A 57671-nucleotide genomic window follows, 5' to 3' on the forward strand; every position below is an offset into this window, starting at 1 on the left:
CGAGGGCGTGGCTTCTTCTTCCCCATGCTCTCCATGATGGACATCCTCCCGGGGCAGAACCCCTGATCTCGGATGTCCGTCAAAGCGGATCAAGCCCAGTCCGCCGAGCGCCCCGGTGGCTCTGAACGGTTTCTCTGGGGTCTGGCACGAGTTCCATCAGAGCCCACCTGGCCTTCCTCGCCCACCGCAGATCCTTGCGTCCCAGCGAGGAATACCGCACCCCCACCGACTCAGAGTGGAGGATTTCCTCGGCCACTTCGAGCGGCGAAAGGTCGCCACCGGGCTCTGCGGACGCGCTTTCTCGACCCCTTGTATTCATGAGCACGCTTGTCTGCGATGTTCTATGCACTGGCCAGACCCTGACCAGCGCTTTCGCATCGAGGAGATCCGCGACAACCTCATCGCGCGCATCTCCGAAGCCGAACGCGAAGGCTGGCTCGGAGAGGTCGAGGGCCTGCAAGCCAGCCTGGCCCGGGCAAACGACAAGATCGCTCAAATAGACCGGAGTTACCTCGACGGCGCCACCGTCGACCTCGGCTTTCCTGCCGTCCGAAACGAGGAACGTTGAGCAACGACGCAGATCACGATCAGCCGATTCGGGACCTCAGCACCTGGACAGTCGACCGCCTGGAAGCCTTCACGACCACACAACAGGGCCATGAGCTGGAGCGAATCAGAGTCGTCGCCCAATCCCACGCCTACCGATCCGACGAGCCACAGGACGTCCGTCTGCGCTGGGCCAAGCTGTCCTTGAACGCCAACGAACGTCTCCCCGGCGACACCCCATGGAGTCACGACCGGAAGACCCGCCAGAACTTCGCGCTACGCACCTGGATCATCGATCATCTTGGCCCTGGCACCGATTCAGACTGGGATCCCGAAGCCCGCGCCGCCGACACACTCGCAGCGCTCGCCCTCGACCCTGGTCAGGTCACAGCGCTGTCCACGAACTGGCGCGACCTCCCGATCGAGCAGATCGGCGAACTTCGCCGCTACAAGAACAAGACAGCCCACCTGGACCGGCTTTTGGACTACTTGCCGCCGGGACCTGACAAGGACCAGCTCATCACATGGACTGAAGTACGCGAGCACCTGCCCTGAGCCATCGTCCCGATGAGGATCGCGGCATCCGATCGCGAAGTTCAGAGAACAGATCACCGTGCGCATGAATCACTACTCGGTACCGGTACGGCTGATCGGCCGCCAGGTCCGCGTCCTGCTGCACGCCTCCAGGAACTCACCGAGTTGGACATGGCAGCACACCGGAGCGACGTCAACGCTCTGCTGCTGCGCACGAGCGAACTCGTGCGGGCCAAGGTCGCGGGCTGCAAGAAGGACCGGAGGGGAGCCAATCTCATCGGTGCCAGCCTCAAAGCCGCCAACTTACAGGGCGCCAACCTCCGCGGGGCCTACCTCATAGCTGCCGACCTTAAGGGCGCCGACCTGAGGACGGCCGATCTGATAGGTGCCGACCTGCGAGACGCAGACCTGAGCGGCGCAGACCTCACCGACAGTATTTTCCTTACCCAGTCCCAGCTCAACGCGGCCAAGGGCGACACCACCACGAAGCTGCCACCGGCCCTTACCCGCCCCACACACTGGTAGTCCTGCGGCCGGGCACTGCAGGACAGTCACTCGAGTCGACGGGCCCAGTGGGGCCAAAAAACTCGTTCAGATCACGCTCCGAAGATCACCACCTGGGGCCAAAGAACTCGTTCCCGCGGGGCCAACAGACTCGTTCAAAGCCACCCCGGTCTTCGCCACGCTGGACCTGGGACGAGACCGATGCTCCCCGCGTTCGGGAGCGGCGAGCCGAGCGATTTCGTACCGCTACTCCGTACCGTTGAAGACAGGCAGGGTAAGTCCGTGACCCAGACCGACGTCGACGACGCCGCATTGGAGCGCGTCATGGCTCTGGCTCACGTCCGGACCAAGAAGGAGGCGGTCAATCCGGCTCTGAACTTCTACGTCGAGCAGCGGGAGCGTACGGCGCGCACAAGCCGTCACTTCAAGCGTGCGCGTGAGTGGGGCGCCGTCGGGGATGCCGAGCGTCTGCACCGAGCGGAGAAGGACAGCCGGTGATCTACCTGCGCGACACGTCCGGTCTGGTCCGGCGCCAGAGAGCAAGCACTGTCTCGGCAGTGGACCTCGTCATCGCCGCTCCGGCCGCCCACCACGGCAGGGTTGTCCTCCACGACGAGGCGGGCTACGGCACCAATGCCCGGCACGCGCACGACGTGACCGAGCACAACATCAACGACGTCGTCTGACGTGCTTCTGCCGCCCGCGGGTGGTGGTTGGCGGGACCAGAACGTCGAACATCACCTGGGACGAGTCAGGTGCCGGGCCGACTCGTAGTGCTCCCAGGTGTGTGGTCAGCCGGGATGCTGCGAGCCTGCTTCGCGGCGCGCAGAAGGGCCTGGGCCACCTGCTCGGCGTCATCGGCGGACAGCAGGACCTCCTGTGTCCAGAGGATCGACAGCCTGACAGTGCCGTCGAGCAGGTGCACGGCAACATCGACTTCGGTCCCGGTACCCGACACGTCTCGGACGGTGTCCAGCCCAGAGTCACTGGAGAACGCGCTCAAGTGGCCCTCCCCGCGCTGGAATCGATGGAGACCATGCTCCAAAGGGGCGCTGTGTACTGCTCCGGCCGACTGTTGATGAGCAGTCTGCGCAGGTCATCGCGCTGTGAGCCGTTGAGGTTCAGGGCCTCGGTGAGGTGGCGGAACGTCGTGTGAGTGACTCCGCGGCTTCGGGCTTCCGCCTCGAACTCGGCGAGCTGGATCAGCACCGATTCGGCGTTGAGCTTCGCCGGCCGTTGGTCCTTCAGCCGGTGGGCCTTGTTGCGCTCGTAGTCGATCTCGGAGAAGCCGCAGATCTCGCGGCTCAGCGCCTCCACCTGGTCCAGGGTGGTGGTCGACATGATGGCGCGGGCCAACTCGTTGCGGCTCAACGCCTCGTCCAGGTCGACCTCGTGGACGGTCGGACTCTCGTCGGTGAGCCGGATGGGAAGTCCGGCGTCTCGGACCTCGCACGTGCCGCGTACGCCTCGGGACGCTGCCGTGAGCATGCCCGTCGCCTCTGAGGGGTGCCATTCCAGGACCGGGCCGATCAGATCGGCGTCCTCAGCAGTGAAGGTGTGGATGAGCGGGCCGAGCGCGCCTTGCAGGTCCTTGTGCGACAGTTCCCCGTCGAGGCCGGGGCCTGCGACCAACAGGCGTACGGGGGCGTTTACTTGGCCGCATGCTGCCAGTGTCAGGGAGTCGGCGAGTGGGCTCTTCAGCGTCGGTTCGTCTCCTCTGGCCAACACGTCGCCACCGACGTCCAGGAGATCGATGGAGGTCGGCTGCAAGTAGGTGACCAACTCTTCGAGTTGGCGCGTGACGCCCTCGGCGCCCTGTCCCGGGTCGATCAGGGCGAAGACGTGGGGGAGCTCTGCCGCCAGTCGAGGGAGCGTGGATCCCGCCGGGGCGTTCGGGCGGGCTTCTGCCGGCACTTTCCGGACGGAGGGGGTGAGCGGTTCGAGGCCGGTGAAGTCGGCGGGTCCTCGGGGGCCCGGAACCGGGTCGACCAGCAGTCGGTCCCACGCGTACGTGAGGATCACTGACCGCTCGCTGTCGGCGCCGTACAAAGCGGTGTCAAGCATCGCGGCGGCGACTGCGTCGCCCCCTCCTCCTGCTGCGACGATCAACCGCGTCATGAGCCCAAGGGTACGGGGCGGCTTGCCGGCCGATCACCCTATAGTGGCTAGAGGCTATAGCCACTTGGATGAAGGAGGGGATGGAGACATGCCTCAGATTGAGGAGGCGCAGCCGAAGTATCTGCAGATCGCGCACTTCATCCGTGATCAGATTCTTCGGGGTGACCTTCGACCGGGCGACGAGGTTCCCTCGGAGCGACAACTGGCGGCGGCGTGGAAGGTGTCCAGGCCGACGGCGGCGCGGTCGTTGGAGGCGCTGAGCCATCAGGGGCTCGTCGAGAAGAGGCAGGGGTCTGGCACGTACGTCCGCAGTCTGGAAGTGAACCGGCGGGCACGTGAGTTGTACGGGCGGGCCCGGCAGACCGGGAAGATCTACACCCCTGGTGAGTACGCGGTGATCACATCGGCCGGGTGGCTGGATGCTCCGGATCACGTTGCTGAGGCGTTGGGCCTGGTGAAGGACCGTCGGGCCGTGCATCGGCGGCGTGTGACCAATAACCAGGATGGGCCCATCACGCTGTCCACCTCGTGGTTCGCGCCGGACGTCGGGCACAGGGCGCCCAAGCTTCTGGAACCGGAACGGATCCAGGAGGGCACCCTGATGTACGTCGAGAACATGACGGGGCGGCAGGGAAGTTACGCCGAGGACCGCATGTGTGCCCGGCAGGCAACCGGCGAGGAGGTGGCAGACCTGCGACTTGAGCCGAGTACGGCGGTCTTGATCGTGCATCACGTCGTGTTCGACCTCCAGGACCGGCCGTTGGAGTTCGCCGAGGCCACCTACCCGCCGAATCGTTGGGCGTTCGAGCAGGGGTATCCGCTCACCTGATGGGGTGTTGTGTTGACGAATCACTTGCCCGTCACAAGTGGCTAATGCCACTATCCAGTAAGTGGCTAAGGCCACTTGACCGGAAGGGGCACGGGTGATGAGTCGGCGGACGGACCGGGGAGCGCGTTTACCTTGTCGAAGTCGCCAGGGACGCGACTGGAAGCGTGTCAGTCCGCGTACGTCCCCGGTGTCTGCCGCTGCTGCCGCCATCATCCGTGCCACATCGAAGCGGTGCTGCCTCGACTGCGTCGGCAGCGCCAGCGGCAAGGAGTGAGCGCGGATGGCATACAGGATCGACCGCTACCCCTCTGAGGACTCACCGCGGCTCGGTGCGATGACCTTGCATCCGACTCCGGAGTCCGTCCCCCGGGCCCGACGCTGGTTCCGGAAGTTCATTGCCCCGTACAACCCTGCCTGCTCGGTCGAGGACTGCGCGCTGATGATCTCGGAACTGGTCACCAACGCCATCTGCTACGGACAGGCTGATGAACCCTGGGTCGTGCGGGTGGAGTGGTTCCGGGAGGAGAGCTCGCTGCGGGTCGAGGTGCACAACCCGGGCTTCCCCGCGAACGTGCGGCTCCGGCACCCCGACGCCAACGACGCGCATGGACGCGGCCTGCTTCTCGTCGATTCGATCGCGGAGGCGTGGCACGCCGGGCTCAGCCCCTTCGGCGGAACGTTGGTCTCCTTCGTGGTCGCCGATGCCTGGCCGTCGTGACGAGGGGAATGCCGTTCGTCGGTCGCGCCCCGAGGTATCTGTCGGCACGACGGCGGGCGAGGAACCCGCCCGCCACCGCGCCGGCCTTTCCCTCTTCCTCTCCATCCGGGCGGGCCCGCCTCCGGCTGATCAGCCCGCGGAGACAGTTGCCGAGTCAGCCGAGCCACTTGCAGGAAACGCGGGTCTGTCGCCGTAGACGGCTACGGACGTCGAACGACGAGCACGCCGCATGCCGCACGTCGCACAGCCGGATCGGGCGGATGCGCCTGGCTGTCCGCGTCCTCCCCCACGAGCCTCCGCGCACCCTCACACCACCGCGCCCGAATCCCGCGCCCGCCCGCGTCGCTCCAGCGGACCGCGCGCCCCGCCGCCCTCACCGCGCCCGGGGCGCATGGGCGGCGCCGGGCGGTTGCCCTCGAGCTGCACGGCGATCGGCACGGCGGTGAACACCGTCGATGCCGTACCGATCACCACGCCGGCGAGCAGCGCCACGGAGAAGTCCGCGAGCGAGTCACCGCCCAGCACGGCCAGGGCCGCCAGGATGAACAGCGCGCCCATACCGGTGTTCACCGTGCGCGGCAGCGTCTGGACGACGGCCTTGTTCGCGGTGGTTTCCAGGTCCGCCGCCGGATCGCGGCGACGCGCCTCGCGCACCCGGTCGAAGACGACGACGGTGTCATTGACGGAGTACCCGATGACCGTGAGCAGGGCCGCCAGGAAGACGCTGTCGACGGGCTTGCCGAGCCAGGCGAACAGGCCCACCACAAGCAGTACGTCGTGCACCATGGCCGACACCGCCGCGGCGGCGAACGTCCACCGGAACCGCACGCTGAGGTAGATCAGCTGGGTCGCGACGGCGATGCCGAGCGCGATGAGCGCGTGCCGGCGCAGCTCGTCGCCGAGGCTCGGGCCGATCAGCTCGTCCCGCTCGACGGTGACCTCGCCGCCCACCTTCGCCAGCGCCGTTCTGATCGTGTGCTGCTGGTCGTTGCTCAGCTCACCGGTGCGTACCGAGATGTCCCCGTCCCCCGACTCCTGCACCACCGCGCGCGGGAACCCGGCGTCCGTGACCGCCGTACGTGCCGCGTCCACGTCCACGGGCCTGCTGGTGCTGTACTCCACCAGGCGCCCGCCGGTGAACTCCAGGCCGCGCAGGCCGATTCCGGCGACGGCAACCACGATCAGCAGTGCGCTGAAGCCGAGTTGGCGGCGCCGGTGGTGCACCAGGCGGGGTTTGCGGCGCGCGAGCCAGGCACGTACCCGGCCGTCGGAGGTGATCCCGGTCAGGCCGGGCCGGTCGCGCACGAAGCGGCGCCGGATCGCGAAGTCGGCGAGGACCCGGGTGATCACCAGGGCCGAGATCATGGAGACGAGGACACCGATGGAGAGCGTGACGCCGAAGCCCTTGACGGGTCCGGTGGCGAAGAAGAAGAGCAGCCCGGCCGCGAGCAGAGTGGTCACGTTCGAGTCGACGACCGCGCTCCATGCCTTGCTGAAGCCGATGCTCAGCGACTTGTCCAGGTGGGCCGAGGCCGACTTCGGGGCGCGGGCTCCCAGGTACTCCTCGCGGGCACGTTCGAAGACCAGTACGTTCGCGTCCACCGCCATGCCGATCGCCAGGACGAAACCGGCGAGTCCGGGCAGGGTCAGGGTCGCGCCCAGAGCGACCAGTACGGCGTACGAGATCAGCCCGTACAGCGCGAGCGCGATGGTGGCCAGGGCGCCGAGGAGCCGGTAGACGACGAGGATGAACAGCCCTGTCAGCGCGAGCCCGATGATCGCGGCCTGGGTGCTGGCGGCGATGGCGTCGGCACCGAGCGTGGGGCCGACGGTGCGCTGCTCCACGACCGCTACGGGCACCGGCAGCGCACCGCCCTTGACGAGCGCGGCCAGATCGCGGGCCTCCTCCCGGTCGAAGCCGCCGGTGATCTGCGTGGAGCCACCGGAGATGCCGACCTGGCACGCCACATCCGCGTTGACGCCGGGCGCCGAGATGACCTTGCCGTCCAGGACGATGGCGACGCGCCGCTCGGGGGCGCCCTGCGGGGCACAGGCCGCCGCCCCGGTGACGCGTGCCCAGTCCTTGCCCGCCTGTCCGCGGAAGGCGAGGTCGACCATCCAGCCCGACACCGCCCGCTGGTCGAACACCGCCTCGGCGTCCTTGACGCCCTCGCCGGTGAGGACGGTGGGCCCGAGCTTGAGGAACGCCCCCTTCTGGTCGGGGTCGGGCAGGGTGCGCGAGCCGTCCCTGGCCGGCTTCCCCTTGGTCGCGTCCTGCTGGTACGTCGCGCCCTGCACGGCGTGGACGGTCAACTGCGCGGTGCGGCCGATGACTTCGGCGGCCTCGCGCGGGTCCTGTACGCCGGGCAGCTCGACGAAGATCCGGTTCTGTCCGGACCGGTACAGGCTCGGCTCGGACATGCCGAGCGCGTCGACCCGCTGGCGGAGCACCTCCAGGGCCCGCTGGGTCGATTCGGCATCGGCCCTGACCTGGGGTGAGTCCCGGGTCTCCAGGACGATCTGGGTGCCGCCGCGCAGGTCGAGGCCGAGACGGGCGGAATGGGTGAGAGCGAAGAAGAGCGAGGCGGCGATCACACCTAGGGCGACGATCGCCCGCCACATGGGCGCGCGGGACATGAGTTCTCCACGAGGGCAGGCAGACGGAGTCGACGTCTGCCCGGTGCGCGGAGGCGAACGGTCAGGCGTCGATACGGACTTCGGTGCTCCGTAGGGACGGCGGGCCGCGCGGGCGATACGCGTGGACGCCCCGGCTCGCTCCTGCGGTCGCGTCCGCCACGGCCACGGCGGGTCCACCGACAGCGCGGTGCGGGGCCGCGTCCCCGGTGCCGGGACTCAGGAAAGGGTGGAACGGGTGCGGCACCGCGTCGGCGTGGCCAAGCACGGAGCGCGCCACGGTGACGGGCCGCTGCGCGTCGGGGGCCGCGGACACCTTCGCGGTCGCCGTCACGGCCGTGCCCGTCGAGGACGGGCGGGACGCCGGCACCGACTTGGCCGACACCGGCAGGAGGAAGGTCAGGACCGCGAGCAGCGCGGAGAGCACGACGGCGGCCGGGCGCGTCGGGTGTGCGCGGTGCTGCTGCACGCCTCTTGCCCCCCGGTCAAGTCGTCGTACGGAATCAGCAGTTGAGCACTGTGAGCCGACGGCTCGGCTCGTCCGGCCGTCAGTGACACGAACGCCGTCGGGCGCCCGGAGGTTCCCGACCCACTGCGGGAACGTCGCTGCCGACGGGACGCGCACCACAATGAGGAGGCTGTTGAGAGCGAGAAGCAACTGGCCGTCACCGACGGGAATCTCTCCCGGCATCTGAAGGTGCTGGAGGAGTAGTTGTCGACTCCAGGCTGACCGCGCCGGTGACCGAGCCCGGCCGGGCGCAGTAGGTGGCGTCCATGGTGAAGGGCAGCGGGACGCGGCGCATGCGTCCAGGTGCCGCGTCCCGCCGGGATACGTCTGGTGTCGCCCTGCGGTCACGGGTGGGATGCCGGCGCTTTTCCCGCTCGCGGGCGGGCGGCAGGAGGGTGTCGCCCGAGGGCGCCGGCATCCCGGCCGGGTCAGCTCGTCAGCCGGAAGGTGGCGTCGTTGCGCTCCGTGGCCGTGGTGATCGTCGCGAGCTTGAGCTGGAAGGCGTAGTGGCGGATGTAGCGGTCGGGGTGGTTGTAGGACTGGAAGGAGGACCAGGTGGTGTCGGCGAGTCCGGCGACCTGGCGGAAGGTGGCGTCCTCGGCGAAGGCGGTGGTGCGGTCGTTGTAGACGAGCTGGAAGTCGGCTCCGTCGCTGCGCAGGTAGTAGCCGGGGAAGTTGACCGACTCGAAGGAGACGGTGCCGGTGCCGGCGAGGCCGGGGCGCGGCCGGAATCTGGCGTCGTCGTTGGTGACGTTCTGGTCGATGCGTACGTCGAAGTTGGTGTGCCGGACGTAGCGGTCCTGGTAGTTGAAGGACTGCAGGCGCTGGGCCGGGACGTTGGCCCAGCGGGCCTGGATGCGGGCGTCCTCGGCGGCCGTGAGGTTCAGGATCGAGCCGTGGCGCTTCTTGGTGCCGCCCATGGAGTAGGTGCCCGACGTCGGGAGGTGGTAGGTGCCGATGGCGGACGGGTTGGTCGTCGAGACCGGCATGTATCCCTTGCCGGCGGCGTACTGGTCGAGGTAGAGGGTCCATTCGTTGCGGTCGCGGAACTTCATCCACATCGGGCCCTCGACCTGGGAGCCGGTCAGGCCGATGCCGGAGAGGTTGCCGATGGTGGTCCAGGTGCCGAGGATCGAGTTGCTGCCTTCGAGCGTGATCTGGCCGTCGCCGGAGGCCCGTACGTAGCGGTAGTCACCTGTGCCGGACGGGACCTCGACGATCTGGGTGTCGATGATGCCCTGGGTGCCGGGGCGGTCGATGTAGACCTGCGGGGTCGTGATGGTGTGGAAGTCGGACGTGCGGGCGTAGTAGATGCGGTGCTTCAGCACGCCGTTGAGGGTGGCGTTGGTCGCCCAGTACATGACGTAGTCGTTGGTGGCCGGGTCCCAGATCGCTTCCGGGGCCCAGGCGTTGCGTCCGTCGGGGATGGCGCCGGCGACATTGAGCAGCCACGGCTGGGACCAGGTGACCAGGTCACTCGACTCCCACACCACGAGGTTGCGGCTGCCGTTGGAGGTGGAGTCCGACCACGACTGCCCGCAGCCTATGCACAGATCGGTCGCGATGATCCAGTACTTGCTCCCGTCGGGAGAGCGGACCAAGGCGGGGTCGCGCACACCTCGGGTGCCCACGGTGGACCGCAGCGTCATCCCGCCGCCGTTGAGGTCGGACCAGTTCAGGCCGTCCGCGCTGTACGAGAAGTACATCTGCTGACCGGTCGATCCCTCCCCGATGAAGTGCGTCATCAGGTACCCCGGATCGGCGGCGGCGGCCCGCTGGGGTGTGGTCACGACCTGGGCGGTGAAGAGCAGGCAGGCGGCGACGAACATCGCTGCCAGCCGGGAGAGAACCGCGGGCATATGCGTTCCTGTTCTTAGAGCGGTGCCGTGATCAGGTGCAGGTGAGCGGAGGGTGAGGCCCGGCGTCCGTGCCGTTGAGGAGGTACCGCCTCCGTGGGGGTGGACGTCGCGTGCTGCGTGGTCGGCGACCGGGGCGTCGCGGTTTTCGCGTGGGCGCGGCAGCGACCGGAAGCCCGCGATGACGGGCCGGGTGACAAGCTGACGGAGAGAGCCGAGAGAGCCGACAGGGCTGTCACGGGAGTGCGACGGCGACGGGCGCGCGACAGGGCTGCCCCTTCTGGCAGCCATGGTTCGAGAAATCGAACGCCGTTCGCAAGTTCGTGCAGAAGATAAATGTCAGCTGAGAGTTCGTCAATGGAACTGGCCGGTACGGTCTCCGATCCCCCGGACCTGACCGATCGCCGCGGTGGAATCCTCGGCGCTCCACCCACTTGAACTGCACAGACCTCCCGGCACGACTTGGGCCGCTCGCGGGAATTCCGGCTGCACAGCCATTGACACGGCACCTGTGCCGGGCTCAGGATCACGTCTGCAAACCCGCGAATGAAACGATTCAAAATCTCGGAAGCAGCCATTCCGCCCGTTCTCACCCCTGGGCTGCCACCGCGTTGGCCGCCTTCTCTCCGCTCTCCGCACATCTCCTAGGAGTCCCGCGATGCACGATGTAACGCGCCGGTCTGCTCTGCGCTCGGCCATAGCTGTGGCCCTCGCCCCCACGCTGGGTTCCTTGATCCTGCCGGGGCTCGCGCCGACGGCGTCCGCGGCGGTCTCGTGGACCGCGAAGTGGATCTGGGCGCCTTCCAGTTCGACGAACCAGTGGGTGGCGTTCCGTAGATCGTTCACGTTGGGCTCGGCGCCCTCGCGGGCCGTGACGCAGATCGCGGCGGACTCGAAGTACTGGCTGTGGGTCAACGGCGCCCTCGTGGTCTTCGAGGGCGGCCTCAAGCGCGGCCCGAACCGCACGGACACCTACTACGACGAGATCGACCTGGCCCCGTACCTGACCAGCGGCACCAACACGGTGGCACTGCTGGTCACGTACTTCGGCAAGCAGGGCTTCTCGCACAGCAGCAGCGGCAAGGGCGGTCTGCTGTTCCAGTCCGACATCACGACGGGTTCCACGACCACCCGGCTGGTCAGCGACACCGGCTGGAAGCACACCGTCCACGCGGGCTACTCGAACAACACCAGCGGTACCCAGGTCAACTTCCGGCTGCCGGAATCGAACGTCTACTACGACGCCCGCAACGCCACCGCCATGGCCGACTGGCAGTCCTCCGGCTTCGACGACAGCGCCTGGAGCGCACCCACCGACTTCGGCGCCGCCGGGGCCGCTCCCTGGAACGGCCTCGTCGAACGGCCGGTCCCGCAGATCCGCTACTCCGGCCTGAAGTCCTACACCAACGCCGCCTCGCTCCCGGCCACCGGCCAGGGTTCCACGGCGATCTCGGCCGCCCTGCCGTCCAACATCCAGGTCACGCCGTATCTGAAGGTCGACGCCCCGGCCGGCGCGGTGATCGGGATCCAGACCGACCACTACGACGACGGCAAGGGCCTGGTCGGCATCGACCAGAAGACCATTTTCAACGTCCGCGCCACCTACGTCTGCACCGGCGGGGTCCAGGAGTTCGAGGCGCTGGCGTGGATGAGCGGTACCGCCGTGCGGTACACCATTCCGACGGGCGTGACGATCGTCGATCTCAAGTACCGGGAGTCGGGGTACGACACGGACTTCGCCGGGTCGTTCACCAGCAGCGACGCCCTCTTCGACACCGTGTGGACCAAGGCCGCCCGCACCATGTACGTCAACATGCGCGACAACTACATGGACTGCCCGACCCGCGAGCGCGCCCAGTGGTGGGGGGACGTGGTCAACCAGTTGAAGGAAGGGTTCTACACCTTCGACACCAACTCCCACGCCCTCGGCAAGAAGGCCATCTCGCAACTGGCCTCCTGGCAGAAGGACACCGGGGCGCTCTACTCCCCGATGCCCTCGACGATCTGGACCGCCGAACTGCCCAACCAGATGCTCGCCTCGGTGTGGTCGTTCTGGACGTTCCACCTCTACACCGGCGACACGAGCACCGTCACCGGCGCCTATCCGGCGGTGAAGAAGTACCTGGACCTGTGGGGCCTGGGCAGCGACGGCCTGGTCAACCACCGCGCCGGGGACTGGGACTGGCAGGACTGGGGCAGCAACATCGACACCCGCGTCCTGAACAACTGCTGGTACTACCTGGCCCTGGACACCGCCGCCAAGCTCGCCGCCCTCAGCGGCAACACCGGCGACGTCGCCGGCTGGCAGGCCCAGCGCGACAGCATCAAGGCCAACTTCGACACCCTGCTGTGGAACTCCACCAAGAACGAGTACCGCTCTCCCTCCTACACCGGAGACACCGACGACCGGGCAAACGCCCTCGCCGTCGTCGCGGGCCTGGCCGCCCCCGCCCACTACCCGGCGATCACCAGCGTGCTGCGCACCCACCTCAACGCCAGCCCCTACATGGAGTTCTACGTCCTGGAGGCGCTGTACCTCATGGGTGCGGCCACGGTCGCCGAGGAGCGGATGCGCAACCGCTACGCCGCCCAGGTCGCCGACCCCGCCTGCCACACCCTGTGGGAGGTGTGGGTCAAGTCGGAAGGCACCGACAACCACGCCTGGAACGGCGCCCCGCTGTACGCCCTGTCCGCCTACGCCGCCGGGGTGCGCCCCACCGCGGCGGGCTGGACGACGTACGAGGTCATCCCGCAGACCGGCACCCTCACGAAGATCAATACGGTGACGCCGACCGTCCAGGGTGACATCCGCTTCGCCGTCACCCGCGACGGAACCCAGGCGACCCTCACGCTCACCTCGCCGAGCGGCACGACCGCCCGCGTCGGCGTGCCCACCTACGGCGGCTCCCAGCCCGTCATCAAGGCGAACGGCACCACCGTCTTCACCGGCGGCTCCTCCACCGGCGGCGTCAGCGGCCTGACGTATGACGGCAAGGACTCCTCGTACGTCTACTTCAAGGTTCAGCCGGGCACCTGGACGTTCACGGCGACGGGCACCGGCCGCCTCGACAACCTCGCCCTGAACCGGACGGTCACCAGCAACAACAGCCTGGAGAACAGCAGTTGGGGCAAGAACCGGCTCACCGACGGCAAGCTCACCAGCGTGAGCGGCGCCCGGGGATACACCAGCAACGAGTTCACCGCTGCCGACGTCAGCGCGAACCCCGTGTGGGTGGAGATCGACCTCGGCGCCGACACCGATCTCGACGCCGTACGCCTCTTCCCCCGCACCGACACCCAGGCGGCCGGGGGCGGGACCGCGAACTTCCCCGTCGACTTCACGATTCAGACCCGTCCCGACGGATCCAGCACCTACACCACCGCCCGCACCGTCACCGGCCAGGCCAACCCGCAGGGGCTGGTGCAGACGTACGGCTTCAAGACCACCACAGCCCGTTACGTCCGCCTCCAGGCCACCAGACTCGGCACCCCCGCCTCCGACGAGTCCACCAAGTTCCGCCTGCAGCTCGCCGAACTCACCGTCCCCACCGCCGCGACCACCGTCACGGCCAACTACACGCTGGAGAACGGCGACTGGGGCAAGACCCGGCTCCTGGAGGGCACCACCACCAGCGTCACCGGCGCCAAGGGCTTCACCAGCATCGACTTCCCTGCCGCCGACGTCAGCGCCACCCCCGTATGGATCGAGGTCGACCTCGGCGCCGACCGGACCATCGGCTCCGTCACCCTCCACCCCCGCACCGACGCCGGCGCAACCGGCGGCGGGACGGCGAACTTCCCCGTCGACTTCACCCTCCAGACCCGTCCCGACGGATCCAGCACCTACACCACCGCCCGCACCGTCACCGGCCAGGCCAACCCCAGCGGAGCCGCCCAGACCTACACCCTCACCTCCGTCACCGGCCGCCACCTCCGCCTGACGGCGACCAGACTCGGCACCCCGGCCTCCGACGAGAGCGCCAAGTTCCGCCTGCAACTGGCCGAGATCGGCATCAAGTAACACGCCACAGTCACGGTGGCCCGCCCGCCCCGGCACACACCCACGTGCCGGGGCGGGCGGCCCCGACGAACAGCACACCGACCACGTCCTGACCGAGCTCGGCCGCTCCTGCCGTGCCCAGGCGTCCCGGTCGACCTACTGCTCGTCGTCGCCTGGCGTCGACTGTGGTCCGGCCACACGGAAGCGGCCGCGTGATGCTGGTTCGTCATCGCACTCGCCGCATCCCTCGGTGAAGCACCTGCGCCATCCGATGGTCGGAACGATGGACCTCACTTCGAGAACCTCGTCATCCCCGGCGCTTGTGGCCGGCGACTCATCGCTTACACGGCCGAGCCCGGCTCGCCGTCGGAGGCTGCGCTGCGGCTCCTCGGCAGCGCGACGGCTCCGGTGGTGACGGTGGAGCCGATGTGGAGGCGGGTCGGTACAGCCGCCGGTCGACAGGAAAGTCCGCGCCGGGGCATGACAGGAAGAGCGCGATGCCCGACCGGCAGTTGATCTGCCTCCCCAAGATCCGACCGGACCTCGGTCAGTCGATGCCTTCGACGATGCGGAAGTCGCGCTCGACGCCGTCGGAGAGGGCGGCCAGCGCCTCCTGATAGGCCGCGCTCTCGTGCGCCGCGACGGCCTGCTCGAAGCTGTCGAACTCGATCAGGACGGTGCGTTCGGCGATTCCGGCGCCATGCGCCACGACTCGACCGCCACGGACGAGGACCCGGCCGCCCCCGGCCTTGACGGCCGCAGCGGCCAGCTTGTTGTAGGCAGCCAGCTTCTCGGGGTCCGAAATGGTGCGGTAGGCGCTGACCCAGTAGCCCTTGGGCATGGAACCTCCAGTGTTGGGACGAGTGCGTCTGACTTACGGGTGGGTCTCGGACGAGCGTCGGCGGGCGAGAGCGAGGCTTGTCAGCGTAGTGATCGCCATGGCGCCGATGCCGACCAGTGCCGACTGGTGCGGACGGCCTCGATCCGCGCCCACGACGGCGGCCGGCCATCGCGCTCGGCGCGAGGCCGGAACCTGCCGCGCCAGTCGACCAGGAGGTACGTGGTGGCACCGCTGTTGACCGTGGCTGGCCGCCCTCACGGGTGCGCGGTGGGCGCGGGCGTGACCGGCGGTCGGGCCGTAGAGCGCGCAACGCCTGCACAGGCCGGACCCGTATCGCCTCCGTCCGGCTCCAGTGCCTTCGGCTTGTCGCCCTCGGTCATCTCGGCGACGAGGTCGGCCGTCCGCAGGGCCGGATCAGTTCGTCGACCGCGTGTTTTTCATCGTCGACCCGGCCCGTGCCGAGGGTCCGGCAGGTTGGTGATCTCACCGGCGGACAGGTGTGTCCCGGGAGGCCGGGCAGGACCGTTGTGGTGGGTGCTCATCAGGTGCGTTCCCATCCGCGCCGGGGTGTGCGGGAGCCCAGTTGCGCGTCCCGGCTGCGATAGACGATGTAGGGGCGGGTGAGATAGCCGAGGGGTGCGGTGAGCATGTGCACCAGCCGGGTGAACGGCCAGATGCCGAAAAGGAGGAGGGCGCTGAGTGCGTGCAGGCGGAACAGCAGTGGCGCGCCGGCCATCAGCGCGGGGTCGGGGTGCAGGTAGAAGACCGACCGGAACCACGGCGAGATGGTGGTGCGGTAGTCGTAGCCCCCGCCGATGATGTTGCCGGCCACGGTGGCGGACAGCCCCAGCGCCAGGGGCAGGGTGAGCAGGACGTACATGAGCTTGTCGTTGCGGGTGGTGGCGCTGAACACCGATCCGACCGTACGCCGCCGGTAGACGAGGATCGCGAGCCCGGCCAGGGTGCTCACCCCGGCTACGGTCCCCAGCAGCGTGGCCATGATGTGGTAGCTGTGCTCGCTGACGCCGATGGCCTCGGTCCAGCCCTTCGGGATCACCAGTCCGCCGATGTGGCCGACCACCACCGCCAGGACCCCGAAGTGGAACAGCGGGCTGCCGATGCGCAGCAGCCTGCTCTCGTACAGCTGGCTGGACCGGGTGGTCCAGCCGAACTTGTCGTAGCGGTAGCGCCAGACGTGGCCGACGACGAACAGGGTCAGCGCGATGTACGGCAGGACGACCCACAGCACAACGTCGAGCGCGTTCGCGTCCGGGGTCATGACCTGCCTCCCGTCGGGGCGGGCATGAACTCCGGGGGTGCGAACGGCGCGAGCCCGACCTGTTCCTCGGGCGGCCCCTGGGCGGCGAGCTTGGCGACGGCCTCGCGCTCGTCACCGGCCAGCGGGGGCAGGGTCGCCGATACGGAGTCCAGGACGTCGGCCCACGCGGAGCGCGCGTCGCGCAGTGCCAGGCGCAGCAGTTCCAGGCCGGCCCGGTGCTCGGTGAGGAGGCGCCGGCCTGCTTCGGGGTCGCTGGTGGCGGCGAACTCCAGGACGACACAGAGGTGGTCGGGCAGTTCCTCGTCGGTCAGCCGCAGCCCGGCCGCCGCGTAGGTCTGCTTGAGGCGCAGCAGCGCGGCGCCGCGATTGCGGGTGTCGCCGTGGGCGTAGTACGTCAGGAAGAGGCAGTTGCGTTTGCGGTGGTCGAAGGTGGCGACGTAGTCCGCAGCCAGTTCTGTGGCGGGCGTGCGGTCGAGGTGCCCGAGGAATCGGCGCAGCGGTTCGGCGACCCGGTCGGGCAGCGTGTCGGTGACCGCCCGTACGAGCCGCGCCTGTTCGAGGAGCCGCTCGTCGGGATAGCCGAGGAGGAGGGACTGGACCTGCCAGGCGGCGGGGTTTCGGGCAGCGGGGCCGCGTTTGCCGGCGGGGGTCATGGGCGCGGCTCGCTCTCGTCGTCTGCGGAGGTGTGGGGGAACAGGCCCTGGGGGCGGCCGTTGCCGTCCCAGTTGAGGAGGTTGAGCCGGGTGGACTTGTCGCCGGGGGCCGCGGGCGTGTCCACGGCGTCGGCGGTCTGGCGGTCGCGCTGCAGGTGGAAGTTCTCCACGGCGATCGGGGCCGGAGCGTCGCCGGACGCCTCGCCGAAGGGACCGGAGCCTCCCATGCCGGGGCCGTCCTCGAAGTCGAGGCTGCACTCGGTGGCCAACTCCTCCAGGCTGTGCGCCTGTTCGGCGTGCGCGGGCGGGATGACGTATCTGTCCTCGTACTTGGCCAGCGCCAGGAGGCGGAACATGTCGTACATCTGCTCCTCGGTCATCCCCACGGCGGCGGGGATGCTCGCGTCGGGTTCGCGGCCGAGGTTGATGTCGCGCATGTAGCTGCGCATGGCGGCCAGTCGCCGCAGTACGGCGTCGACGGGGGCCGGGTCACCGGCGGTGAAGAGTTGGGCGAGGTAGTCGACGGGGATGCGCAGGGCGTCGATCGCGGCGAACAGGTTGCCCCGGTCCTCGGCGTCGTAGCCGGTGTCGCGAACCACGTCCACCACCGGGGACAGCGGCGGGATGTACCAGACCATGGGCAGGGTGCGGTACTCCGGGTGCAGCGGCAGGGCGACCTTGTACGTGTTGATCAGGGCGTGGACGGGGGAGCGACGGGCGGCATCGATCCAGTCCCGAGGGATGCCCGACCGCTCCGCGTCGGCGGCCACCTGCGGGTCGTCGGGGTCGAGGAAGACCTTCCGCTGCGCCTCGTACAGGTCGGTGTCGTCGGGGGTGGAGGCGGCTTCGAGGACCTGGTCGGGATCGTAGAGGACCAGGCCGATGTAGCGGAGCCGGCCGACGCAGGTCTCGGCGCAGACGGTGGGCTGGCCGACCTCGATGCGCGGGAAGCAGAAGGTGCACTTCTCGGCCTTGCCGGTGCGGTGGTTGAAGTAGATCTTCTTGTACGGGCAGCCGGAGACGCACATCCGCCAGCCCCGGCAGCGGTCCTGGTCGACCAGCACGATGCCGTCCTCCGAGCGCTTGTAGATCGCGCCGGAGGGGCAGGAGGCGATGCAGGACGGGTTGAGGCAGTGCTCGCAGATCCGCGGCAGATAGAACATGAAGGTCTGCTCGAACTCGAACTTGACCTTCTCGGCGATCCCGGCGAGCAGGACGTCCTTGTCGCCGTGGTCGGCCGAACCGCCCAGGTTGTCGTCCCAGTTGGCCGACCAGGTGATCTTCATGTCCTTGCCGGTGATCAGGGACTTGGGCCGGGCGACCGGGGTGTGTTCCTGGAGCGGCGCGTTGGTGAGCGTCTCGTAGTCGTAGGTCCAGGGCTGGTAGTAGTCGTCGAGCGAGGGCAGCGTGGGGTTGGAGAAGATGTTGATCAGCTTCTTGAACCGGCCGCCGCCCTTCAGTTTGAGATTCCCGCGCTTGTTGAGGTCCCAGCCGCCGCGCCACTTCTCCTGGTCCTCGTAGCGGCGCGGGTAGCCCTGACCGGGGCGGGTCTCGACGTTGTTGAACCACACGTACTCGACGCCGGGGCGGTTGGTCCACGCCTGTTTGCAGGTGACCGAGCAGGTGTGGCAGCCGATGCACTTGTCGAGGTTCATCACCATCGCCATCTGGGCCATCACGCGTCGGCCGGGCGGTGTGGTCGAGGACTGCGCGGCCATCAGTACGTCACCTCCTGGTCGGTGCGGCGGCGGATGACGGTGACCTCGTCGCGCTGATTGCCGGTCGGGCCCAGGTAGTTGAAGGCGTACGTCAACTGGGCGTAGCCGCCGATGAGATGGCTCGGCTTGACGAGGAGCCGGGTCAGCGAGTTGTGGACGCCGCCGCGCCGCCCGTTGGTCTCGGTGCGGGGGACGTCGATGAGCCGGTCCTGCGCGTGGTGCATGTAGACGGTGCCTTCCGGCATGCGGTGCGAGACGACCGCGCGGGCGGCGACGACGCCGTTGCGGTTGACCGCCTCGATCCAGTCGTTGTCGTGCACGCCGATCTTCGCCGCGTCCTCCTTGCTCATCCAGATCGTCGGGCCGCCCCGGGAGAGCGAGAGCATGAAGAGGTTGTCCTGGTACTCGGAGTGGATGGACCACTTGTTGTGCGGGGTCAAGTAGCGGACGGTGATGCCGAGTTCGCCCTGGTCGCCCACCTCGGGTTCGTCGAAGAGGGCGTGCATGTTCAGCGGTGGCCGGTAGACGGGCATCCACTCGCCGAGTTCGGCGATCCAGTCGTGGTCGATGAAGAAGTGCTGACGGCCCGTCAGGGTGTGCCAGGGCTTGAGCCGTTCGACGTTGATGGTGAACGGCGAGTAGCGGCGCCCGCCGGACTCCGTCCCCGACCACTCCGGCGACGTGATGACCGGGACGGGGCCCGCCTGGGTGTCGGCGAAGGTGACCCGCTTGCCCTCGGTCTCGGCGGCCAGGTCGGCCAGCCTGACGCCGGTACGGGCCTCCAGGGTGCGGAAACCCTGGGTGGCCAGGTGTCCGTTGGTGGTTCCGGAGAGGGCCAGGATCGCTTCGCAGACCTGTACGTCCCTGGCGATCGAAGGGCGGCCGTCGGCAGGACCGCCGCGTACGGTGCCGTTCTTGTGCCGCAGGTACTCCAGCTCCTGCCGTACGTCGAAGGTGACGCCCTTGGTGGTGGCGCCCAGGGTGTCCAGGAGCGGGCCGAGGGCGGTCATCCGGTCGGCGACGGCCGGATAGTCGCGCTCGATCACCACCAGCCTGGGCATGGTCCGGCCCGGGACCGGCTCGCACTCGCCTGCCTTCCAGTCCCGGACGCGGCCGTGCGGGGTGGCCATCGCGTCGGGGGTGTCGTGCAGCAACGGCGCCGCCACCACGTCCTTCACGGTGCCCAGCCGCCCTTCGGCGAGACGGCTGAACGCTGCCGCGATCGTGTTGAAGGCGTCCCAGTCGGTGCGGGTCTGCCACGGCGGCGGGATGGCCGGGTTGAAGGAGTTCACGAACGGGTGCATGTCCGTGGTGTTCAGGTCGTGCTTCTCGTACCAGGTCGCGGCCGGAAGGACGATGTCGGAGTAGACGGTGGTGCTGGTCATCCGGAAGTCCAGGGTGAGCAGCAGGTCGAGCTTGCCCACCGGTGCCTCGTCCCGCCACACCACGTCGCGCGGGCGGGCGTCGGGCGGTGCCTCGGTGGCGCGTACGGCGGAGTCGGTGCCGAGCAGGTGCTTGAGGAAGTACTCGTTGCCCTTGGCGGAGGAGCCGAGCAGGTTGGCCCGCCAGATGGTCAGTACCCGGGGGAAGTTCTCCGGCGCGTCCGGGTCCTCGCCCGCGAACTTCAGCTGCCCGGACTCGAGTTGGTCGACGACGTACTCCGGAACCTCCTGCCCGGCGGCTTCGGCGTCCGTCGCGAGGGTGAGCGGGTTGCGGTCGAAGGTCGGGTAGGACGGCATCCAGCCCATCCGGGCCGAGGCGGCGATGACATCGGCGGTGCTCTTGCCGGCGAAGGTTCCGCCCGCGCCCGCGGCGGCGAGGGTGTCGGCGCTGAAGGGGTCGTAGCGGAACTGGTCGGTGTGCAGGTACCAGTACGCGGTCTGGATCATCTGCCGGGCGGGGCGGTGCCAGTCGGCGGCCGTCGCGATGGCCGAGTAGCCGGTGATCGGGCGGACCTTCTCCTGACCCACGTAGTGGGCCCAGCCGCCGCCGTTGACGCCCTGGCAGCCGGTCAGTGTCGTCAGGGTGAGGAAGGAGCGGTAGATGGTGTCGGAGTGGAACCAGTGGTTGGTCCCCGCTCCCATGATGATCATGGAGCGGCCTCTGGACTCCTCGGCGTTGGTGGCGAACTCGCGCGCTATCCGGGCCGCCGTCTCACCGGCCACCCCGGTGATGGCCGCCTGCCAGGCCGGGGTGTAGGGCTGGTCGGGATCGTCGTAACCGGTCGGCCAGCTTCCCGGCAGCCCGTCGCGGGCCACGCCGTACTGGGCGAGGAGCAGGTCGAACACCGTGGTCACCAACCGGCCGGCGACCCGGCGTACGGGGACACCGCGCCGCAGCTGTCCGGCGGTGCCGTCCGGGGTGTCGAACCGGGTCAGCTCGACCGTCACGGCGTCCTCGCCGCCGTCACCACCGGCCGCCGTCAGCAGCGGGTCCGTGTCGCCGAGGTCGAGGTTCCACTTCCCGGCGCCGGACTCGCCGTAACGGTGGCCGAGCGAACCGTTCGGGACGACCGGCTCGCCGGTGGCGGCGTCGAGCAGGACGGTCCTGAACTCGGCGTTCTCCGCCTCGGCCGCCGTGCCGCCCAGGTCGGCGGCGGTCAGGAACTTCCCGGGTGCGTAGGCCAACTCCGGCCCGGTGCCGCGCTGTTCGAGGGTGACGAGGAAGGGGAGGTCGGTGTACCGCTTGACGTAGTCGGTGAAGTAGCCGACCTGGCGGTCGACGAAGAACTCCTTGAGGATCACGTGCCCCATGGACATGGCCAGCGCGCCGTCGGTGCCAGGTGCGGCGGGCAGCCACTCGTCGGCGAACTTGACGTTGTCGGCGTAGTCCGGGGCGACTGCGATGACCTTCTGCCCCCGGTAGCGGGCCTCCGCCATCCAGTGCGCGTCCGGGGTACGGGTCACCGGCAGGTTCGAGCCCCACATGATCAGATAGCCGGCGTCCCACCAGTCACCGGACTCCGGTACGTCCGTCTGGTCCCCGAAGACCTGCGGGGAGGCGACCGGCAGGTCGGCGTACCAGTCGTAGAACGACAGCATCACCCCGCCGAGCAGCGAGTAGAAGCGGGCACCGGCGGCATGGGAGACCATCGACATCGCCGGGATCGGCGAGAACCCGGCCAACCGGTCGGGCCCGTACTCCTTGATGGTGTGGACGTGTGCGGCGGCGATCATCTCGCTCGCCTCGTCCCAGCTCGCCCTCACCAGACCGCCCTTGCCGCGCGCGGACTTGTAGCGCCGGGACCGTTCCGGGTCGGAGACGACGTCCGCCCACGCCAGCACCGGGTCGCCGAGGCGGGCCCTGGCTTCCCGGTACATCTCCAGGAGCACTCCGCGTACATAGGGGTAGCGGACGCGGGTGGGCGAGTAGGTGTACCAGGAGAACGCGGCCCCACGCGGGCAGCCGCGCGGCTCGTACTCCGGGCTGTCCGGGCCGACCGTGGGGTAGTCGGTCTGCTGGGACTCCCAGGTGATGATCCCGTCCTTGACGTACACCTTCCAGGAGCAGGAGCCCGTGCAGTTCACCCCGTGGGTGGAGCGGACCACCTTGTCGTGGCTCCAGCGGTCCCGGTAGAAGTCGTCGGCCTTGCGGCCACCGATCTGGTACAGGGTGCGGTGGTCGGCGGAGACCTCGGCCCGGGTGAAGAACCGGCGGGTGCCGACCAGTGCGTTCGTCAACTCACCATCCAGGCCGGCCGGTTCGCGTGCCGGCGGGTCGGTTCGTGGGGTTCGTGGGGTTCGTGGGCTCACGATGCCGCCTTCCCGGGCGTCAGCGGCCCGTCCTGTTGTGACCCGGAGTGCTGATCGATATCGACACCGGCTTCTGTGGCGAACCCCGTTGTGGCGAACCCCGTGCTCATCGTTCCGACGCGGGAGCGGACCGCGTCCATGGCCTCCCAGTCCTCGGTGCTCAGCCCGGCCAGTGCGGCGGGGAACACACCGTCCTGTTCCTTGAGGATGTGGTCGCGCAGCAGATCCAGGGCGTCCAGGAGCCGCCGGGGCCAGACGGGGTCGGCCGGGACGCCCGCGGCAGCCTCGTCGAGGACGGCCTCGACGAGCCGGTGTTCGGCCCGAAGCGCCGCCATGCCGTCGGGAAACTCCGCCGCCAGCGGCGGGAAGAGACCCTGCTCCTCCACCGCCGTGTGCGGCACGAGAACGGCGGAGACGCGGCGCGCGATCCACGCCATCCGGGGCACGTCCGCGTCGCGGTGCGCGGTACGGACGTCCCCGATGAGATTGACGACCAGGTCGTGTTCACGGGTCAGTTCGGCGATCTGGGGTAGTGCCTGGCAGCCGCAGTACTCACACATGGGGACTCGTCTCAGGCCGGGGCGGGTGCCGTCGGGGTGCGGTGGGCGCCGCGGGTGACGGCCTTGTGGACGGTGGTCGCGGTGAACGCCAGGGCGGTGGCGGCGATCAGGGCGAGCAGGGCCAGCCCGAGCGCGTAGCTGCCGTAGGCGCCGTACAGGGAACCCATCAGCAGAGGTGGGACGAAGCCGCCCAGCCCGCCGGCCGCGCCGACGACGCCGGTGACGGCGCCGACCTTGCCGGCCGGGGCGAGCAGGGCGACGAGAGCGAAGGTGGCACCGCTGCCCGCACCGAGCGCGGCGGCGATCGCCAGGAACGCGATGGTGCCCAGCGGGGCCAGCGGCGGGGCGAAGGACTGGACGGCCGCGCTCACGGCGACCACGGCGAGCGCCACGACCAGTACGCGGGTGGGACGCAGCCGGTCGGACAACCAGCCGCCGACCGGCCGCATCACCACCGCCAGCAGGACGAACCCGGCCATCCGGTTCGCCGCGTCGGCCTGCGCCAGGCCGTACCCGGACTTGAGGTAGGTGGGCAGATAGACGGAGAAGGCCACGTAGCCGCCGAACGCGACCGCGTACAGCGCGGATGCCTGCCAGGTGACACCGAGCCGGACGGTGGCGGCGAGCCGGCCCCTCGTGGTCCCGGCCGGCACAGCCCTGCCCGGAGCGTCGCGCAGCACGAACGCGGCCAGCGCCGCATAGCCGGCCAGCACGATCGCGGTCACCACGAACGGGGTGGCCAGACCGTGCGTCTTCACCAGGTTCACCGTGGTCAGGGCGCTGATGGCGGTGCCGCCCATCCCGGCACCGAAGACACCGATCGCGAGCCCCCGGCGCTCGGGCGGGAACCAGGCGCTCACGAACGGCACCCCCACCGCGAACGCGGTGCCGCCGATACCGAGGAAGAACCCGCCCACCAGCAGCTGGTTCAGGGAGGAGTGTCCGGCCAGCCCCAGGTACAGGACGGGGACGATGGTGGCCGCGGAGACCAGCGGGAACATCACCCGGCCGCCGAACCGGTCCGTCAGCGCACCCACCGGTATGCGACCCAGCGAGCCCACCACCACCGGCACGGCGACCAGCAACGCCTGCTGGAACGCGCTCAGTTGCAGGCTGTCCTTGAACCGTGGGCCGAGCGGGCTCAGCAGCGCCCAGGCCCAGAAGTTCACCGCGAACCCGACCGTGGCAAGCGCCAGCATCAGCCACCGTCGGCCGGCCGACGGCGCCGCCAGGACCTGCGGGTTCGTGGCGGGGCCGGAGGACCCGGGCGAGTCGACGGTTTCCTGCGGGTTCTCCGCCCGGTCGCCCGTCGGTGACCTGCCTGTTGAGGACTTGCCTGTCGGGGTCTCCGGCTTCGCAGGGCGGGGCATCGTAGGCATGCTTTCCTCGGCTCCTCAAAAGTGCCGTCGGACGGTCGCGTCCCGTGTTTCGTGGCCGTGGTGGCCCGAACACGGCGTCCCCGCAAGGATTGCCAGGGGCCGGCTCCCAGGGCAGGGGCCGTTGGTCCTCGACTCCCGAGCCGACCGGGGTACATGTGCCGGGCGGTGTCCGGGTCCGCCGGAGCGCGTCGGCGCGGACAAGGCGCCATCGTGAGACCTCTCATCGCGCGGTAGAACGGAACCGCTGGCCGCGGGGGAGGCACCAGGCGGCACGGCCCCTGGATTTCCCCACCAATTGGCGGCAACCTCCGACGACAGTCGAACGGGGCCCATCGGCCCCTTGTCCGGGCCGTTGGGCTCTGCTCCGGTGTGTGCGGTGTGTGCGACCGTCGCTGCGGGTTACTCGTACCGCCGTGATCGGAAAGCGGGGTCGGCCATGGGCATGAAGGTGAGGTGGTGGCGGTGGCGGTGGGAATGCCCCTGGCCGGAGCCCTGGGCTCGGTGCGTGTCGGAAGCGTGCTGCTCCAGCAGCGCGAGGAGCGGCACCGTACCTCCGCCGTACGGACCGAGGACGCCGGCGATCCGGGGCCCGGCACGTAGCCCGGTCTTGTGGCCGCTCTCGCCGCAGGGCTCGCCGGATCCGGCACCGCCCGCGCGGAGAGCCGGTCCACCCGGGCCGTCGGGCGCCCGTAACAGGGCCCGGACCGTGACCGGTCCCCACCCCATGACTGACGAGTGACAAGGCGAAGGAAGTGATCGGCCATGCCGGAACCGACGAGGAACGCCGGAGACATCGGACGGCGGGTGGCGGCGCGGCGCGAGGAGCTGGGGCTCACCAGGGAGCAGGTGGCCGAACGGGCGGGCACGGCTCCGGATTACCTGCGGTACGTGGAGGAGCGGCCGACCGTGTCCCCGGGCACCGGCTTCCTGATTCGGCTGGCCGGCGCGCTGGAGACCACTGTGGCCCAACTGCTCGGCGGTGGTGTCGACTTGCCGCCCGGCGTCGGGCGGGCGGCCTATCATCCCGAGCTGACTGAGCTGGATCCCGGGGAGTGCTGGGCCCGGCTGTCCACGCACGGCGTCGGACGCGTCTCGGTGTCCACGCCCGACGGCCCGGCCATCGTCCCGGTCAACTACACGGTCGTGGACGGCGCGGTCGCCTTCAGCACCGCGCGCGGCACCACGCCCGCCCTCGCCGCCGGAGCCGAGGCCGCCTTCGAGGTGGACCACATCGACGAGGCGCTGAGCGAGGGCTGGAGCGTCCTCGTCGTCGGCCGTGCCGAATGGGTCACCGACCCCGCCGCCACCCGGCACCTCGTCGGCGCGGCCCACTCGGCACCGTGGGCGGGCGGCGACCGCGAACTGTGGGTGCGCATCACCCCGGAGCGGGTCACCGGACGCCGGATCACCGCTCGCTGACCCGTTGCGGGTGGGTGCGCGGGGCCCGGGCGGCCGGGTCAGTCGTGCGGGATCACGGCGACCGGGGCGGCGGCGTGATGCAGGACCGCGTGGGCGACGGGGCCGAGGTGGGTGCCGAGACGGGATTCGCGGATCCGGCGTCCCACCACGAGGAGGGCCGCGCCGACCGAGGCGCTGATCAGTTCGTCGGCCGCACGTCCTTCGGTGACGCTCTCGGTGACGGCGACCTCGGGGAACTTCTCGCACCAGGGGCGCAGCGCGGCTGCCACGGCGCGCTCCTGCTCCGCCCGTAGCTCCGGGCCGCTCACCGGGACGACCCTGTCCGCCGCCGCGAAGTCCGGCGGACGGCCGAAGGTGTTGATCACGCGCAGCGAGGATCCCCGGCGCGCGGCGGCGTCGAAGGCGAACTCGATCAGTTCGTCGCAGGGCCGGCCGGTGTCGAGGCCGAGTACGAGATCGCGGTACGGGATCCCGGGTATCTCGTCCGGGGAGATGCCGTCCGGTGCCGAGAAGTGCTCGTCGGCGGTACTGTCGCCCGCCCTGACCAACACCACGGGACGGGGCGCCCTGGCGACGACCCGCTGCGACACCGACCCCATCAGGAACCCCGTGACCCCGCCGAGTCCACGGGAGCCGAGGACCAGCAGCTCGGCCTGCTCGGCCGCCTTGAGGAGGGCTGAGACCGGCGAGTCGGCCAGTGCCTGGCCGATGACCCGCAGACCTGGGTGCGCGGCGCGCACGCTGTCCGCCACCTGTTCCGGCAGGTCCTCGGCCACGGCCCGTTCGGACATGTCCGCGGGCACGGTCGGGGCCGGACGCGGATGCCACTCCCAGGCATGTACCAGGCACAGCGCGACGCCCCGGCGCGTGGCTTCCCGGGCCGCCCAGTGCGCGGCTGCCAGGCTTTCGGGAGAGACGTCGATCCCCGCGGTGACATGTCGAAGCATGATCCGTACCTCCAGCGTTGCTGCCCTTGGGTCGCTCTTCCGCCACTGAGCGTGGTACCGGGGCAAGCGCGGGGACAGAGGCCGGGCAGTCCCTTCCGATGGGCCCTTCGGCCCTGATGCCGCCGCGCCCCCGCACGGCGCGGCGGGCTCGGATTGGCCCGGTCGGCCCTGGTGCGTGCGGTTCGCACGGGTGACGATCGTCATCACAGTCGGCATGTGGTCCGTGGGCCCACGGTCCGTGGCCCGTGGTCCACCAGCGAACGAGGGGTCGTCATGGCCGAGGCGCGTACCTTCACGGAACAGAACCCGATCCGGGTCTTCCTGCTGGACGACCACGAGGTCGTACGACGCGGTCTCACCGACCTGCTGGACTCCGAGCCGGACATCTCGGTGGTCGGCGACGCGGACAGCGTCGAGCACGCGCTGGTGCGCGGGCCGGCGCTGCGACCGGACGTGGCCGTTCTCGACGTGCGCCTGCCGGACGGTGACGGGATCGGTGTCTGCCGTGAGCTGCGCAGCCGGATGCCGGAGCTGGCCTGTCTGATGCTGACGTCCTTCGACGAGGAGGAAGCGCTGCTCGACGCGATCATGGCCGGGGCGGCGGGCTACGTCCTCAAGCAGATCAGGGGGTCCGACCTGGTCGCGGCGGTCCGCACGGTCGCGTCCGGCCAGTCGATGCTGGATCCGGCGACGACCGCCCGCCTGATGCGTTCCCTGCGGGCGGACCCCACCGAGCAACCGGCACCCGCACCCGAGCTCGCCGGTCTGTCACCGCGCGAGCGGGACATCCTCGCGTTGATCGGGGACGGGCTCACCAACCGTGAGATCGGCAAGAAGCTCTACCTGTCCGAGAAGACGGTGAAGAACCACATCTCCCGGCTGCTGGCCAAGCTCGGCGTCCAGCGCCGTGTCCAGGCGGCGGTCCTGGCCAGCCATCTCGAACAGCACGCCTCCACGGACAGCCCGACGCGATGAGTCCGCGCTGTCCTGCCTCGCCCCGCCTCGTCGTCCGGTCCTGCGGGGCCGGGCCTTCCGTGGTCAGCCTCCGGCCGTGGCACCGTCCACGCTCACGGGAACCCGCCACACCAGCCGGGTGCCGCCGCCCTCCGGCCGTTCGCCGACTGTCAGGGTTCCGCCGAGGGTGACGGCCCGCTCCTTGATGTTCTTCAGCCCGCTGCGTCCGACGTCCCCCGGCACCCCGCAGCCGTCGTCCGTCACCGTGAGCGTCAACTCGCCCCTGGCGCACTGGAGCCGGACGTCCACCGCCTGTGCTCCGGAGTGCCGGGCAGCGTTGCTGAGGGCCTCGCCGAGCACGGCGACCGCGTGGTCGGCGATGTCGCCGGGGACATCGGTCTCGACGAGTCCCTCGATGCGCAGTGCGGGCGGGAATCCGAGTGACGTGGCCGAGGCACTCACCGCCTCGGCCATCCGGCCGCGCAAGCCGTCGCTCTCCCGCCCGACCCCGCTGTGGGTGCGCAGTCCGAAGATCGTGGACCGAATGATCTTGATGGTGTCGTCGAGGTCGTCGACGGTTCGCGTCAGCCGCTTCATGCCCTCGGGATGCTCCATGAAGCGCTGGGTGCTCTGCAGGGTCATGCCGGCCGCGAAGAGCCGCTGGATGGCGAGGTCATGGAGGTCGCGTGCGATGCGGTCACGGTCCTGGAGCAGCGTGACCTGTTCCGCGTCCCGCCGCCGTTCGGCCAGTTCCAGGGCGAGCGCCGCCTGGTCGGCGAACCCGAGCAGCGGCCCGGTGTCCACGTCACCGAACGGCGTTCCTGCCGGTACACGCCCCAGCAGCAGCACGCCCCGCGTCTTGCCGCCGGCGCCGAGCGGCACCGCGACCACGGGTCCGAGCCCGGCCCACTGGGCTTCGTCCTCGCCCGTGCGTGCGTCGTGCTCGATGCCGGCGCTGACCACCGGCTGGGCCGCGCCGAGTGCCGCTCCGACGAAACCGTCCCGCGTGGACAGCACCAGACCGCTGCGCTCCTCTCGACCCAGGCCGACCGCCAGGGCCGGCCGCAGTGTCTCCTCGCCCGGTACATGTTCCGCGATCAGTCCCATGTCGGCGGATACGATCTTCCGGGCCTCGTCGACGATCAGTTCCAGGACGTCCGCGCTCGGCGCACCGGTCAGGAGCATGCTGGTGACCTTGCCGCTGGCCCGCTGCCAGCGTTCGCGCAGCATGGTCTCCTCGTACAGCCGGGCGTTCTCGATGGCCACGCCGGCGGCCACCGCCAGCGTCGACAGGACGGACTCGTCCTCCACGTCGAACTCCCGGGCGCTGCGTTTCTCGGTGAGGTAGAGGTTCCCGAAGACCTCGTCGCGCACCCGGATCGGTACGCCGAGGAAGGAGTGCATCGGTGGGTGGTGCGCCGGGAAGCCGTACGACGCGGGATGTTCCGACAGCTCCGGCAGCCGCAGTGGCGACGGGTGCCGGATCAGCTCTCCGAGGAGCCCGTGCCCGCTGGGCAGCGCTCCGATCTCCGACCGCCCTTCCTCGTCGATGCCGACGGTCAGGAACTCGGACAGCTTCTGGTCACCGCCGATCACGCCCAGCGCCCCGTACTCGGCGTCCACCAGCACGACCGCGGCCTCGACGATGCTGCGCAGCACCTGTGGCAGGTCGAGCTCCCGCCCGACGGAGAGGACGGCCTCCAGCAGGCTGTGCAGGCGGTCCCGGGTCCCGCGCACCGCGTCGATGCGCACCTGCAGCTCGCCCAGCAGCTCGTCGAGCCGCAGCTTGGGCACATGCTCCTCGGTACCGCCGCGTCGATCCTCGCTCATGACTTCCTCCGACCGGCACAGGAGACAGGGCGGCTCGAACCGGTTGCCCTGTCTTCACGGTACTGTCCGGGGGGCCTCGACACGGCCGCCGGACGGGCCGAGGTCAGGTTGGCATCTCGGCGGCGCGGACCGTTCCTTCAAGCACAGCGCCGGTTCCAGCACGCCGTCACGCGGTGCTTCACGGGTGCCGCACCGACGTGGCCCGTGGGCGTCGAGGTCAAGTGGGACGACCGCGGCTCCTCCCGTAGGCAGCCAGCACTCTGGTCAGCATGACGGTGCGCCTTTCTCCCGGAGTTGGTCATGGCGAGGGCGATCTCCGCCTCGCTCGCGCCGCGGGTCGGCCCGGCGAGCCGGAAGTGGTGCTTCGGCCTGCCGGACCATGAGGTCGGTTTCGGAGATCAATCCGACGGCCTCCGTGGTCATCACGGATCCGACCTTGTCGTGCCTCATGTCTGTTCCTCCTCGGCCCCTGTGCCTGTTTCTCCTCAGCGCAGTCGGCGCGGATACGGGTCTTGAGCCGTGCGCGGCAGCAGGCGGACTCGTGCGTCGAGCACCGTGACCGCGTCAGGCGTCGTGAGGACGGGGTTGAAGTCCGCCTCGGCGAGTTGCGGAAGGTCGACCGCGATGCGGGACAGGCGCAGCAGCAGCTGTTCCAGACCCTGGAGGTCGACGGGTCCGCTGCCGTGTGCGCCGAACAGGAGCGGTGCGCAGCGCGGCGAGGTGATCAGGTCGTGGACGTCGTGGTCGGTGAGCGGGGCGAGGCGGGCGGCCTGGTCGGCCAGGACCTCGGTCGCGGTGCCGCCGAGTCCGAACAGCACGAGCGGTCCGAAGACCTCGTCCTGCACGACCCCCGCGAACAGCTCGGTGCCGCGTGCCGCCAGCGGCTGGACGACCACCCCGGTCAGCAGGCCGGCGAACCGTGTCTCGAAGTCCCTGAAGGCGGAACGCACTTGGGCGTCACCTTCGAGATCGAGGTGCACGGCATGCTGTTCGCTCTTGTGCAGCTGGCCGGGCCAGTGGGCCTTCATGACCACCCGGCCGTCGGGGCCCCGCAGCCGTTCGGCCGCGATGACGGCGTCGTCCTCCGTCTCCGCCCAGGACCACGGGAGCTGGGGAATGCCGTAGCAGGTGAGGAGTTCGGCGCAGGTGCGCGGATCGAGCCAGCCGCCGTCCGGGTGGGCGGCGAGATAGGTCTCGGCGACCGTGCGGGCCCGGGCCGTGTCGACCTCGGCGACCTCAGGGAGTTCCGGCACGGTGCCCGCGGGTCGGCTCAGCCAGGCCGCCCGGCGGGAGGCGTGCGCCAACGCCCGCGCCGCCGAGCCCGGTTCGGCGTACGACGGGATGGTGCCGCCGTCCCGCGTCGGCAGGAGCCGGACCGGCAGGTCCTGCTCCAGGCGTACGACGGTGACCGGAAGGGCGCGGTGTGCGGGACCGTTGGTGAGGGCCCGCACCAGGTCGTCGCCGGTCGCGGCGGCGACGGCCGTGGGGACGAGGGCCATGAGGACGGCGTCGATACCCGGGTACCGCATGATCACGTCCACGCAGTCGCCGAGCTGCTCCTCCGTGACGGCAGCGGTGGCGTCGACGAGATTGCCGACGGTGGAACCGTCGGGCAGTACGGCATACAGGCTCTCGACCACCGAGGATGTGAGCGGTGGAAGCGACAACCCCGCCTCCACGCAGGCGTCCGCGGCCATGACCCCCGCGCCGCCCGCGTTGGTGACGATGGCCACGCGGCTGCCCGTCGGGAGCGGCTGAGAGTGCAACAGGGCGGCGGTTTCGAGGAGTTCGCCCACCGAGCGGGTCGCGGTGATCCCCGCCTGGGTGAACAGGGCCTGCCGGGTCATGGTCGGGGTGGCGGCGGCCGAGGTGTGCGACGCGGCGGCGCGGCGCCCGGCGTCGGTACGGCCCGCGTCGACCGTCAGCACGGGCATACGGCGGGTCACGCGCCGTGCGGTACGGGAGAACGCGCGCGGGTTGCCGAAGGACTCCAGGTGCAGCAGGGCGAGTTCGGTGCGGCCGTCGCTCTCCCACCACTGGAGCATGTCGTTTCCGCTGACGTCGTACTTGTCGCCGAGCGAGGCGAACGACGACACGCCGATGCCCAGCCGGGACAGCCCGTCCAGCAGGGCGATGCCGACGCCGCCGGACTGCACGGCGACGCCCGCCGTGCCGCGGCGCGGATGATCCGCCGCGAAGGTGGCGTCGAGGGAGAGCGCCGGGTCGGTGTTGGAGATGCCGAGGGAGTTGGGTCCGACGAGCCGCATGCCGTACGTACGGCACGTGGCCATGAGGGCTTCCGCCTGCCGGCTGTCGAGGCCCGCCGAGACGACGAGCAGCGCCCGTACTCCGGCCTTGCCGCACTCCTCCGCGGTGTCGGGGAGAGCCGCCGCGGGCACCGCGAGGACCGCGAGATCCGGCACCATGGGCAGCGCGCTGACCGAGGGGTGGGACGGCACGCCGAGGATCGATGTGGCACAGGGGTTCACCGCGAAGAGCCGCCGGGTGAAGCCGCCCTTGTGCAGATGGTGCAGGAGGGCTCGCCCCACCGATCCGGGCCTGCGCCCGGCGCCTACCACGGCCACCGCCTTCGGCCGCAGGAGCGGCTCCAGACTGGCCACGTCGGCTGTCCGGCCACGGGCCTCGACGGCGGAGAGACAGCCGTCGTCGTTCTCGTCCAGCTCGATGGCGCAGCGTACCTCCGGACCATCGAAACGGCGTGCGGTGCGCAGGCCCAGCTCGGCGAAGAGCCGAAGCACTTCGTGGTTCTCCGAGAGCGCGTCCGCCGTGAACGTGGTGATGCCGTCCGCACGGGCGGCGGAGACCAGGTGCTCGACGAGGAGCGTGCCGACGCCGTGGTGGTGCAGCCTGTCGGCCACGGCGATGGACATCTCGGCCGAGGCCGCGTCGTCGCCGGCCTCGTACTCGGCCAGGCCGATCACCTGCCCCTGCGACTCGGCCATCAGTGTCCGGTGTCCGGGGTGCGGCGGCGCACAGGCCCGGTCGGCGGCCGGCGCGGCGGAAAGCCGGCTCGCCGCGAAGAACCGCAGGCGCAGATTCTCCGCGGACATGTCCTCGTAGAGCCTCTGCAACTGCTCGTGATCGCCTGGCCGCACAGGACGTATGCACACCGTGGTGCCGTCCGCGAGCAGGGCATGGACCGTGGGTCGGCTGAGCGTGTCATCCGTCATCGTGGGTCTCTCCTCCAGGCTTTTGGCCACTTCGAGCATCCAGCGGATCGGGCGGAGATCCCATGGGCTGTCCGGGGGCGCGGTGGGGGCCGGTCGGCCCTGATGCCTGGTCCGACACGCGCGACGGGCCCAGGCCGGCACCCGGCGGCCACCGAGGGTGCGGACATGGGCCCTGGCGGGGTGGCGCCGCGGCCTGCGCTTCGGCGGCCTCAGCCGTCGGCCGCCGGTGCCGTGAGGTCGAGGAGCCGGTTGGCGCAGCCCCACTCGTTGTCGTAACGGCCGAAGACCCTGACCAGGGTTCCGTTCACCCGGGTCAGGTCCAGGTCCAGTCGGTGACCTCGGGCAGGTCGGTGCCGTGCTCGCGGATCCAGGCGTGGTGGCGGGTGCGGGCGTCGGCCATCGACTGCCGTACGGCGGCGGCGCGGACGCCGAGGCCGGGGACGCGGTCGATGACGTCCATGACCAGCCGGTAGCGGTCGAGGTCGTTGCGGACGACCATGTCGAACGGGGTGGTCGTGGTGCCCATCTCCTTGTAGCCGCGGACGTGCAGGTTGGCGTGGCCCGTACGTCGGTAGGAGAGGCGGTGGATCAGCCAGGGGTAGCCGTGGTAGGCGAAGATCACCGGTTTGTCCGTCGTGAACAGGCCGTCGTACTCGAAGTCGCCCATTCCGTGCGGGTGTTCCTCGCGCGGTTGCAGCCGGGCCAGGTCGACGACGTTGACGACCCGGACGGCGAGTTCCGGCAGGTGGTTCCTGAGCAACTGCGCGGCGGCCAGGATCTCCAGGGTGGGCACGTCGCCGGCGCAGCCCAGCACGACGTCCGGTTCCCGCTCGCTGTTCGATGTGCCCGCCCAGTCCCAGATCCCGGCGCCGCGGGCGCAGTGGGCGCGGGCCTGGTCCATGGACAGCCAGTCGAAGCAGGGCTGCTTGCCCGCCACGATCACGTTGACGTAGTCGCGGCTGCGCAGGGCGTGGTCCGCCACGGACAGCAGGGTGTTGGCGTCCGGCGGCAGATAGACCCGTACGACCTCGGGGCTCTTGCTGAGGACGTGGTCGATGAACCCGGGGTCCTGGTGCGAGAAGCCGTTGTGGTCCTGGCGCCAGACGTGCGAGGTGAGCAGGTAGTTGAGGGAGGCGATGGGTGCCCGCCACGGCAACTCCCTCGATGTCTTCAGCCACTTGATGTGCTGGTTGACCATCGAGTCGACGATGTGGACGAACGCCTCGTAGCAGGAGAACAGTCCGTGCCGTCCGGTGAGCAGATAGCCCTCCAGCCAGCCCTGGCAGAGGTGTTCGGAGAGGATTTCCATGACCCGGCCGTGGCGGTCCAGGTGCTCGTCCACCTGGAGGGTCTGGGCCTGCCAGGCTTTGCCGCTGGCGTTGAAGACGGCGCCGAGCCGGTTGGACGCGGTCTCGTCGGGGCCCACCAGACGGAAGTCGCGCCGCTGCGACGTGTCCCGCATGACCTGTTCGATGAGGTCGCCGAGGACCCGGGTGGGCTCGTGCAGGGTGGCGCCCGGCTTGTCGACGGGGACGGCGAAGCGGTCGAGGGACGGCATCGGCAGGTCGCGTACGAGCAGGCCGCCGTTGGCGTGCGGGGTGGCGCCCAGCCGGCGGGTTCCCTCGGGGACGCAGGCGAGGACGTCGGCGGTGGGCCGCCCGTCGGCGCCGAACAGCTCCTCGGGGCGGTACGAGCGCAGCCAGGTCTCCAACTGCCGTAGGTGGTCCGGGTTTTCGCGTACGCCGGACAGGGGGACCTGATGGGAGCGCCAGGTGCCCTCGACCGGGAGTCCGTCGACCTCGGCGGGGCCCGTCCAGCCCTTCGGCGTACGCAGCACGATCATGGGCCAGTACACGCGCTCGGCCGTGCCGTTCTCGCGTGCCGTGCGCTGCGTGCGGGCGATACGGTCCAGGGCCTGGTCGAAGGCGTCGGCCATGGCGCGGTGGACCTGGTGCGGGTCGTCGCTGGTGACGTGGATCGGCTCGTGGCCGTAGCCGCGCAGCAGCTGGTCGAGTTCGGACTCCGGGAGGCGGGAGAGCACGGTCGGGTTGGCGATCTTGTAGCCGTTGAGGTGCAGGATCGGCAGGACCGCGCCGTCGTGCACCGGGTCGAGGAACTTGTTGGAGTGCCAGGACGCGGCGAGCGGCCCGGTCTCCGCCTCGCCGTCACCGATCACACAGGCGACCAGCAGGTCCGGGTTGTCGAAGGCGGCGCCGTACGCGTGCGCGAGCGAGTAGCCGAGCTCGCCGCCCTCGTGGATCGAGCCGGGTGTCTCCGGCGCGACATGGCTGGGCACACCGCCGGGGAACGAGAACTGCCGGAAGAGCCGGTCCATGCCCGCCGCGTCGCGTGAGACGTCCGGGTAGGTCTCGCTGTAGCTGCCCTCCAGCCAGGAACCCGCGAGCACGGCCGGCCCACCGTGACCCGGCCCCCACACGCACAGCGCGTCGAGCCCTCGCGCCTTGATCACCCGGTTGAGGTGCGTGTACACGAGGTTGAGGCCGGGCGAGGTGCCCCAGTGGCCGAGCAGCCGCGGCTTGATGTGCTCGGGCCTCAGGGGCTCGGCGAGCAACGGGTTGGCCAACAGGTAGATCTGGCCCACCGCCAGGTAGTTGGCGGCCCGCCAGTGGGCGTCCAGGGTACGCAGTTCCTCGTCGGTCAATACGGTGCTGTTCTGCTGTTCGGCCTTGGGCACGGTGACTCCGTAAGTCGTCGAGGCGAGTCGGGCTCTGGTAGGAGGCGCGAACGGAGGGCGCCCGCTCGTCGTGGTGTTCGAAGGGCCCCGCTTTCGAACGCGGCTCGGAGCACGTGTACCCGCCTGTGGCACTTCAGCGGCAGGCCGCACGATTCGGTCTCCCTGGCCGCCCTCCCCACTGCCTCAAGGCGTGAGAGGTGCCCCCATGGCGGCGGCGCGGTCCTCGGCCGGCGGTCGAGGCCCACGGTGACGCTGCGGGACATGGTCTCGACCTCCGGAACCGGGATCGCACGACCTCAGGGCTCTTGTCGAGAACCTGGTCGACGAAGTCGGGGTCCTGGTGCGGGAAGCCGCCGTGCCCCGGCGCTCGGCCGGCTCATCCCCGCTCGGGCACGATGACGACCGGGCAGGCGGAGTGGTGCAGCACTCCGTGGGTCACCCGGCCCAGCTGGAGCCCGTGGTGCCCGGGTCGGCGCCTGGCTCCGATGATCAGGAGGTCGGCGTCCCGCGAGGCGTCCACGAGCACGGTCCGGGTGTGGCCTTCGACCGTGCGGCGGTGTGCCGCGACGTCGGCGGGGGCGTCCTGGAGCGCCGTTTCCAGGGTCTCCACCGCCTGCCGCTCGTGCAGTCGGGCGGGTTCTCCGGTGAGGAGAGGATGGTCGGTGCTCTCGTGCGCCGGCCACCGCCAGGCCCGTACAGCGTCCAGCGGCACCCCGCGTCGCCGCGCTTCCTCGAAGGCGAAGCGCACGGCCGCCGAGCCCGCCGGTTTCTCTCCGACGCCCACGACGACGCGGCCGTGTGTCGCGGTCCGGGCCTGGTTGTCGTGGTTGCCGCGTATCACGATCATCGGGCACTGCGCGTGCCCGGCCACGGCGAGGCTCACGGAGCCCAGCAGCGCCTCGGCGAGGCCGCTGCGGCCACGGCTGCCTGTCACCAGCAGCGTGGCGCTGCGGCTCTCCCGCACCAGGGCGTACTCGGGTTCCTCGGGCAGTACGTCGGTGGAGACCTTCAGGTCGGGCCGGCGCCGGCGGGCGCGCCGGGCGGCGGTCTCCACGATGTCCTCGGCCAGCACCTGCTCGGACGGCTTGCCGACGTCCTGGGCGAGCGAGGTGCCCTCGTACCGCTCCCACAGCGACGCGTACACCACCCGCAGCGGCAGCCCGTGCAGTACGGCTTCGTCGGCCGCCCAGTCGACGGCCCGCAGGCTGGGCTCGGAGCCGTCGACTCCGACGACGACCGGGAGGTCCATCGTGCTCACCTTCCCGTACCGAGGTCGAAGACGATCCGGGCCCTGACCTCGCCGCGCAGCACGTCGGCGATGGACTCGTTTACGGCGGCCAGCGGCCGGGTCTCGCAGATGACCCTGGTGCGGCCGGCCGCGTGCAGCTGGAAGACCTCGGCGAGGTCCTGCCGGGTGCCGACGATCGACCCGATCACCGAGGTGCCGTTCAGCACGGTGTCGAAGACCGGGACCTGGATCGTGCCGTGCGCGGGCAGCGCCACCGCGACGAGCTTCCCGCCGCGCCGCAGGCCCGAGTTGACGGCCGTGAACGCGGCCTCGTTCACGGCCAGCGCTATCGCGGCATGTGCTCCGCCGTGCTGCCTGAGAACCTGGCCGACGTCGTCCTTGCGGGCGTCGATGACGAGGTCCGCGCCGAGTTCGGCTGCCAGTTCGAGTTTCTCGTCGGTGACGTCGATCGCGGCGACGGTCGCTCCGGCGATCTTCGCGTACTGCACCGCCAGGTGGCCGAGCCCGCCGATCCCGGAGATCGCGACGAGCTGCGCGGGCCGCACACCGGCGACCTTGATCGCCTTGTACGTGGTCACCCCGGCGCAGGCCAGCGGGGCGGCGTCCACGGCGTTCACACCATCGGGCACCGGCTGGGCGAAGTCCGCCCAGGCCAGCATCTTCTCGGCGTGCCCGCCGTCGCAGCCGTAGCCGGTGTTGATCTGCCGCTCGCACAGCGTCTCCCAGCCGGTCAGGCAGTGCTCGCACCGGCCGCAGGCCCAGCCGAGCCACGGTACGGCCACCCGCTGCCCGACGGACAGGTGGGTGACGCCGTCACCGAGCTTCTCGACGAGTCCGACGCCCTCGTGGCCGGGGACGAAGGGCGGGGCCGGCCTGACCGGCCAGTCGCCGTGGGCGGCGTGGATGTCGGTGTGGCACAGCCCGGACGCCTCGACGCGCACGCGGACCTGGCCGGGGCCGGGCTCGGGGTCGGGACGGTCCTCGATGACCAGGGGTTCGCCGAAGGCTCGGACGACCGCTGCCTTCATGATTGCTGCTCCTTGGGATGGGTGTTGGGGTGTTGTGGGTGGTGGGTCAGCCGTGGGAGACGACGGCGACCGGGGCGCTGGAGTGGTGCAGGACGGCGTGGGTGACGGAGCCGATGCGGGCGCCGAGCGGGCCGCGGCGGGGGCGACGGCCTACGACGAGCAGGGAAGCCTTGTGGGAGGCGTCGACGAGGTGGTTGGCGGGGCTGCCGTAGGGGCACTCCTCGGTGACGTCGGTCGCCGGGAACTTCTCGGTCCACGGGCGCAGGACCTCGGTGAGGGCGGTGGATTCGCGTACCGCCAGGGATCCGTGCAGTTCGAGGTCGATGGACAGGCCGTGGGCGTAGTGGGCCGGCGGGTTCCAGCCGTGCACGACGCGCAGGGAGGTGCCGCGGCGGGCGGCGGCGGCGAACGCGAAGCCGATCAGTTCGTCGTCGGGGTGCTCGATGTCGAGGCCGAGGACGACGGGCCGGAACGGAGTCGCCGCGGACGGAGAGCCGACCGGATCCATGTCGTGTTCGTCTGCGGCCTGTTCTCCGGCGCGGACGAACACGACCGGCCGGTCGGCATGTGCCAGGACGGACAGCCCGACCGAGCCGACCATGAACCCGCCGATCCCGCCCGGTGCGCGGGTGCCGAGAACGAGCAGTTCCGCGTCCTTGATGGCGCCGACCAGTACGTCGGCGGGCCGGCCGGAGAGCTGTTCGCCGGTCACGTCGAGGCCGGGATGGCGCAGCCGGAGCCCTTCGCTCGTCTCGCGGGGGATCCTCTCGGTCCGGTAGTGCTGCGTCTCGGCGCCGAGCAGCGGTGCCTGCGCCATGGGCGGCGGCACCGGCTCCCAGACCTGGACCAGCCTCAGTGGCAGGCCGAGCAGCTGCGCCTCGCGCGCGGCCCATTCGGCCGCGGCCCGGCTCTCGGCTGAACCGTCGAGGCCGACGGTGACGGTGCGGGGCATGATGCCCACCTCTCGGATCGGGGGTCCTGGGTGGGAGCCTCGTCCTCGGGCGGGTCGCCCGGCAGGGGCCGCAGGTCCCTGCCGGGGACCGAACGGCCCTGACACGTGTTCGGTGTGGCGGGCCCACCGACGAGCCCGCCGCCCTCCGGTCCGCCCGTCCGCGCTCATGCCCCCGATGGACTCGGTCACCCAGGTCGGATCACCGGAGAACAGCGCGTCGTACTCGGGGGTGCGCAGGAACCGTACGATCCGCAGCTTGATCACGAAGTCGTCGATCAGTTCCTGGGCGCGGCTCTCGTCGATCAGCCCTGCCTCCAGGTCCCGCTGGAGGCAGACGTCCAGGAAGGTGGAGGTGCGGCCCAGCGACATCGCGGCGCCGTCACAGCTCGCTCCTCCACCGAATGGGCCGTCTCACGTACTCATGGAACAGCCGAGGCGCCGGCGCCGCAGCATGCCGGAAGTCCCCTGCTCGGAGCCGAGTGGCCCGGCCGATGGACCGGGTGGCCCATGGGCTGCCGCCGGGCGCCGGGCGCACGCTGGTCATGACAGCCCACGTCCATCGGGAGGCACGCCATGATCACCGCCCCCACGTCCAGCATGTCGCGCGCGCTGCCTGCCGAGCACCGACTGCGGCTCATGCGCTTCGCCCACGAGGTCTCCTTCCCGCAAGGGACGCGCCTGTTCGAGGAGGGCAGCCGGGCCGACCGGTTCTGGATCATCCGCACGGGCACGGTCCAGCTCGACATGCATGTGCCGGGCCGCCGAGCGGCAGTCATCGAGACCCTCCGGCACAACGAACTCGTCGGTGTGTCCTGGCTGTTCAGCCCGCACGCCTGGCACCTGGGCGCCGAAGCGACGACCCCGGTGCGGGCGTACGAGTTCGACGCCGCAGCCGTCCGCCTGATGTGCCAGGAAGACCCGGCCATCGGCAGCACCGTCGCCCAGTGGGTCGGTGACGTGCTCGCCCACCGTCTCCGCTCCGCCCGGACCCGACTGCTGGACCTGTACGCCCCGTACGGCGCCGATGGCCGGGTCTGAGCGCGCAGGGCTCAGCCGTCTCAGGCCGTGGGCGTCAGGTTCGCCGATTCGACTGCGCGGCGGTGTTCGGTGTCGATGCGCGGCGGTGTCCGCCTGCGGAGCGCGGCGGGGTGATGAGGCGGGCTTCGCCGATGGTGCGGAGGAAGCTTTGGGTGGTGCCGAGGAGCTCGGCGGCCCGGCCCATGGTGTAGGCGGGGTAGTCGTCGTCGAGTCGGCCGTAGGAGTCGTCTGCTGTCATCGCACCTCGCGTGGAACGCGTGGAGGGGCCCTGGTGCCATTGGCACCAGGGCCCCGAAGGAACTGCTACACCATCTGCCGGCCCTGGTAATGCGCCGGCCTTCTGTTTCCGCAGACCCGACCGGAATGCTGTCGGGGATGCTGGGATCGCGGTTGCTCGACCGGAGACCACCTTGCTTTCGATGTCCTGCGGTACCCGGACTCAAGACGTCCGCCCGGGCGATCCTGATGGCGCTCGGCCCCTCCGTTCTTCCCTCTGGGATCAATCACTTACCTACTGAGCGGGTACTGCGTACTGCTGGTGATGCGAACTGCTGGTAGTGCGTACTGCTTTCGGCAGCCAGCCCCGTCGCCCGTCCTGCGTCTGCTCTGGCTTGGAACCCCACCGCCGAACCTCCCGGTGCGCGCGTCCGCAGCCGACGCCTTCACCGAGGTACTACTCACCGACTTCACTGCTGAGTACCGCGAACCGCACTTACGCGTACCGCTCACGGCGGCCCCTGATCACTGCGGGCCACCCGGTCCGGTCGTCAGCCCCGTCGCCCGTCCTGCAACAACCCCGGCTTCGGAACTCCACCACCGCACCGTCCTGCAACTGCACTACTGCTGCCCGCCAGTTCGTGTCTGCCGGGCCCTGCTGTCTCTCTCGGCTACGAGAGAAACCATAACCAGGCCAATCACCGAATGTCTACTCCGGCCAACATAGATTTTCGTGCGTTCGACAGCGAGGTAATCCCCCTCGAACAGCGGCAGAGCAGAACAGGGCAGAACAGGGCAGGGCAGGACCAGGATCGGTTCGAGGCGGGTGGGGCCGAGTACTGATGCCGCTACTCACCCTGCGTGTTCTGCCGTACGCCACTCTGAGAGGCGTGATGTCACGGACGTGTCGAGCGTCGCGTCCCTTGTCGCGTCGCGATGGCGGCGGACCCGGCGGAGGACTTCGTCGGCGCCCCAGACGATGAGCGGGAACGGTGCGACGACCGCGAGCTGAGCGGGGCTGAGGGCCGCCGTGCCGAAGATGTGCTGGAGGGGCGGCGCGTACACGACCGCCGCGGTGAAGGCCAGCTCGAAGGCGATGCCCCACAGGAGCAGGCGGTTGGTCCAGACGCCGACGGTGAACAGGGAGGCGCGGTCGGTGCGGGCGGCGAACGCGGTGCCGATCTGGCAGGCGACGATGCCGACGAACGTGATGGTCGTCGCTTCCAGGTACGCCTGGTGCAGAGGGGTACCGCTGCCTGTGGGGTCTCCTGGACTCCAGCCGGCGTGCCAGAGGGTGAAGAGGTAGCCGCCCATGACCAGGGCCGCGGAGATGGTGCCCAGGAACGCCCAGGCGCGGAAGAGGAGGGCCCGGTCGATGACTCCCGTCCCGCGTGATCGAGGCGGGCGGGACATGAGTCCGGGTTCGGCGGGTTCGCGTCCGAGTGCGAGCGCGGGGAGTGTCTCGGTGCCGAGGTCGATCGCGAGGATCTGCAGGACGGTCAGCGGCAGCGGGATGTGACCGCCGGAGAGTGCGAAGACGAGGAAGGGGACGACCTCGGGCACCGCGTGGGCGAAGATGTAGAGCACGAACTTGCGGACGTTGTCGAAGACGCGTCGCCCCGCGTCGACCGCGGAGACGATGGTGGCGAAGTTGTCGTCGGTGAGCACCATCGTGGCTGCTTCACGGGCCACGTCCGTTCCCGATTTACCCATGGCGACACCGATGTCGGCGTGGCGCAGGGCGGGAGCGTCGTTGACGCCGTCTCCGGTCATCGCGACCACCTCGCCCCGCGCTCGCAGGGCTTCGCAGATGCGCAGTTTGGCCTCTGGTGAGGTGCGGGCGAAGACGATCTCCTGGCGTCGCGAGAGCAGTTCGTCGAGGTCGTTGTCGCTCATCCGGTCCAGTACGTCGCCTGCGAGGACCGGGCTGCCGACCTGGCCGATGCCGACCTGGCGGGCTATCTCCGCGGCGGTGAGTCCGTAGTCGCCGGTGATGACGTGGATACGGATTCCGGCCAGGTGCGCGTCCCTGACGGCTTCGGCGACGCCGTCACGTGCGGGGTCCGCCATGGCGATCAGGCCGATCAGGGTCAGGTCGGATTCCGCCGCCGACCGCTCTGCCGGTGCCTGCTGCCCGTCGGCCAGGACATGGCGGGCGATGGCGAGGACCCGTAGTCCCGAGGCCGCGTAGCCGTCGATGGTGGTACTCAGCTCTCCGCGCAGGGCGTCGTCCAGTTCGACGCTCTTGCCCTGCGGGTCGAGGAGGTGGGTGCAGCAGGGCAGGACGGCTTCGGGGGCGCCGTTGGTGTGGATCGTGGTGGCGCCCACTCCGTCGTTCACGGTGGACATGCGCTTCAGGTGGGCGTCGAAGGGGAAGATCGTGCGGCGGGCGGCCTTGCGCCGGGCGGGTACGACGGCGACGCCGAGGTCCTCGGCCAGGCGGAGGATCGCCAGTTCGGTGGGATCGCCGCTGCCCTGAGGCTGCGCCGGTGTGGGGGCCTCCGCGGTGGTGCAGGCGGCGGCGCTCGCCGCCAGGAGGCCCGCCCGCGGCTCGTTGACGGCCTGGTCCGCGTCCGTCTCGCCGCCCGCCAGCCACAGCCGGGTGACACGCATCCTGTTCTCGGTGAGGGTGCCGGTCTTGTCCGTGCAGATCACGGTCGTCGATCCCAGGGTCTCGACTCCCGAAAGGCGTTTGACGACGGCTCCGCCGGCCGCGAGTTCCCGTACTCCCGCGGCGAGGGCCAGGGTGATGGTCGGCAGCAGCCCTTCGGGGACGTTGGCGACGATCAGTCCGATGGAGAAGCCGATGGCCGCGCTCCAGCCCAGCCCGGCGGCGACTCCGATGGGCAGGAAGGCCGCGCCGATCGCGACGGCGACGACGGCGATGATCCAGGTGGCCCGCCGCACCTGCTTCTCCAGGGGACTGCGTTCGGTGTGCACGCGCTGGGACAACGCGGCGATGCGGCCCAGCTCGGTGTGCATACCCGTCCGGGTCACGACCCCTTCCGCCTCGCCGCCGATGCAGGTGGTGCCGCTGAAGACCAGTTCGTGTGCCTCCAGCAGGGAGCCGGTCGGGTCGGACGGCTCGGGCGAGCGGGTCACCGGAAGCGATTCGCCGGTGAGTGAGGACAGGTCCAGCGTGAGGGTGCCCTCGATGATCCGCGCGTCGGCGCAGACCCGGTCGCCCTCGGAGACGACGAGGATGTCGCCGGGCACGAGGTCCCTGGCCGCGATCTCGCACCGCACCCCGTCGCGTACGACCCTGGCGGTGGGCGGCAGGAACGCGGCCAACGCCTCCACGGCCCGCTCGGCCTGCATCTCCTGGACGAAGGCGAATCCGGCGTTCAGGAGGATCACGGCCACAACGGCGACCGAGAGCGCCGGTGTTCCTCCGGCCCATGCCAGGACCGCCGCGAGGGCCAGCAGGACGGCCAGGGGCTGGGTGAACTGGGAGAGCAGCTCGCCCGGCCAGCGCCTGCCGCCGGACCGGGTCAGCACGTTCGGGCCGTAGACCAGTTGTCTGCGGGTCGCCTCCCGGCTGGTGAGGCCCGAGGGGGAGGTGCGCAGGTCACGGAAGAGTTCCGCCGGCTGCCGCCGCTCGTCGGCCTCCTCCGCGTTGTCCGCCTGCCCTGCGTTGTCAGGCTCATCGGGCGGGTGGGCTTCTCGCTCATCGGTGTGTGATGACCGGGTCATGAAGGGCCCTTCCCGGAAGGAACATGCGTCAGATGGTGCGGATGCGCCTCGAAGCCATTGCCTTCAGGGCCAACGCGCCACGAGTGGTCGGCCGTTGACAGAGCCGGCTTGCGCGACGGACAGCTTCACGCTACGCACCCTCGCCGAAACCACGGCCGGCCATGCGGCCCTACCTCCAGGGCCGCATGGCCCTTTCGACTCCGGCTGCTCGCCGCGGGGCCGGCTCCCCGCCACCACGGACCGAACTGAACCGCCCCGTCCGCCCGCCTTGCACGTGAGCGGAAGCGAGGGGCGACCGCGGCTGCTGCCGAACTCACTCGTGGCCTGCTCTCCGGAACGCCTGAAACGAAGGTGCTGTGCCTTGGCGGTGGACCTCGTCATCGCCGCTGCAGCGGCTCACCACGGCCTGGTTGTCCTCCACGACGACGCCGACTACGGCACTGTCGCCCGGCACGCATCCGACCTGACCGAGCACTACATCCACGACATCGTCTGAGGTGTTTCACCGCCCGACAGGTTGTGGAGTTGTCCTCACTGTCAGGCGAAGGTGGGGAACGGGACTGACGAGCTCGGCTGAGGAGACGTCACCGGTCGAGATCCGCGTACTCCGTCTCGGGCACGCCGATGTCCGAGAAGATGGCCCACGCCTGTCGCCTCATCAGTTCGGCGGCGGCGCCGTCGGTCTTCCGGTGGGCGCGGGCGAGTGCCAGGAGGGTGCGGGCCTCGCCGAGTCGGTGGCTGGTCTCGCGGTGTACGGCTAGGGCCTCCCGGCCGAGCAACCCGCACAACCGAAGGGGATCCGCGTGACCGAAGTGGAGTTGGTGGCCACCGCGTTGGCCACGGGGGCGGCGGCCGGACTCACCGACACCTCACGAGGAGTCGTCCACGACCTCCACGCTGTGCTGAAGGAGGCGGTCCGCCGACGGTTGTCCGGTGGCGGCGACGGCGTACGGGGAGGCTACGGCGTACGGGTGCTTCACGCGTACGAGACGGACCCCGATGTGTGGCGGACCCGGCTGCTCCAGGTGCTGGCCTCCGGGCTGGAGATGGACGAGGAGATCCTCGGGGCGGCCCGCGCAGTGCTCCGCGCGGAAAGGAGGAAAGGGCACATCACCGCGGTCGTCGGTTGATGAGGCACACGTACGACATCGCGTGTGGGCGGCGCGGGAACCGACCGCGGTTGCGACTCCACATGGAGATCTACGCGGGCCAGGGAGCCGACGGGCTCGCGCACCGTCGGCGGGGGAGGGCCGGGAGCGGCCCGGCCGACCGGCCGACCCCTCCGGTTCGCCGTCCTCCACGAGCCCGGTGAAGCCCGCTCGTACTAAAACGGCAACAGAGGAGGAGCCCGCCGAGGAGTCGGACGAGGGGGTCGAGGTGGTACCCGAGACGGACGCCCCGGCCGCCGAGAGCTCGCCCGCCAAGCTGTCGGCGGCCGCTCACCGGACCGGCACCGAGGTCCCCCTCGACCTCTCCGACCGGCGGATTCCCGTGTTCGCACTGGGTGTGGGGCTGGCCCTGGTGGGCCTCGGCATCGGCTTCCTCGGGGTGCGGACGCGCCGCCGCTGAGCGGCTCGCGACGGCCCGGGTCCCCCTTGAGTCGGACCTCCGGCGTCCGTCTCAGGACCCTTGTCCACGCGGACTTACTCGGTATACATACTCAGTATGTCCATCCGCCACGGGCTTCTCGCCCTCCTCGAACACGGCCCGCGCTACGGCTCACAGCTCCGTACGGAGTTCGAGTCCCGCACCGGCTCCACCTGGCCGCTCAACGTGGGTCAGGTCTACACGACGCTCAGCCGTCTCGAACGTGACGGCATGGTCGTGCAGGACGGCGAGGACGAGGCCGGCCACCCGCTCTACGCGATCACCGACAGCGGTCGCGTCGAACTGCGCAGCTGGTTCGAGAACCCCGTCGACCGCACCAGCCCGGCCCGTGACGAGCTGGCCATCAAGCTGGCCATGGCCGTCGGGGTGCCCGGGGTCGACATCCGTGACGTCATCCAGTCCCAGCGCCGGCACACCGTGAAGGCCATGCAGGACTACACCCGGCTGAAGGCGCAGGCCCTCACCGCCGTGGAGACGAACGGGGCCCGGGAGCGGGACGACATCGCCTGGCTCCTCGTCCTGGAGCAGCTGATCTTCCAGACCGAGGCCGAGGCGCGCTGGCTCGACCACTGCGAGTCCCGGCTGATCCGTCTCTCGTCGACCGCCCCGGCGGCGGGGCCGGAGCCCGCCTCGCCGGGGGCGGCAGCGGGAGCGGCAGGGACGGGGGCGCGGGCGGGGGCCGGGGCAGAGGGGGCCGCACGCCACCGCCCGTGATGTCCGCCCTTCACGACCGGCCCTGAGTACCCGGACGACCGGATCCACCGGGCCGACCGAGTCCACCGGCTCCACCCGACCCACCCGTAGCACCTGACCACTCCGAACCACCCGACCAAGCCCATACCGTACGCACGGCGCCGCAACGACCGTCCGTCGCACCGACGTCCGGCCGCTCGTCGGCGTACGCCCGAGGGGGAACCATGTCCACACAACAGCAGCAGCCCGTGCTGAGTCTGCAGAACCTGACCCGCGTCCACGGCTCCGGCGCCACCGAGGTGCACGCCCTGCGCGGCATCGACCTCGACGTCCACCCCGGTGAACTCGTCGCCGTCATGGGCCCGTCGGGCTCCGGCAAGTCCACCCTGCTCACCATCGCCGGCGGCCTCGACAACCCCACCTCCGGGCAGGTCTTCGTCGAGGGCACCGACGTCACCACCCTCGGCATCAAGGGGCTCGCAGCCCTGCGCCGCCGCAGCATCGGCTACGTCTTCCAGGACTACAACCTCATCCCGGCCCTCACCGCCGCCGAGAACGTGGCCCTGCCCCGCGAACTGGACGGCATATCGGCCCGCAAGGCCCGCACCGAGGCCCTCGCCGCCCTCGCCGAGATGGACCTCGGCCAACTCGCCGACCGGTTCCCCGACGAGATGTCCGGCGGCCAGCAGCAGCGCGTGGCCATCGCCCGTGCCCTCGTCGGCGACCGCCGGCTCGTCCTCGCCGACGAGCCCACCGGCGCCCTCGACTCCGAGACCGGCGAGTCCGTGCTGGCCCTGCTGCGCTCCCGCTGCGACGCCGGAGCCGCCGGCGTCATGGTCACCCACGAGCCGCGGTTCGCCGCCTGGGCCGACCGGGTCGTCTTCCTGCGGGACGGCGCCGTCGTCGACCAGACCATACGCAGCGACGCCGACTCGCTCCTGACCGGCCGGGCGGCCCACCAGTGACGACCTGGTTCCACTCCTGGCGGGCCGCGGTCCGCATCGCCCGCCGTGACGCCTGGCGCTCCAAGGGCCGCAGCTTCCTCGTCCTCGCCATGATCGCGCTGCCGATCCTGGGCGTGAGCGCCCTGGACCTGACCCTGCGCAGCGCCGAACTCACCCCCGAGCAGCGGATGGAGCGCACCCTGGGTGCCGCCGACGCGCGCTTCTCCGACGCCCGGACGGCCGGCGTGGCCATCCTGCAGGACCCCGTCGGCGAGCAGCACACCCCGGCCGGGGACTACGACTCGCCGGGCAAGTCCTGGCCCGACGGCCCGACCGATGTCACCAGGACCATCCCGGCCGGTTCGACGGTGCTGACCGAGAGCAGTGGCACCGCCAAGCTGACCACCAGGCACGGTCTGCTCCAGGCCGAGGTCCGTGAGCTGGCCGCCGCCGATCCCGTCGCCCGGGGCATCATGCGACTGCAGGAGGGCCGCTTCCCCGAGAAGAACGACGAGATCGCCGCGACCACCCGGTTCCTGGAGAGCAGCGGGCTGTCCGTCGGCTCCACCCTCACCGCCCGCGGCTTCGACCGCACCTATGTGATCAGCGGCTCGTACGAGCTGCCCAGCGACCTCACGACACAGCAGGTCAACGCCCTGCCGGGGGCCTTCCTCGCGCCGTACGCCAAGGCGGTCGAGAAGGCCGGACTGCCGAAGCCCGACGTCTCCACCACCTACCTGGTGAAGAAGTCCGGTGGTTTCACGTGGAACACGGTCCAGGCGATCAACGTCAAGGGTGTCGTGGTCACCTCGCGCGCCGTGGCCCTCGACCCGCCCGCCGACTCCGACGTGCCGCTCTACCAGAAGGAAGGCTGGGCGAACTACGAGAGCAGCGGGGGCGCCGACGCCGCCGCGCTCGCCGCCGTGGGCACGGTCGTCGGCCTGGCGATGCTGGAGATCTGCCTGCTCGCCGGTCCCGCCTTCGCCGTCGGCGCCCGTCGTTCCCGCCGTCAGCTCGGCCTGGTCGGCGCCAACGGCGGTGCCCGCAGCCACATCCGGGCCATCGTGCTGAGCGGCGGCCTGGTCATCGGCGTCGCGGCGGCCCTGGTCGGCACGGTCCTCGCCCTGATCCTGACCTTCGCCCTCAGGCCGCTCCTCGAGGACTACATGGGGCAGCGGTTCGGCGGCTTCACCGTCAAGCCGCTGGAACTGCTCGCCATCGCCGCGCTCGCCGTTCTCACCGGCCTGCTCTCCGCGATCATCCCGGCCGTCACCGCCTCCCGGCAGACCGTCCTGGCCTCCCTCACCGGCCGTCGCGGCGTGCGCCGCAGCAACCGCGTGCTGCCGCTGATCGGCTTCGGCGCTGTCCTGCTCGGCGCGGCCATCGCCCTGTACGGCTCGGTCGTCTCCGACCAGTTCATCCTGGTCGCGGGTGGCTCGGCCATCGCCGAGCTGGGTGTGGTCGCCATGACGCCCGCCCTCGTCGGCCTGTTCGGCCGGGCCAGCCGCTGGCTGCCGCTCTCGCCGCGCCTCGCCCTGCGGGACGCCGTCCGCAACCGGGGCCGTACGGCACCCGCAGTCGCCGCCGTCCTGGCCGCCGTCGCGGGCACCGTCGCCGTCTCGACGTACGCCGCGAGCCAGGACGCCCAGAGTCAGGCCGAGTACCGGGCCAGCCTGCCGTACGGGGCCGGCGCCGTGCTCGTCACCGAGGAGGGAGGCCGGGACGTCCCCGCGGTCCGCGACGCCGTGCAGCGGACGCTGCCCGTCGACGTCCGCGCCGACGTGTTCCGGATCGCCGTCGGCAAGCCCGGCTGCGCCCCGTACGGCGAGGGCGAGGGCTGTGGCCGCTTCGAGGTCGTCACCCCGCCGGCCAACGAGTGCCCGCTGTGGGTCAGCACCCCCGACGGCTCCGACCCGGCGGAGAAGTACACCAAGGAGCAGCGGCGCGCGCTCGCCAAGGACTGGCGCTGCCTCTCGCGCGACGGCAACGGCATCTACGTCGATGGCGGTCTCCTCATCGCCGACGCCCCGCTCCTGAAGGTCCTCGGCATCGACGACCCGGGCGCGGCCAAGGCCCTCGCCGACGGAAAGCTCCTCAGCTTCCACAAGCCCCAGGTCGACAGGAACGGCACCGTCGGCATCAAGCTGATCACCGACCTGAAGGCCGCCGACCGCGCCGCCGAGCAGAACAAGCCGGTCCCGGGCGAGCTGAAGTCCTTCCCCGCCTACCAGGTGCCCGGCTCGCCCGACTCCTACGGAGTGCAGAGCGTGCTCAGCCCCGCCGCCGCCAAGGCCGCCGGACTGACCACCGTCCCCCTCGGCGCCTTCTTCAGCACCGACCGGATGCCCAGCACCGAGCAGCGGCAGAAGCTCGACGCCGAGATCGCCAAGCTCGGCAGCAACGTCGAGCTGACCGTGGAGCAGGGCTGGGTCGACGAGAACGGGCTCGTCCTGCTCGCGCTGACCGTCTTCGCAGGCCTGGTCACCATCGGTGCGGCCGGCATCGCCACCGGTCTCGCCCAGGCCGACGCGGAGGCCGATCTCAAGACGCTCGCAGCGGTCGGCGCCCCGCCCCGGGTGCGCCGCATGCTCAGCGGCTTCCAATGCGGTGTGGTCGCCGCGATGGGTGTGGTCCTCGGCTCGGCTGCCGGTGTCCTGCCCGCGGTCGGGCTGCGGCTCACCGAGGAGCGCGAGCAGACGCGCTTCTACCAGGACGCTCTCGACAATGGCTGGGTCGGCGCCGGTGACGCCCCGCCGTACGTGCCGATCGTCGTCCCCTGGGAGACACTCGCCGCCCTCCTGGTGGCCGTGCCCCTCGGCGCCGCCCTGCTGGCCGCGCTGGTGACCCGCTCGCGCGGGGCGCTGGCCCGCCGCGCCGCGCACTGAGCCTCCGTTGCCGGACCGTGCCCCTGGACGAGGGTGGATCGCCCTCGTCCAGGGGCACACCGTGTGGGAAAGCATGCGTGCGAGAGAACGGCGGCATGGAGATGCCGAGGAACGACAGGTCGCAGGAGAGCCCCCAGGTCCTCGTCCTGGGCCAGGACGGGATGGCGCTCGGCGGCACTGACCAGGGATCACCTTCCGTCCCGGCCGTACTCCTTGGCCGGTCTGCACGCTGTCACGAACCAGGTAGGCCGACAGGGCACGCCACGTGGTGACGGCGAGGCAGTCCCCGTCCGGAGGGATGCTGCCCGAAGCCGGCCGGCACTTCCGGGCATCTCTGCCTGCGCTTGGGGAGGTAGATGACTTCTGGCCTGGCCATATGTGCTCCCGCACGGCGGTCGGGGAAGCGGAATCGCACCGCTGTTGACCGTGGTTGGCTGCTCTCAAGGGCACGCTATGGGCGTCGGTTCTTCGTGGTGCGACCGATGCGCTCATCTTCTGGGTGGGCGCGACGGTCGTCGACACGGCCTCCACCAGGCAGAGACCGCCGATCCATGGATAAACCTTCCTCTCCCGCTCCTCTGTGCGCGCTCCTACGGTCGGTGCTGCGGGCGGCTCACCGGCCCGCCGTACCGAAGGATGCTGGTGCGATGATCAGGCGGCCGATCTCGGCTGCGGAGTACGAGCGGAAGAATTGTCGGGGGTCGGGCCACCTCGACACGGCACGCGAGCATGTCACCGTCTCCGTCGACCCCAACGTCCGCCCCCGTTCGCACCGCCCGCCGCCCGCCGCCCGCCGCCCGCCGCCCGCCGCGAACGCCTACCTCACTGGTGCTCCCTCGCTGACGTCCTCCGCTTCAGCGAGGACGACCTCGCCCTGCCCCTGCCCGGCGTCGGCCCCGAGGAAGCCTGCGACATCCGGCATGCCGCCGGTGCACGCCTGGTCGTGATCACACTTGGCGAACGCGGCGCTCTCGCCTCCCTGAACGGCGTACGCGTCACCGTCCTGACCCCGGCCGTGGACGTCGTCGACACTGTCGGCGCCGGAGATCTGGTGCGGGCCGAGCGTGCGAAGCGTCACAAGGATGAACCCGCGCACCACACTGAGGAGGCCGCCGAGAGCTAGTGGTGCGGTTGTGGTGCGGCACCAGCCCGCTGGTCTAGACAACAAAGAACCCCCGGGTCTATGACCTGGGGGTTTCGCATGGAGCGGGTGACGAGAATCGAACTCGCACTCTCAGCTTGGGAAGCTGATGTTCTACCACTAAACTACACCCGCATTCGGGGCCGATCATGAGGTCAGCCCTTGAGCGCTCGCCAACTGTACCTCATCTGCGCGGCACCGAGCCCGGGTGTTTCCGGGCCGGTGAGGGGCGCTGCGGTGGTGCACGGCAGTGCCCCTCCGGTCGCCCATCGCCAGCCGGCGCACCCTCGGCGATGAGGCCTCAGCCGCTGCTGCCGCCCGCGCTCCCGCCGTCCCCCGTCCCCTCGACCCGAACCGCCTGTCCCGCCGCCCTCGCCACCAGTACCGTCCCCGTGACCGTCGCTCCCGCGTAAAGCGACCCCAGCGCGGCGACCAGGGTGACCTTCCAGGCATCCATGTCGGCGAGTTTGTCGATCAGGTCGCCCAGCATCACCAGTACGACCCCCAGTAGCGTGGTCGCGATCAGGAACACCCCGAACACGACGATCATGTTGCTCGTGTTGGTGACGCGGTCGACGGCCGTCTGGGCGTCGGTCGCTCGGTTTCTCATCTCCGTGTGGTTGGCCTCGATGGTGCGTCCCATGTCCGACAGCGCGCTGTCGATCCTCTGGCGCTCACTCTCGACCTCGGTGCGGAGGTCCTTGACGTTGCGGAAGTAGGACAGCCCGCCGTCCTCCGTGTGCTGGCCCGCCCCGAAAAGCGTGCTCAGATGCTCGAACCCCACGTTCGCCACGGGATTTTCCGGCACCCGCTCGATTTCGAAGAACTGTAGATAGGCGATCGCGTCGCCTTTTCGCATCGTGATGTTCTTCGGGCCGACATTCGCCACGATGAAGTAGAGCCGCTCGTCGGCCTTGATGTGCCAGTCGCCGTTCTCCGTGTCGAACTCCCGGCCGTAACCGGGGTGGACGGTCGAACCGTGCAGAATCAGCAGCCCTTTGGCCGCCAGGCCGAATCTGTCGCCGATCGTCGCGGTGATGTCGAAATCGAACGAGAATTTCTCTATCGTGGAGATCAGTGCCGTGTCACCCGGTGCCAGCGTGAACTCGGGCATCACGTTGGCGCCCTTGATGGCCGTGTATTTGGCATCCCCGGGGTTGTCGGGAATCACCAGCAAGTCGTCGCCGAGGCGGACCGAGTAGCCCGCCCCGAGCAGCTGTTCGGGCTTCCAGGACGTCGATCGGAAGATGCGTTCCGAGCTCTGCAGCTCGCTGAGCAGTTCCTGTTGGGAGAGGAGGCAACCGGGGCGCTGGGGGCGCCGACCACTTTCAGCAACCATTCCCTGGCCTTCCCTTACGGTGCGCAGTGGGCCCAATCGCGCCCACCTTACGGTGAACTCGCCTATTGTGGAAGGATTTTGGAGCGCTCTGTGCGACGGCTCGGGTTGGGGTGAGCCGCGGGAGCGGACTGTTCCGGGGGGCGACAGTGCTGAAGGGAGGCGGGTGGGTCAGGTGCGCGGCTACGATCGAGGCGTTACCCCTACCTCGGCAGAGACTCGAGAGAGGCTCGACTGCGGTGGGGGCGAAGGTTCGCAGTCCGCCCCAGACAGACCCGATGAGGCCAAGAGGAAAATGACGAGCAGGTCAAAAAATGCCCCATGGGCCAATGACTTGATTCGCGAGGATCCTATGTTCGGCAAAGATCTCTTCGCAGATGAATCTCACTTCGACTTGCGTTTCGTAGAAGATTACGAAAAGATTACGGAAATTGTCCGGGCGCTTCGTGTCCTGGGCATGCGAGTCGTGTTGACGAGTGGCTCTTTCGATATCATCCACGAGGGTCATTCGATGTATCTGGAGGCTGCCCGGAAGTACGGTGAATTTCTCATCGTCGGCCTCGACAGCGATGAGAAGATCAGGCAGCGCAAGGGCCCCAACCGGCCCGCCGTGCCCGAGATGGAACGGCTGCGCATGGTGACCCATCAGCGTGGTGTCGGCCTCGTCACCCTGAAGCAGGTCAACCACCCTCGCTGGGGTCTCATCGACGCCGTCCGCCCCGATGTGCTCGTCGCCACCGCCGATACCTACACGGCCGAGGAGATCGTCGAGCTGGAGGCGAAGTACTGCGTCCGCGTCGAGGTGCTGGACCGGATGGCGACCGTCAGCACCTCCGCCCGGCTGCGCCGCCTCCAACTGGGGCTCACCGAAGAGAAGGACGCCTAGAGAGGACGACGGTCACAGAGGACGACGGTCAGAGAGAGCGCACTGTGAGAGAAGCGGGCTGTGTTGTGAAGCAGACCATCCTGTACCTGCCTGTCGTGCACGCCGGCTACGAGGCCTTTCTCCAGCGGCATGCCGACTCCGACGAGATCCTGGTCCTCGGGCGGCGGTTCAGGGACGTCTTTCCCAAACTCGCCAAGGAGATCCGTGCCCTGAGCCCGGAGCGCGCGGTGGAGCACGCCCGTCTGATCGTTCCGGACACGCGTGTGCTGCTGGTCGAACCGGACGAACTGGCCGACGTCGTACGGGCCGACGTCGTCGTCCTGCCGGACGAGGAGATCATGCACCGGCTCACCGAACTGCCGGACTTCCCTGGCAAGGCAACCCAGCTTCGGTTCGAGACGACGTTCCTGCGCTGGGACCGAGAGTGGAGCCGCGCGACCAAGCCCGTCCGGTTCGACTACCGGATCTCACGGGCGAGTCTGGACCGGCGCTTCATGGTTCGGAGCGAGCGCGAATCGCGCCGCAGCTCGGACTGGTGGCGGCAGGTCGGCGCGGTGGCCGTACGCGAGGGCGAGATCCTCAAGGTCGCCCACAACCACCACCACCCGACCGAGTACGCGCCCTACATCGACGGCGATCCGCGCAACGACTTCAGCAGAGGGCTGCGGCCGGACCTGTCCACCGCCATCCATGCCGAGGCGTCCCTGGTCGCCGCGGCTGCCCGCGACGGGCTCGGCCTGGCGGGGGCGGACCTCTACGTCAGTACGTTCCCCTGTCCCGCCTGTGCCCGGCTCGTGGTCGAGGCCGGATTCCAGCGGTGCTTCTTCGCCGGGCCCTACTCGATGCTGGACGGCGACGAGATCCTTCGCTCGGGAGGTGTCGAGCTCGTCTGGGTCGACATGGCCCCGGACGCGGACGATGCCCCCGTCGCCCCCGCCCACTCCGGCAACGCGACCGACTCTGCCGGCTCTTCTAGCGACCCGGCGCCGAAGTGAACCTCATCCGGACCGGGACGAACTCTTCATCGGCCCCCACCTCGCCCTGGCCCGTGAGCACGTGCACATGCAGGTGCCTTATGGTCCCGCCCGTGTACCGGCAGTCGCCGTTGCGGACGCCCAGGCCGTAGTGGTCCAGGCCGTACCTGTCCTTCGCGGACGCCAGGACGTCCCACAAGTCCGCGCGGGCCTCGGTGGAGAGGTCCAGCAGATCGGTGACGTGCTCCTTCGGGATGAGCAGCAGATGCACCCGCGTCCCGGCGTAAGGGAACTCGTTGGGCGTGACCATCCAGTGCGCGGTTTCCCAGAGGATCTGCTGCTTCTCGTGCTCACGGAGGACGTCCGGGCAGAAGAGGCAGATGCCGGCGTTGTCCAGCCGCTCCATCTCCGCGCGCTGTTCCTCCGTACGGCAGTTGCCGAAGTAGTACAGGCTCACGCGGGCACCCTTTCGTAGCGCAGGAACGAGTGGGCCAAAGCCGAGCTGTCCCCGCTGGCTCCCGCGCCCGTACCTCCGCCCGTGTTCGCCCCCGCCTCGACATCGACGCGCGACGTCTGGGCGAAGCCCTCCAGCCAGCCGGCGGGCATCCGGGAGTCACCCTCCACCCGCGTGCGCACCCGCGTCAGATAGACCCTGTCCACGGCGTGCAGCGCCTGCTGGTAGACGGTGGCTCCGCCGATCACGAAGACCTCGTCCTGTCCGGACGCCCGCTCCAGCGCCTCGGCCTCGGCCAGCGCCGACTCGACCGAGGACTTCCACCGCACGTTCTCCGAGTCGGCGTGGGCAGTCGTGCTCACCACCACGCTGGTGCGGCCGGGCAGAGGGCGCCCGAGGCGGGCGACGATCGACTCGTGGGTGAGGCGGCCCAGCACCACGGCATGCCCACGCGTGACGTCCCTGAAGTACCGCAGGTCTCCCGGCAGATGCCACGGCAGATCCCCGTCACGGCCGATGACGTCGTTCTCCGAGGCCGCGACGATCAACGACCTTTTCACGGTCACGTCGCGACCGGAATCGATCCGATGGCGGCATGCGGCTCGTAGTCGGCCAAGTCGAAGTGTTCGCCGCGGAATTCGTGGATGTCCTTCACCTGGCGTCCGCTCTCGTTGAGGGTGACCGTCGGCAATCGCCGCAATTCCCGATCCATCATGACCTTCACGCTGTCGACCTGGTCCGCGTAGACATGGGCGTCGGAAAGGGTGTGGTAGTAGCGCGCGGCCGGGATTCCCGTGAGGTGTTCGAGCATCAGCAAAAGGGCCGCGTACTGAATCATGTTGGACGGGACGCCGACGGGAACGTCCCCTGAACGCTGGAACATGTGCAGGTGGAGACGGCCGCCGATGACCCTCACGTGGACCCAGCCGTGACAGGGGGAAATGGTGGTCTTCGGGACCTTTCCCGTTCCGCGGGTCTGGTACTGCGGAATCCACGGACTGACGAAGTGGGTGCGATCGTTGGGGAGTTCGGTCAATTGCTCCACCAGGTGCTTGAACTGGTCGAAGCCGTTTCCCTCCACGGTGGGGAAGTCGTGGAACGCCCCTCCGTAGGATCCGGGGCCCAGACCGCCCGGCGGGAGTCCGCGGCGCGACGTCTTTCCCTCACTCGCCCAGGGTCCCCACCAGTCGCAGCCGAACTCGGCGAGTTCGTCGAGCGTGGTCGCCCCGTTGATGAACGCGCAGAGTTCCCCGATGGGTTTGCGCCAGAACCTGGCCATGCTGCGCTCGGTGATGACCGGGAAACCATTGGCCAGATCGAAGCTCATGGTCTGCTGCATGAGGGTCAGAGCATCCGGCCCTTGTCGCGTGGGCGTCGCGGCGCCGTGCTCCAGGATGGCACCCAGGATCGTACGATATTGCGAATCAGGTGCACGATCTGCGTACGCGGCGTACTCCACGAAATTCCCTCTCCTTGCGCGCTGCTCAAAATATCGCTGCTTCATATTTCGCTACTTCACATACTGCCGCCTTGGCAAACAACTACACGAGATCCTTGATGCTCACGCTCAGCGCGGACGCGATCTCCTGGAGTTGGGTCAGGCTCAGGTTGTTCAACCTGTCGCTGCTCTGTTCCCACTGCCTGAGCTGTTCGGGAGTGAACGCGTTCGGAATCCTCGTGGATTCCGCCACCTGCCGATGGGTCATGTTCCGCGCCTCGCGCAGTTCCCTGATGTGCGTGCCCACGCGGGGTTGTTCGAGTTCCGCCAGGGCGATCCTGCGCTGCAGCAGTTTCGGCTGCAGATCGAGGATCTCCTGTTCGAGCCGCTCCGTGAGGCAGGTGAGCGTGTCGTAACGCACCAGGGTGAGCGGGCCGGGAATTCCGGTCACCATGCGACTGATCCTGGTGTCCATGTGTGCGACCACCAGAATCGGGACGATGGCCTCCTGGGCGAAGACGAGTTCCTGTCCCGCACCCGTACTCGGATGATGCGCGAGATAGATCAGGAGGTCGGAGTTGATGACTCGCCGGCGGTCCGTCCGGAACACCTCCACATCCGGCACGGTGGTGTGGTGGACCGGGTCGGTCACTTTCCTGGGCTCGTACAGCCGGACATTGTTGCCGGCGCAGGTGGTGGCCACGGCGTCGGAGATCTCGAACAGGTATTTCCGCTGGTCGTCGTCGAGTCCAGTCAGGGCGGAAGCGAGGTAGGCGTCGAGGCGGCACTGGGTGGCCTGGGAATGCTGCGAGTTGGGCTCCTCGGCAACCGGATGCAGGGGGTTGGGAAGGGCCATCGCTACGATTCCGTCCTGCCGTCCAGGTGACATTCGCGGCCCAGACTACGCCCAGACGACGCCCGGACCCCTCTGCGACCCCACCGCCACCGGGGCTGCGAGGGGCGGAAGTCGGGGCGTACGGTGTCGGTGCGGGAGAGGGTCCAGCGGGTTGGAGCGCCGTCCGCAGGGTCAACTCCCGAATACCGTAATGTGGCATTTGTCACGAGGTAAGTAGCAGTTCAGGCGCGGTTCTTGGGGAAGGGACTCTTGGACTTGATGGAACGTACCGTCGTCCGTTGTGCCGAGGGGCACGTGTTCACCACCGTTTCGCTTCCGATGCAGCAAGCCGAGCGGCTCGGCCCTGGCCGGCTCATCCGGTGCCCCCGGTGCGCCAGGCTTCGCAGCGTGGTCCCGGTGGCTCCGGAGAAGCATATGGAGAACCAGCGGTAGACAGTCGTGAGCAGTGGTGGACAGCCGTGAGCAGCGGTTGGTACTGCGTATCCTCGGGACGTGCTTCTCTCCGACATTGACGTGCGTCCCGAGTGCGGGCCCACTGCCCGCCGTTCCTCCCTCCACCTCCAGCCCACCCAGGTGTGAGGGCGGCGGCATGAGTGACATCAGGGAGAACCTGACCTACGAGGCGTTCGGCGTCGCCGTTCGCGAACTCGCGCAGACCATCGCCGACGACGGGTACGAGCCCGATGTCGTGCTCAGCATCGCGCGAGGTGGGGTGTTCGTCGCCGGTGGGCTGGCGTACGCGCTCGACTGCAAGAACATCCATCTGGTCAACGTCGAGTTCTACACCGGCGTCGGGACCACGCTTCCCATGCCCG

The 57671-nt window shown here is 69.8% G+C and carries 46 protein-coding genes, 1 tRNA gene and 5 pseudogenes (1 of these 52 running past the window's edge); 23 read left to right on the plus strand and 29 right to left on the minus strand.

All coding sequences use genetic code 11. The features are described 5' to 3' along the window. The first annotated feature begins 235 nt into the window (after positions 1–235). The 5 genes and pseudogenes from PV734_RS39760 (at position 236) to PV734_RS39780 (ending at position 2270) form a co-directional block, all read left to right on the plus strand. Complete coding sequence (locus tag PV734_RS39760; protein WP_319294291.1) at positions 236–568, plus strand: hypothetical protein; 333 nt, start codon at positions 236–238, stop codon at positions 566–568. Continuing rightward, positions 565–1101: a hypothetical protein gene (locus PV734_RS39765; RefSeq protein ID WP_319294293.1), complete on the plus strand. Its 537-nt coding sequence runs from the start codon at positions 565–567 to the stop codon at positions 1099–1101. The genes PV734_RS39760 and PV734_RS39765 overlap by 4 nt, the downstream gene beginning before the upstream one ends. Positions 1102–1230: 129 nt before the next feature. After that, positions 1231–1605, plus strand: a pseudogene (locus PV734_RS39770) (pentapeptide repeat-containing protein); the annotation flags it as partial. A 261-nt stretch (positions 1606–1866) separates the two neighbouring features. Further along, positions 1867–2082 (plus strand): type II toxin-antitoxin system VapB family antitoxin, encoded by a 216-nt coding sequence (locus PV734_RS39775; RefSeq protein WP_319294295.1) that lies wholly within the window; start codon positions 1867–1869, stop codon positions 2080–2082. Continuing rightward, positions 2079–2270, plus strand: a complete 192-nt coding sequence (locus PV734_RS39780) for a hypothetical protein (protein ID WP_319294297.1) — start codon at positions 2079–2081, stop codon at positions 2268–2270. Before PV734_RS39775 ends, PV734_RS39780 begins: the two co-directional genes overlap by 4 nt. 65 nt (positions 2271–2335) lie before the next feature. Here PV734_RS39780 and PV734_RS39785 read toward each other — a convergent pair whose 3' ends face one another. Further along, entirely contained in the window at positions 2336–2542 is a 207-nt protein-coding gene (locus PV734_RS39785) for a hypothetical protein (RefSeq protein WP_319294299.1), read from the minus strand. Between the two features lie 41 nt (positions 2543–2583). Continuing rightward, a complete protein-coding gene (locus tag PV734_RS39790) occupies positions 2584–3702 on the minus strand; it encodes a DUF1152 domain-containing protein (protein WP_319294301.1) in 1119 nt (372 codons plus the stop codon). 88 nt (positions 3703–3790) lie between these two features. Between PV734_RS39790 and PV734_RS39795 the strand changes: the two genes are divergently transcribed. Both PV734_RS39795 and PV734_RS39800 read left to right on the plus strand, forming a co-directional pair. Then, positions 3791–4531, plus strand: coding sequence for a GntR family transcriptional regulator (locus PV734_RS39795; RefSeq protein WP_319294303.1), 741 nt, complete (start codon positions 3791–3793; stop codon positions 4529–4531). A gap of 280 nt (positions 4532–4811) precedes the next feature. Next, a complete protein-coding gene (locus tag PV734_RS39800; RefSeq protein ID WP_319294305.1) occupies positions 4812–5249 on the plus strand; it encodes an ATP-binding protein in 438 nt (145 codons plus the stop codon). A 306-nt stretch (positions 5250–5555) separates the two neighbouring features. Here PV734_RS39800 and secD read toward each other — a convergent pair whose 3' ends face one another. The 3 genes from secD to PV734_RS39815 form a co-directional block, all read right to left on the minus strand. Further along, positions 5556–7886: a protein translocase subunit SecD gene (secD, locus tag PV734_RS39805; RefSeq protein WP_319294306.1), complete on the minus strand. Its 2331-nt coding sequence runs from the start codon at positions 7884–7886 to the stop codon at positions 5556–5558. A 61-nt stretch (positions 7887–7947) separates the two neighbouring features. Next, positions 7948–8352 (minus strand): hypothetical protein, encoded by a 405-nt coding sequence (locus PV734_RS39810; RefSeq protein ID WP_319294308.1) that lies wholly within the window; start codon positions 8350–8352, stop codon positions 7948–7950. Positions 8353–8819: 467 nt separating this feature from the next. Continuing rightward, the gene (locus PV734_RS39815) at positions 8820–10250 is read right to left on the minus strand and encodes a glycoside hydrolase family 43 protein (RefSeq protein ID WP_319092925.1); all 1431 of its coding nucleotides are present in this window, start codon (positions 10248–10250) and stop codon (positions 8820–8822) included. Positions 10251–10905: 655 nt separating this feature from the next. Here PV734_RS39815 and PV734_RS39820 point away from each other — a divergent pair. Next, positions 10906–14268: a discoidin domain-containing protein gene (locus PV734_RS39820; RefSeq protein ID WP_319294310.1), complete on the plus strand. Its 3363-nt coding sequence runs from the start codon at positions 10906–10908 to the stop codon at positions 14266–14268. A gap of 526 nt (positions 14269–14794) precedes the next feature. Here the strand turns inward: PV734_RS39820 and PV734_RS39825 are convergent. The 7 genes from PV734_RS39825 to PV734_RS39855 all read right to left on the minus strand — a co-directional run bounded on the left by PV734_RS39825 (position 14795) and on the right by PV734_RS39855 (position 24249). Next, a complete protein-coding gene (locus PV734_RS39825) occupies positions 14795–15088 on the minus strand; it encodes a DUF1330 domain-containing protein (protein ID WP_319092923.1) in 294 nt (97 codons plus the stop codon). Between the two features lie 541 nt (positions 15089–15629). Then, a complete protein-coding gene (gene narI / locus PV734_RS39830; protein WP_319092922.1) occupies positions 15630–16367 on the minus strand; it encodes a respiratory nitrate reductase subunit gamma in 738 nt (245 codons plus the stop codon). Continuing rightward, positions 16364–17020 carry a nitrate reductase molybdenum cofactor assembly chaperone gene (narJ, locus tag PV734_RS39835; protein WP_319092921.1) on the minus strand — a complete coding sequence of 219 codons (657 nt, stop codon included), beginning with the start codon at positions 17018–17020 and terminating at the stop codon, positions 16364–16366. The genes narI and narJ overlap by 4 nt, the downstream gene beginning before the upstream one ends. Next, positions 17017–18738, minus strand: a complete 1722-nt coding sequence (gene narH / locus PV734_RS39840; protein ID WP_319294313.1) for a nitrate reductase subunit beta — start codon at positions 18736–18738, stop codon at positions 17017–17019. The genes narJ and narH overlap by 4 nt, the downstream gene beginning before the upstream one ends. Then, positions 18738–22418, minus strand: a complete 3681-nt coding sequence (locus PV734_RS39845) for a nitrate reductase subunit alpha (protein ID WP_319294315.1) — start codon at positions 22416–22418, stop codon at positions 18738–18740. The genes narH and PV734_RS39845 overlap by 1 nt, the downstream gene beginning before the upstream one ends. A 68-nt stretch (positions 22419–22486) precedes the next feature. Continuing rightward, entirely contained in the window at positions 22487–23050 is a 564-nt protein-coding gene (locus PV734_RS39850; protein ID WP_319092918.1) for a hemerythrin domain-containing protein, read from the minus strand. 11 nt (positions 23051–23061) lie between these two features. Next, positions 23062–24249 (minus strand): MFS transporter, encoded by a 1188-nt coding sequence (locus PV734_RS39855; protein ID WP_319093056.1) that lies wholly within the window; start codon positions 24247–24249, stop codon positions 23062–23064. A gap of 636 nt (positions 24250–24885) precedes the next feature. Here PV734_RS39855 and PV734_RS39860 point away from each other — a divergent pair. Further along, positions 24886–25029: a hypothetical protein gene (locus PV734_RS39860; RefSeq protein WP_319092916.1), complete on the plus strand. Its 144-nt coding sequence runs from the start codon at positions 24886–24888 to the stop codon at positions 25027–25029. Between the two features lie 162 nt (positions 25030–25191). Beyond that, positions 25192–25848: a helix-turn-helix domain-containing protein gene (locus tag PV734_RS39865; protein WP_319092915.1), complete on the plus strand. Its 657-nt coding sequence runs from the start codon at positions 25192–25194 to the stop codon at positions 25846–25848. Between the two features lie 38 nt (positions 25849–25886). Here the strand turns inward: PV734_RS39865 and PV734_RS39870 are convergent, their stop codons facing one another. Then, a complete protein-coding gene (locus PV734_RS39870; protein WP_319092914.1) occupies positions 25887–26795 on the minus strand; it encodes a universal stress protein in 909 nt (302 codons plus the stop codon). Between the two features lie 273 nt (positions 26796–27068). Here PV734_RS39870 and PV734_RS39875 point away from each other — a divergent pair, with 273 nt between their 5' ends. Beyond that, positions 27069–27770 (plus strand): response regulator transcription factor, encoded by a 702-nt coding sequence (locus tag PV734_RS39875; protein WP_319294317.1) that lies wholly within the window; start codon positions 27069–27071, stop codon positions 27768–27770. Between the two features lie 63 nt (positions 27771–27833). Here the strand turns inward: PV734_RS39875 and PV734_RS39880 are convergent, their stop codons facing one another. The 7 genes and pseudogenes from PV734_RS39880 to PV734_RS39910 form a co-directional block, all read right to left on the minus strand. Next, on the minus strand, positions 27834–29579 hold the full coding sequence (locus tag PV734_RS39880) for a GAF domain-containing protein (protein ID WP_319294319.1): 1746 nt from the start codon (positions 29577–29579) through the stop codon (positions 27834–27836). Positions 29580–30064: 485 nt separating this feature from the next. Beyond that, positions 30065–32770 (minus strand): GNAT family N-acetyltransferase, encoded by a 2706-nt coding sequence (locus PV734_RS39885; RefSeq protein WP_319294321.1) that lies wholly within the window; start codon positions 32768–32770, stop codon positions 30065–30067. Positions 32771–33083: 313 nt separating this feature from the next. Next, positions 33084–35465, minus strand: a complete 2382-nt coding sequence (locus tag PV734_RS39890) for a phosphoketolase family protein (RefSeq protein WP_319294323.1) — start codon at positions 35463–35465, stop codon at positions 33084–33086. 376 nt (positions 35466–35841) lie between these two features. Then, a complete protein-coding gene (locus PV734_RS39895) occupies positions 35842–36714 on the minus strand; it encodes a universal stress protein (protein WP_319294325.1) in 873 nt (290 codons plus the stop codon). A gap of 5 nt (positions 36715–36719) precedes the next feature. Further along, complete coding sequence (locus tag PV734_RS39900; RefSeq protein ID WP_319294327.1) at positions 36720–37742, minus strand: zinc-dependent alcohol dehydrogenase; 1023 nt, start codon at positions 37740–37742, stop codon at positions 36720–36722. 46 nt (positions 37743–37788) lie between these two features. Further along, positions 37789–38694 carry a universal stress protein gene (locus tag PV734_RS39905; RefSeq protein ID WP_319294412.1) on the minus strand — a complete coding sequence of 302 codons (906 nt, stop codon included), beginning with the start codon at positions 38692–38694 and terminating at the stop codon, positions 37789–37791. A 159-nt stretch (positions 38695–38853) separates the two neighbouring features. After that, positions 38854–39063: pseudogene (locus PV734_RS39910) on the minus strand (pyruvate formate lyase family protein); the annotation flags it as partial. Positions 39064–39267: 204 nt separating this feature from the next. Between PV734_RS39910 and PV734_RS39915 the strand changes: the two are divergent. Next, a complete protein-coding gene (locus PV734_RS39915; protein WP_319092907.1) occupies positions 39268–39732 on the plus strand; it encodes a cyclic nucleotide-binding domain-containing protein in 465 nt (154 codons plus the stop codon). A gap of 73 nt (positions 39733–39805) precedes the next feature. Here the strand turns inward: PV734_RS39915 and PV734_RS39920 are convergent. Both PV734_RS39920 and PV734_RS39925 read right to left on the minus strand, forming a co-directional pair. After that, positions 39806–39970 (minus strand): annotated as a pseudogene (locus tag PV734_RS39920) (MerR family transcriptional regulator); the annotation flags it as partial. An 830-nt stretch (positions 39971–40800) separates the two neighbouring features. Next, positions 40801–43641 (minus strand): cation-transporting P-type ATPase, encoded by a 2841-nt coding sequence (locus PV734_RS39925; RefSeq protein ID WP_319294329.1) that lies wholly within the window; start codon positions 43639–43641, stop codon positions 40801–40803. Between the two features lie 358 nt (positions 43642–43999). Between PV734_RS39925 and PV734_RS39930 the strand changes: the two are divergent. Then, a pseudogene (locus tag PV734_RS39930) lies at positions 44000–44137 on the plus strand (VapC toxin family PIN domain ribonuclease); the annotation flags it as partial. 88 nt (positions 44138–44225) lie between these two features. On the opposite strand, the gene PV734_RS39935 reads toward PV734_RS39930, so the two are convergent. Then, a complete protein-coding gene (locus tag PV734_RS39935; protein ID WP_319294331.1) occupies positions 44226–44420 on the minus strand; it encodes a hypothetical protein in 195 nt (64 codons plus the stop codon). A gap of 24 nt (positions 44421–44444) precedes the next feature. Here PV734_RS39935 and PV734_RS39940 point away from each other — a divergent pair, with 24 nt between their 5' ends. The 7 genes and pseudogenes from PV734_RS39940 to PV734_RS45965 all read left to right on the plus strand — a co-directional run bounded on the left by PV734_RS39940 (position 44445) and on the right by PV734_RS45965 (position 50894). Continuing rightward, complete coding sequence (locus PV734_RS39940) at positions 44445–44771, plus strand: hypothetical protein (RefSeq protein ID WP_319294333.1); 327 nt, start codon at positions 44445–44447, stop codon at positions 44769–44771. Positions 44772–44949: 178 nt separating this feature from the next. Continuing rightward, positions 44950–45210 (plus strand): hypothetical protein, encoded by a 261-nt coding sequence (locus tag PV734_RS39945; protein ID WP_319092902.1) that lies wholly within the window; start codon positions 44950–44952, stop codon positions 45208–45210. A 96-nt stretch (positions 45211–45306) separates the two neighbouring features. Further along, complete coding sequence (locus PV734_RS39950; RefSeq protein WP_319294335.1) at positions 45307–45963, plus strand: PadR family transcriptional regulator; 657 nt, start codon at positions 45307–45309, stop codon at positions 45961–45963. A gap of 203 nt (positions 45964–46166) precedes the next feature. After that, entirely contained in the window at positions 46167–46907 is a 741-nt protein-coding gene (locus PV734_RS39955; protein WP_319092900.1) for an ABC transporter ATP-binding protein, read from the plus strand. Next, positions 46904–49771 carry an FtsX-like permease family protein gene (locus PV734_RS39960; RefSeq protein ID WP_319092899.1) on the plus strand — a complete coding sequence of 956 codons (2868 nt, stop codon included), beginning with the start codon at positions 46904–46906 and terminating at the stop codon, positions 49769–49771. Before PV734_RS39955 ends, PV734_RS39960 begins: the two co-directional genes overlap by 4 nt. Positions 49772–49866: 95 nt before the next feature. Beyond that, positions 49867–49950: pseudogene (locus tag PV734_RS39965) on the plus strand (DUF2587 domain-containing protein); the annotation flags it as partial. Positions 49951–50351: 401 nt separating this feature from the next. Next, on the plus strand, positions 50352–50894 hold the full coding sequence (locus PV734_RS45965) for a PfkB family carbohydrate kinase (RefSeq protein ID WP_415924344.1): 543 nt from the start codon (positions 50352–50354) through the stop codon (positions 50892–50894). 79 nt (positions 50895–50973) lie between these two features. Here the strand turns inward: PV734_RS45965 and PV734_RS39975 are convergent. Then, a tRNA-Gly gene (locus tag PV734_RS39975) sits at positions 50974–51047 on the minus strand. Positions 51048–51213: 166 nt separating this feature from the next. Continuing rightward, a complete protein-coding gene (locus PV734_RS39980; protein ID WP_319092898.1) occupies positions 51214–52287 on the minus strand; it encodes a dCTP deaminase domain-containing protein in 1074 nt (357 codons plus the stop codon). Between the two features lie 418 nt (positions 52288–52705). Here PV734_RS39980 and PV734_RS39985 point away from each other — a divergent pair, with 418 nt between their 5' ends. Then, complete coding sequence (locus PV734_RS39985) at positions 52706–53134, plus strand: adenylyltransferase/cytidyltransferase family protein (RefSeq protein WP_319198810.1); 429 nt, start codon at positions 52706–52708, stop codon at positions 53132–53134. Between the two features lie 65 nt (positions 53135–53199). Beyond that, entirely contained in the window at positions 53200–54129 is a 930-nt protein-coding gene (locus PV734_RS39990; RefSeq protein ID WP_319092896.1) for a deaminase, read from the plus strand. Here the strand turns inward: PV734_RS39990 and PV734_RS39995 are convergent. The 4 genes from PV734_RS39995 to PV734_RS40010 form a co-directional block, all read right to left on the minus strand. Further along, complete coding sequence (locus tag PV734_RS39995) at positions 54107–54565, minus strand: HIT family protein (protein ID WP_319092895.1); 459 nt, start codon at positions 54563–54565, stop codon at positions 54107–54109. The two genes, PV734_RS39990 and PV734_RS39995, sit on opposite strands and share 23 nt — an antisense overlap. After that, positions 54562–55128 carry a dihydrofolate reductase gene (locus tag PV734_RS40000; RefSeq protein ID WP_319294337.1) on the minus strand — a complete coding sequence of 189 codons (567 nt, stop codon included), beginning with the start codon at positions 55126–55128 and terminating at the stop codon, positions 54562–54564. Before PV734_RS40000 ends, PV734_RS39995 begins: the two co-directional genes overlap by 4 nt. Beyond that, positions 55125–56021, minus strand: a complete 897-nt coding sequence (gene thyA, locus PV734_RS40005) for a thymidylate synthase (protein ID WP_319294339.1) — start codon at positions 56019–56021, stop codon at positions 55125–55127. Before thyA ends, PV734_RS40000 begins: the two co-directional genes overlap by 4 nt. 82 nt (positions 56022–56103) lie before the next feature. Next, positions 56104–56856, minus strand: coding sequence for a helix-turn-helix transcriptional regulator (locus tag PV734_RS40010; RefSeq protein WP_319294341.1), 753 nt, complete (start codon positions 56854–56856; stop codon positions 56104–56106). Between the two features lie 589 nt (positions 56857–57445). Between PV734_RS40010 and PV734_RS40015 the strand changes: the two genes are divergently transcribed. After that, on the plus strand, positions 57446–57671 hold the beginning of the coding sequence (locus tag PV734_RS40015; RefSeq protein WP_319092891.1) for a phosphoribosyltransferase. Its footprint extends 284 nt past the window's final position; 226 of the gene's 510 nt are visible here — the first part of the coding sequence; its start codon is at positions 57446–57448; its stop codon lies beyond the right edge, outside the window.

Source organism: Streptomyces sp. AK08-02, from assembly GCF_033795085.1.
Lineage (GTDB): Bacteria > Actinomycetota > Actinomycetes > Streptomycetales > Streptomycetaceae > Streptomyces > Streptomyces echiniscabiei.

What these genes read in the sequence shown, in the direction of transcription:
- PV734_RS39865 (WP_319092915.1), top strand. Translation starts at nt 25,192, where the DNA reads ATGCCGGAACCGACGAGGAACGCCGGAGACATCGGACGGCGGGTGGCG.
- PV734_RS39885 (WP_319294321.1), bottom strand. Translation starts at nt 32,770, where the DNA reads ATGACGGATGACACGCTCAGCCGACCCACGGTCCATGCCCTGCTCGCG.
- narI (WP_319092922.1), bottom strand. Translation starts at nt 16,367, where the DNA reads ATGACCCCGGACGCGAACGCGCTCGACGTTGTGCTGTGGGTCGTCCTG.
- PV734_RS39925 (WP_319294329.1), bottom strand. Translation starts at nt 43,641, where the DNA reads ATGACCCGGTCATCACACACCGATGAGCGAGAAGCCCACCCGCCCGAT.
- PV734_RS39790 (WP_319294301.1), bottom strand. Translation starts at nt 3,702, where the DNA reads ATGACGCGGTTGATCGTCGCAGCAGGAGGAGGGGGCGACGCAGTCGCC.
- PV734_RS39795 (WP_319294303.1), top strand. Translation starts at nt 3,791, where the DNA reads ATGCCTCAGATTGAGGAGGCGCAGCCGAAGTATCTGCAGATCGCGCAC.
- PV734_RS39955 (WP_319092900.1), top strand. Translation starts at nt 46,167, where the DNA reads ATGTCCACACAACAGCAGCAGCCCGTGCTGAGTCTGCAGAACCTGACC.
- PV734_RS40010 (WP_319294341.1), bottom strand. Translation starts at nt 56,856, where the DNA reads ATGGCCCTTCCCAACCCCCTGCATCCGGTTGCCGAGGAGCCCAACTCG.
- PV734_RS39850 (WP_319092918.1), bottom strand. Translation starts at nt 23,050, where the DNA reads ATGTGTGAGTACTGCGGCTGCCAGGCACTACCCCAGATCGCCGAACTG.
- PV734_RS39800 (WP_319294305.1), top strand. Translation starts at nt 4,812, where the DNA reads ATGGCATACAGGATCGACCGCTACCCCTCTGAGGACTCACCGCGGCTC.
- PV734_RS39825 (WP_319092923.1), bottom strand. Translation starts at nt 15,088, where the DNA reads ATGCCCAAGGGCTACTGGGTCAGCGCCTACCGCACCATTTCGGACCCC.
- PV734_RS39815 (WP_319092925.1), bottom strand. Translation starts at nt 10,250, where the DNA reads ATGCCCGCGGTTCTCTCCCGGCTGGCAGCGATGTTCGTCGCCGCCTGC.
- PV734_RS39880 (WP_319294319.1), bottom strand. Translation starts at nt 29,579, where the DNA reads ATGAGCGAGGATCGACGCGGCGGTACCGAGGAGCATGTGCCCAAGCTG.
- PV734_RS39900 (WP_319294327.1), bottom strand. Translation starts at nt 37,742, where the DNA reads ATGAAGGCAGCGGTCGTCCGAGCCTTCGGCGAACCCCTGGTCATCGAG.
- secD (WP_319294306.1), bottom strand. Translation starts at nt 7,886, where the DNA reads ATGTCCCGCGCGCCCATGTGGCGGGCGATCGTCGCCCTAGGTGTGATC.
- PV734_RS39895 (WP_319294325.1), bottom strand. Translation starts at nt 36,714, where the DNA reads ATGGACCTCCCGGTCGTCGTCGGAGTCGACGGCTCCGAGCCCAGCCTG.
- PV734_RS39985 (WP_319198810.1), top strand. Translation starts at nt 52,706, where the DNA reads ATGCGAGTCGTGTTGACGAGTGGCTCTTTCGATATCATCCACGAGGGT.
- PV734_RS39950 (WP_319294335.1), top strand. Translation starts at nt 45,307, where the DNA reads ATGTCCATCCGCCACGGGCTTCTCGCCCTCCTCGAACACGGCCCGCGC.
- PV734_RS39905 (WP_319294412.1), bottom strand. Translation starts at nt 38,694, where the DNA reads ATGCCCCGCACCGTCACCGTCGGCCTCGACGGTTCAGCCGAGAGCCGG.
- narH (WP_319294313.1), bottom strand. Translation starts at nt 18,738, where the DNA reads ATGGCCGCGCAGTCCTCGACCACACCGCCCGGCCGACGCGTGATGGCC.
- PV734_RS39875 (WP_319294317.1), top strand. Translation starts at nt 27,069, where the DNA reads ATGGCCGAGGCGCGTACCTTCACGGAACAGAACCCGATCCGGGTCTTC.
- PV734_RS39915 (WP_319092907.1), top strand. Translation starts at nt 39,268, where the DNA reads ATGATCACCGCCCCCACGTCCAGCATGTCGCGCGCGCTGCCTGCCGAG.
- PV734_RS39870 (WP_319092914.1), bottom strand. Translation starts at nt 26,795, where the DNA reads ATGCTTCGACATGTCACCGCGGGGATCGACGTCTCTCCCGAAAGCCTG.
- narJ (WP_319092921.1), bottom strand. Translation starts at nt 17,020, where the DNA reads ATGACCCCCGCCGGCAAACGCGGCCCCGCTGCCCGAAACCCCGCCGCC.
- PV734_RS39855 (WP_319093056.1), bottom strand. Translation starts at nt 24,249, where the DNA reads ATGCTGGCGCTTGCCACGGTCGGGTTCGCGGTGAACTTCTGGGCCTGG.
- PV734_RS39820 (WP_319294310.1), top strand. Translation starts at nt 10,906, where the DNA reads ATGCACGATGTAACGCGCCGGTCTGCTCTGCGCTCGGCCATAGCTGTG.